The following is a 57,671-nucleotide window of genomic DNA, read 5'->3' on the forward strand; positions in this document are numbered from 1 at the left end:
CCGCCTACGTGAGCCAAGTGGCGAAAGTATGGCGTCAGGCCATCGATCGCTGCCAGAAAGATCCAGAAGGCTATAAAGCCGAGCAAAGCTGGATGGATAGCCTTGGCGCAATGGCCGAAGGAACTCAAACCACATTGGGTGCCTATCACCGGAAATGGCAGTAAGGAGCTGAAAGCATGAAATATTCTCTAGGAGCCGTGCTCTATTACTGGCCAAAAGCCGAAATTGAACGCTTTTACCAAGCCGCAACACAAAGCGAAGCCGATATTATCTACCTCGGTGAGACCGTGTGTTCGAAGCGTCGTGAAATGAAAGTGGCTGATTGGCTGGACGTTGCCAAACAGGTGGCACAGTCGGGAAAACAGGTTGTTATCTCTACGCTTGCGTTATTGCAGGCACCTTCGGAGCTTAATGAGCTGAAGCGCTATGTTGAAAACGGTGATTTCCTGATTGAAGCCAACGATCTGGGCACAGTAAACATGGCCGCCGAACGCAAATTACCGTTTGTGGCAGGACATGCGTTGAACTGCTATAACGCCGTCACACTGCGCTTATTACACAAACAGGGCATGATGCGTTGGTGTATGCCGGTTGAGCTTTCTCACGACTGGCTGAAAAACGTGATGGCACAGTGCGAAGATCTGGGCATCCGTAATAAGTTTGAAGTGGAAGTGCTGAGCTATGGCCATCTGCCTCTAGCCTATTCTGCACGCTGCTTTACCGCGCGTTCGGAAGATTTGCCCAAAGATCAGTGTGAAACTTGCTGTATCAAATACCCTCAAGGTCGCCGCGTGTTATCACAGGAAAATCAGCAGGTTTTCGTGCTTAACGGCATTCAGACCCAGAGCGGATATTGTTATAACCTCGGTAATAACCAGCTCGAAATGCAGGGGCTGGTAGACATCGTGCGTTTATCGCCAGAAAGTATGGATACGCTCAGCGTGCTGAGCCAGTTCCGTGCGAATGAACGAGGCACTCAACCATTAACGTTGGAAAATCGTGCCGACTGTAACGGCTATTGGCAGCGCGTTGCTGGGCTCGAACTCGTTCAGTAATCCTCTGTTTGTAAGTGAAAATGGGAGCCTAGGCTCCCATTTTTATACTGCTCATTATAACGCGTAACTTACGATGCTTTTTTAGCCATAATCTCAATAATCTGCGTATCCGTTTGCTGCATTGAGTGGCAGGCTAACGCACAAAGATTAGCAATCGAGCTGTCTACATCGTCGGTCACAATACCTTCGTTACCGGTTACACAGCTGTTGTCCAGCGCCATCAGCACGGCTTTATAAGCGGCAGACACGCTGGTTGATACTTTCATCGCACAGCTATTCGATGCGCCATCACAAATCATGCCGCTCACGTCACCAATCATGCTGCTAATTGCCATGGCTACCGTTTCATAGCGCCCTTCAATCAACCATGCGATCCCTGCAGCAGCCCCCATTGACGCAGTAGTTGCGGCACAAAGTGCTGAAAGCGTTGGCAACTGGCTATGGATATAGATTGCCGTGAGATGTGACAGCATTAACGCACGCGTTAGCTGCTCTTCGCTGGCACCGAGGTACTCAGCCACCACCACCACTGGCATAGTGGCCGCAATGCCCTGATTACCCGATCCTGAATTACTCATGGCCGGCATTACTGCGCCGCCCATGCGCGCATCAGAAGCCGAAGAAGTACGGATCATGATATCGGTGAGTAAATCACGCGCTAATAATCCGCGTTCACGCTGGCGCTGTAGCGTCGCGCCGATGTGCAAGCCATATTGGTTGCTAAGGCCTTCTAGCGACAGTGCCTTATTCAACGTGGCGGCTTCTAGAATAAAATGGATGCGTTCCAACGGCACGTTAACCGCAAAATCGAATACCTGTTTTAGCGACGCTTTTTTCAGGCAGTAGCCTTCTTGGCAAGGCTCTGCGCCGCCGTTCTCTGCGTTGAGGCAAGCATCAAACAGTACTTCACCGTTTTTGACGATCTTAATCACGTTAGTATGACCATCGGCAATCGTGACGCAGACTGACTCCGTAGGGCCAAACACCGTGACCTGAGAGAATAAAATGTGCTCGCACGGCTGTTGGATACCCACGGTGACGGCGCCGCTCGCCAGAAGCGACTTCCCTGCCGCTATCGACTCTGGCGTTGCATGTTTGAGCACTTCCAACCCTGCGTTGGCATCACCACCGATTGCCCCTACAGCCGCGGCAATCGGCAGCCCAACCATCCCCGTACCAGGCACGGTAACGCCCATACCATTTTTCATCAGGTTAGGCGAAACGCGTGCTTCGATACGTTCAACGGATTCAGGAAGATATGAAGCGGCAACGGCGGCAGCCAACGCCAAAGAGACTGGCTCTGTACAGCCTACCGCGGGCTTAACTTCTTGCTGTACCGCGCGAATAAACTCATTCCACAATTCATCGCGTGATTCGGTACACAACAGATTTTCGCTTTCATACTTGCTCATAATTCAGACCTTAATAACAAGACTACAAAAATATTCAGTTTTAATTTATTAGGAGAAGGCTAGGAATGGAGAAACACATAACAGCAGCCCGGTAATAATAATAATGGTTAGCGAAGTGCCTTTATATTTATGCAAAGCAGGCACTTTGTAGACTAAATAAGCAGGAATTAAGCAGCCCACCATCCCAAATATTGGGCTACAGATGGAGGTAAAACTTAATACTGGTGCGTTAAGAATGATGGCACTCCAAGCCAATAGAATGGCGAACAACATAATTCCATTCTGAACCCATTTTTCATTGATCTTTTCGGCAGGCATACGACGACGCAGAATATTCATCACGATACCCTGCGTTGCCTCACGGAAGCCTAAATAAACGCCAAAGAAAGCGGTCATTACGGCAAAGATATTCAGAATAACGCTGACTACCGTTGCCCAACTCCCAGGGAAGAATTGCGCAGCAATAGCGAGAGCAGATATGTTTTGCTCGTAGGCTTTAACCGCTTCGTCGTGGCCCATCGCCAAGGTGAAAGAAACCGCGTAGAAGAATACCGTGACGAATAGAACACCAAAGGCAATATTCATTGCTCGCAGCGCTTTATGGCGAGCAACCTCACGTGATTTTTCTTTAGAGCGATAAGAAATCACCATCGGGCTAAGAGTTTGAATAAACAGAATAGACGTTAGAGTAAACGGCAACGTGATGATGGCATTTTTGATCAGCAACCCCATCGGCGGTAACGCTCCTGCATTGTACAGATGCCACATACCCACCATCGAGACACCTAACGCGGCTACCACTAAAAGCTTTGTAAGAACCATAAAGCTGGAGAGCTTAAATAATAGCTTTTCACCACGAGATGAAATGGCAACCAAAATACAAATCAGCACCAGTCCATAAAATGGGTTCTCAGAAAGGAGCCCGTCCGTCACGCCAAAAGTATGTAGATAGGACGCACTATCATTAGTAATCGCCGTTGAATAAACGAACATCCAAATAACCAACATGACGAAATATAATGCGCCTAACAAAATACCCCAGTTTTTACCTAAGTATCCGCTGATTACACTCGGATAATCTTTGCACTCTGGTGATTCAGCCAATGTATTAATGAACAAACGCTGGAATAAATACATCGCAGGATAACCAATAATGGAAGAGAGTAAGAAAACCCATAATCCCATTAGCCCCACCTGAACCGGTAAAAAGACAATACCGGCGCCAATTGCCATACCAATACTCATAATGATCCAACCGGCGTCCGTGCTATCAAACTTGATGGCCTCACGCCATTCGCTTTCGGACATGCCTCCACGACTATTGGCAGAAAGATCGTTCACAACGACACTGCTATTCTCTGATGCTGTTTCCATAATAATTCTCGCTCGCCATATCCCGTCATACTTCAAACTGCATTAGTGCTAAATGCGATAGTTCACTACCGTCTCGACGCAGTTCTCAATATTTTGGGTATTTTTATGTGTAGGTTTTATTTTCTTTTTAATGTACAGACGTAATATGCAGGCTTTTTATTATGCAGAAATGATACGCCGGCCAAGGGAGAATATTTTTTCAACTACGTCCCCCATAATGGCAGTTCGTGAGAAAAATATTCTCCAAAAAGAGAATAAAACTAAAAATTTAACTCTAAAAATACGGTTTTATAAAAGCGCTGACCTGAATGCAAATATGAAAAATCCTAATTATATGAATAATAAAGAAATTTCATTTTATGCGTCATAACTAAAGATGTAACGCCTTAACGACATAGGAAATTTTTGTGATATACAGCAAGTTGGGGGAGTGGAAAAACAAAGAACAAAGCCCTACTAATATGATGGTTATCACACAATAAACGATAAGAACTCTCGCATCAGTCGTTTGCTCTGTAGTTTGTTGAATAAATGAAAACAGTTAGAATATTAAGCTAGATTTTCTGAATAAGTGGTTCAGGCTTCGATTATGACTCAAACTCACTCATTGAAATAGCACGCTAATCCACAACCAGCTATTGATTAATTATCACATATGATTAACATCAACCTAAAACCAGACCAATTGGTCTATTTATAGGAATAATGTTATGACTTCTCGTTCCGTACCCTTTTCAGTTCTCGACCTTTCCCCAATCCCTAAAGGGGCAACGGCTCGTGATGCATTTCATCGTTCGCTGAGTCTGGCTCAGCATGCTGAGAACTGGGGTTTTCATCGCTACTGGCTGGCTGAGCATCACAACATGACAGGCATCGCGAGCGCCGCTACATCGGTGCTGATTGGTTACATCGCTGGCGGAACCAAAACCATTCGCGTCGGTTCAGGTGGCGTGATGCTCCCCAACCATGCTCCACTGGTGATTGCCGAACAGTTCGGCACGCTCGAGTCTCTCTATCCGGGGCGTATTGATTTGGGATTAGGCCGTGCCCCTGGTTCCGATCAAAGAACCATGATGGCTCTACGTCGCAGCCTACACGGAGAAATTGATGATTTCCCTCAGGACGTGCTCGAACTACAGCGCTACTTTGATGAAGTGACCGAGGGTCAGCATGTACAAGCCGTTCCTGGGCAAGGTTTGCACATCCCTATCTGGCTGCTAGGCTCAAGCCTCTACAGCGCGCAGCTGGCCGCTAAGCTCGGATTACCTTTTGCCTTTGCCTCACACTTCGCCCCCGATATGCTGCATCAGGCATTAGCGCTTTACCGTAGCCAGTTCCAACCATCGGCGGCGTTGGCTAAGCCATACGCGATTGTCTGCATCAACGTGGTCGCCGCCGATAGCGAACGCGACGCACGCTTCCTGTTCACTTCAATGCAACAGCAGTTTATTAATCTTCGTCGTGGCAAACCGGGGCCTTTACCTGCTCCAGTACAAGATATCTCCGACTATTGGAGCGGCGGCGAGCAGTATGGCGTTGAACAGGCGCTTAGAATGTCTGTGGTGGGCGATCCCACTCAGGTGAAGAGCGGATTGGAAGCGTTACTACGAGAGACTCAGGCAGATGAAATTATGGTTAACGGGCAGATTTTTGACCATCAGGCGCGTCTGAGATCTTTTGAGATTGTTGCCGATATCAAACCCCATCTGAGCATTCCTGAACTGATTGGCTAAGGCACCTAATGCGCCTTAGCCAGCGCAGGTTTATCGCTGAATGAGATAGCGAATGGTTGGGCCATCTTGTTGGATGTCGAGCACGGTGTAGCCGTGATTCTTGGCATCCAGCGGGATGTTATTAATAGACTGAGGGCAATCGCTCACCACTTCTAAAATCTCACCCGGCTTAAGATTGGGCATCGCTTCTAATGTGGCGACCGCAGGGTACGGACAAGGCTCACCAACCATATCTAAACGATAGTCTGGAATAATCTCTGCGTGTTTCATGCGATCTCCTTAACGGCGTTGTTCACCTGAGTTTTAGTGCGAAAGAAACGTTTTTCCCATGCTACAACCAACAAAAATGCCGCCAGCAGCATAAGGTAAGTCACCAGCAATCCACCCAGCGGGCCAAAGGTTTGCAGCAGATTCACTTTGTCGTATGACGTGGCTAAAGATGGCGCCAAATCGTCCCAGTAATAAGCCAAAATAGTTGCGCCTAGAATGTTACCACAACCAACCCACCAGAAATGTACCTGCCCTTCAACAGCACGATACATCCAGCCAGTTTCACAGCCGCCAGCCAGTACAATACCGAAGCCAAACAGCAGACCACCCAGCACCGCATTTGGCCCTGCCCACATAATTTTTGGCGGTAGTCCCATTTGTACGTAGCTAAAAATACCGATAGCGCTCACCGCCATACCAATGATGATGGCCTTGGCCATATGAGTGCGGCCAGTGATCCATAAATCGCGGAATGCTGAGGTAAAGCAGATTTGAGCACGCTCGATCAGTAAGCCAAAGCCTACGCCAAATAGCATAGCTAACCCTAGCTTAGGCGCATTCATCGCGGTTAAACCGCCCCAAAGGATCACCGCCAAGAAAATGATCATGCCCAAACGAAAACGACGCTTAGCCTGAGCCGGTTTCTGTGTTAACGGAGACGCTGCGCTGACTTTCTGTAATTTAACCGGAATACGGAACATCGGTAGCAAAGTGAAACGAGCACCGAAATAGGAACCCACCGCCGTTGCTAATGCAAAGAACCATGCATGAAGAGAGAACTGAGGAATTCCGGTAAAGAACGCCGCAAGGTTACAGCCCATCGCTAAACGTGCGCCAAAACCAGCGATCATGCCACCTAATACAGCCTGAAAGATGCGGATGCGATGCTGTGGCATACGCAGTTTGACGTTATTAGCCCACAGCGCGGCTGCGAAACAGCCACCGAACATGCCGATAACCATCATGCCGTCAATGCGACCCAGCGGTGAGCCCTCAAGCCCAATGACCTTAAAATAGCCCCATTGCTCAGGATGAGCGCCGAATAACTGTAATACATGTCCGCCCCAGCGGGTAAATTCCCCTGTCACAGCCCAGAACGTGCCGGTGATGCCAAAGTAGTAAGTCGATAAAACACCCGCGGCAATAACCGCAGGGAGCGGTGCCCAGAATTTTATGAGGTATTGCTGTTTGAAGTTTAACCAAGACATGAAGTATCTCCTTGTTATTGCAGTCCCCGACCGGGGAACTGTCTTGAGGTTGTCACCCTCAATCGCCAAGCATGATACGCCGATAAAACGTATTTCAAAGGCAAGAAACAAACTTATGGAAATAACCACACAGAAAGCGGCCAGATAGAGAAAATCAGATAAGTAAAAAGCAAAAAAAAGCCAACCCGAAGGTTGGCTTAATATGTTCTAGTTTAGAACAGCGCGATTATGCGTCGTTGCTAGTCGGAGTACGACGACGTGGCGGCTGTGCTGCATCATCACGACGTGGGCCGCGTGGTGCTGCGCTACGATCGCTGTTACCACGACGGTCATCACGGCGAGGTGCGCCATCACGTCCACCGAAGTTACGACGCTCACCACCTTCACGACCACCACCGAAGTTGCGGCCACCGCGATCGCCAGCTGGGCGTTCACGACGTGGTTCGCGTGCCGGAGCATCACCCATCAGCTGCATGTTCAGCGGCTTGTTGAGGATACGGGTACGGGTGAAATGAGACAGCAGATCACCTGGCATACCTTTAGGCAGCTCGATAGTTGAGTGAGAAGCAAACAGCTTGATGTTACCGATGTAACGGCTGCTGATATCACCTTCGTTAGCGATAGCGCCAACGATATGACGAACTTCAACACCATCATCACGGCCAACTTCAATACGATACAGTTCCATATCACCGGCTTCACGACGTTCACGACGTGGAGCTGCGCCTTCGCGAGCTTCACGTGGCTCACGCTCGCCACGACGAGCGAAACGGTCACCGCCGCGTTCGTTACGATCGTCACGGTCACGGAATTCACGACGTGGACGACGTTCCATAACTGGATCTGGTGGCAGGATCAGAGGACGTTCGCCCTGTGCCATTTTCAGCAATGCTGCGGCCAGAGTTTCCATATCCAGCTCATCTTCCGGCTGCAGTTTAGTCAGCAGATCGCGGTATTTGTCCAGATCGCTGCTTTCCAGCTGCTGCTGAACTTTAGCGGCAAACTTAGCCAGACGACGTTGACCCAGCAATTCTGCATTCGGGATTTCAACTTCTGGAATAGTCAGCTTCATGATGCGTTCAATGTTGCGCAGCAGACGACGTTCGCGGTTCTCAACGAACAGCAATGCGCGACCAGCACGGCCAGCACGACCGGTACGGCCGATACGGTGAACGTAAGACTCTGAGTCCATCGGGATGTCATAGTTAACAACCAGACTGATACGGTCAACGTCCAGACCACGTGCAGCAACGTCAGTTGCAATCAGGATATCCAAACGACCGTCTTTCAGACGCTCCAGAGTCTGCTCACGCAGAGCCTGATTCATATCGCCGTTCAATGCAGCGCTGCTGTAACCGCTACGTTCCAACGCTTCTGCAACTTCCAGAGTGGCATTTTTGGTACGTACGAAGATGATTGCAGCATCAAAATCTTCAGCTTCAAGGAAGCGAACCAACGCTTCATTTTTACGCATACCGAACACAGTCCAGTAGCTCTGGCTGATGTCTGGACGTGTAGTGATGCTTGACTGAATGCGTACTTCCTGTGGCTCTTTCATGAAGCGACGGGTAATACGACGAATAGCTTCTGGCATAGTTGCAGAGAACAGCGCCGTCTGGTGCTGTGCTGGGATCTGCGCCATGATGGTTTCAACGTCTTCGATGAAGCCCATACGCAACATTTCATCCGCTTCGTCCAGAACCAAACCGCTCAGGTTAGACAGGTTCAGGGTGCCACGTTTCAGGTGGTCCAGCAGACGACCTGGAGTACCCACAACAATTTGTGGCCCCTGACGCAGAGCGCGCAGCTGTACGTCGTAGCGTTGGCCACCGTACAGAGCAACAACGTTTACGCCGTTCATGTGTTTAGCGAAGTCAGCCATCGCTTCAGAAACCTGAACTGCCAGCTCACGAGTCGGAGCCAGAACCAGCACCTGTGGTGCTTTCAGGCTTGGATCAATATTGTGCAGCAGCGGTAAAGAGAACGCAGCTGTTTTACCGGAACCGGTCTGAGCCATACCCAGAACGTCACGGCCATTTAAAAGGTGAGGAATACATTCCGCCTGGATAGGAGACGGTTTTTCGTAGCCCAGATCGGTCAGGGCTTGGATAATTGGTGCAGCTAACCCTAGGTCAGCAAAAGAAGTTTCGAACTCAGCCATGTACACGTGCCTCATTGATGGCGGCCAGTCTACATAACTCGTCTAGAAAATGGACAATGATTTTCATTGAAAAGTGTGAACCGGCTCAAATTAGATTAAATAACGAACAAAAAGCCCTCACCTCAAGGAGGTGATAAAGCAATTAAAAAAGTATAGGCGTAGTTGTTCGTCAGCTATTGCTGGTCCGATTCTGATAGGTCGTCTTGCTCTTGGCCCAAAAGCGCCAATTCCAACAGTGCATAGCGGTGCTCAACAAAGTTATGTACGTTGTTGGCAACCGTCAGTTTGAACAGCGCAGAGGCACTGCTCTTGTCCCCCAGACTCAGGTAATATTTACCTAAATAGAAGTCAGTTTCACTGAGATGCTCAGCGAGCGAAGTGTTATCCGTTGCATCTTCCTGTAAGCGTGTCATCAATGTTTTCTGATTGATGGTGCCCAGGTAGAATTCGACAATATTCCATCCCCATTGATTCCTGTTCGCCTTGTTATATCGCTGTTCCAGCGAGGCAGTGGCTTTCTTTGGATCGATTTCACGTTCCACAAGGTAAAGCCATAACGAACGGAATGGATCATTGGGATCGTCTTGATAAAACGCCTGCAGATCATCCTGCGCTAACGAGTATCGACCACCGTAATACAGTGCGATGCCTCGGTTTAAACGCGCGTAGTTGTAAGTTGGATCAAGCTCTAGTACAGAATCAAACGCTTCATAGGCGGCATCAAAATTGCCAGCCTGCGTTAAGTAAATCCCCAGATAGTTAAAAACTTCTGGCATATCAGGACGAATAGCCAGCGCTTGCGAAAAATCGTTACGCGCTAAAGCTCTCAGTCCTAGACTATCATACAGTACTCCGCGCTCATATAAAAGCTGTGCGCGTTCATCATCTGTCAATGCACGGCTGGCAAGGATTTGTTCCATGCGCGCCAGCATGACTTCCTGTTGCAGCGAAGGCTGTAACGGAATTGCTAGTACTTCGTCTTTACGCCAATCAAGGTTGCTGCATCCTGCCAGCAGAATTGCTGTCGCAACGTAACACCAGCGCAAGATAGGCTTCATTTCCCAACTCCCGAAGACCAACATCGGATTGATTTCCTATCATCCATATAAGCAAATACATCCTGTATTTGCGTAACAAACGGCTCCCCACTTATGCAGGAAGCCGTAATACTGAACGGTTTGTTATTCAGCAGCTGGAGCAGCGGCCTGTTCTGGCGCGCTTGCTTCTTTGATGCTCAGGCGGACGCGACCCTGACGGTCAACTTCCAGTACCTTAACAGGAACATCCTGGCCCATCTGCAGATAGTCGGTCACTTTCTCAACGCGCTTGTCAGCGATCTGAGAAATATGTACCAGACCTTCTTTACCGCCACCGATAGCAACGAATGCACCGAAATCAACGATACGGGTTACTTTACCCTGATAGATGCGGCCAACTTCGATTTCAGCAGTAATTTCTTCGATGCGACGAATAGCATGTTTTGCTTTTTCGTTGTCGGTTGCTGCAATTTTAATCGTGCCATCATCTTCGATTTCGATAGTCGTTCCAGTTTCGTCAGTCAGTGCACGAATAACAGAACCACCTTTACCGATGACATCTTTGATCTTCTCAGGATTGATCTTGATGGTATGGATACGTGGAGCGAATTCAGAGATATCGCCACGCGGCGCGTTAATCGCCTGTTCCATTACACCCAGAATGTGCAGACGTGCACCTTTAGCCTGATTCAGAGCCACCTGCATGATTTCGCGGGTGATGCCTTCGATTTTAATATCCATCTGCAGTGCAGTGATACCTTCGCGGCTACCTGCAACTTTGAAGTCCATGTCGCCCAGATGATCTTCGTCACCCAGAATATCAGACAGAACTACGAAGTTTTCATCTTCTTTAACCAGACCCATAGCGATACCAGCAACGGCAGCTTTGATCGGTACACCTGCGTCCATCAGTGCCAGTGAAGCACCACAAACAGAGGCCATAGAAGAAGAACCGTTAGATTCGGTGATTTCTGAAACCACACGAACGGTGTACGGGAATTCGTCTTGCTTAGGCATTACTGCCAGCACGCCGCGCTTCGCCAAACGACCGTGACCAATTTCACGACGCTTAGGTGAGCCCATCATGCCAGTTTCCCCTACGGAGTACGGAGGGAAGTTATAGTGTAGCAGGAAGCGGTCAGTCTGCTCGCCGGTCAGGCCATCGATGTTCTGAGCATCACGTTCTGTACCCAGAGTTGCGGTAACCAGAGCCTGAGTTTCACCACGAGTGAACAGTGCAGAACCATGGGTGCGAGGCAGTACGCCAGTGCGAACGTCCAGACCACGGATCATGTCTTTTTCACGGCCATCGATACGTGGCTCGCCACGCAGCACACGGCTACGTACGACATTTTTCTCCAGTGAACCCAGAACATCAGCGATTTCGCCAGCGCTCAGAGATTCGTCTTCAGCCTGCAGAGCAGCGATAACGTCAGCTTTGATTTGATCAACCTGAGCGTAACGAGCCTGTTTTTCAGTGATGTGGTATGCATCGCCGATACGGGTTTCAGCCAGAGCAGCAACGCGCGCGTGCAGCGCTTCGTTAACAGCTGGAGCAGCCCATTCCCAACGTGGTTTGCCAGCTTCAGCAACCAGCGCCTTGATGTTTTCAATAACAACCTGCTGCTGATCGTGACCGAATACAACGGCACCCAGCATCTGGTCTTCGCTCAGCAGTTGAGCTTCAGATTCAACCATCAGCACTGCGCCTTCGGTACCTGCAACAACCAGATCCAGCTTGCTTTCTTGCAGCTCATCTGTTGTTGGGTTCAGCACATACTGGTCGTTGATGTAACCAACGCGGGCTGCACCGATTGGGCCATTGAATGGAATACCAGACAGGCTCAGGGCAGCAGAAGCACCGATCATCGCAACGATGTCTGGGCTAACCTGCGGGTTTACAGAAACAACGGTAGCAACTACCTGAACTTCATTCAGGAAGCCTTCTGGGAACAGTGGGCGAACTGGGCGGTCAATCAGACGCGCAATCAGAGTTTCGCCTTCACCAGGACGGCCTTCACGGCGGAAGAAACCACCTGGGAAACGACCAGCAGCGTAGGTACGCTCCTGATAGTTAACGGTCAGAGGGAAGAAGCTCTGGCCTTCTTTAGCTTTTTTAGCGCCAACAACGGTAACGAATACCGCGGTGTCATCCATGGTAACCATTACAGCAGCAGTGGCTTGGCGAGCCATCATGCCAGTTTCCAGGGTTACGGTATTCTGACCGTATTGGAATTTGCGAACGATAGGATTCAGCAAAGTATTTTCCTTATCTTTATAAGTTTAATGGCGTCATCAAAACACCATCACGCTTTTGCCTTCGATCACTTCGTTGCATTCTCGCGACTAATGGAAATCACTGGTCATCCAGAGACTTGCATTAGCCGCGCGAACATCTGCAAAAAGGATCGTCACTCGGCATGCGTTATCAGCAACAGTCTAACCGACTCTAGTTTTAACGCTTACTTCTTTAACAACAACTATTTTAACAACCGAATTTGAGTTAACTACAATACATTAACCTGATTTGCGATTGCTTCCTAGAAGAAAGGGGCCAATCTAGGCCCCTTTACTTCTGAAAATCGTTTGGACTAGCGACGCAGACCCAGACGTTCAATCAGGCTGGTGTAGCGAGCTACATCTTTACGCTTCAGGTAATCCAGCAGCTTACGACGCTGAGAAACCATACGCAGCAGACCACGACGGCTGTGGTGATCTTTTTTGTGTTCAGCGAAGTGACCTTGCAGGTGGTTGATCTGTGCAGTTAACAGAGCAACCTGAACTTCGGTGGAACCGCTGTCGTTAGCGTCACGACCGAAGTCAGCAACGATTTGAGCTTTAGCTTCAACACTTAGAGACATTATAGAACTCCAAATTCATAAAACGATTAAAAAGGCGGGCGCCGATCTCTAATTCAGCTGCCCAATACATAAGCCGCGCTATTCTACTCTGAGCGCAATAAGATCGCAACAAAGCACCTTACGGGACTCAGAGCACCTTACTCTTCAGGAACGCGCTCTTCTACTACTAAGCGACGTGGCGCCAAGCGTCCTTGGTCATCCACTTCACCAACGCCGATAAATCGACGTTTCTCACCCACATTGATGCGCACCATACCTTCAGCAGGCAAACCTTGCACCTGCACCGGTTGTCCTTGAAGAACATAGGCGGCAACCACATCGGTTAGATTGATTTCCGGCAAATGAGATGCAGCAGTATCCATCGGCAACAGCAGAGGATCGAGAACCGTTCTAGGTTCAACGCCAGCCTCTTCGGCAGCGGCAACCATTTGCTGCAATTGCTCCAGAGAAACCATGCGCTCCGACGGATAATTAGAAACCTGCACGCGACGTAAATAGATAACGTGTGCACCACAGCCTAAAACCTCACCCAAATCATCAATGATGGTTCGGATGTAAGTACCTTTCGAGCAGTGGATTTCTAACTCTAACTCATCGCCTTCCCAGCGAATAAACTGCAGTTCATACACCGTAATGTCGCGAGCTTCACGTGGGACATCAATGCCCTGACGCGCATACTCATACAGCGGCTTACCTTGGTGTTTAAGCGCAGAATACATCGATGGAATTTGTTGGCTATCACCACGGAACTGCTCCAGCGCCGCATCCAGTTGTTCCTGAGTAAATTCCACAGGACGTTCCTGAACCACTTCGCCATCAGCATCCGAGGTATTCGTTCTTTGCCCTAAACGCGCAATCACGCGGTAGCGTTTATCGGCATCCAGCAAGAACTGAGAAAATTTGGTCGACTCGCCTAAGCAAATAGGCAACATACCGGTTGCTAAAGGATCTAGCGCACCGGTATGACCTGCTTTGTTGGCGTTATAGATGCGTTTTACTTTCTGCAAAACGTCATTTGAGGATAGACCTTGGTGTTTGTCTAATAACAGAACGCCGTTAATATCACGGCCGCGACGGCGAGGTCGTGACATTATTCCTCCTCAGAGTTACCTGAAGTATCACCTGACGCTGAGCGACGCTCTTCGTCATTTTTCACAACGCTGGTCACCAGGTTAGACATACGCATACCTTCAACCAAAGAGTTGTCGTATGCGAAAGTCAGTTCAGGTACAACACGCAAACGCATTGCTTTACCAATCAACATGCGGATAAAGCCAGAAGCTTCATGCAGCGCTTTAAGACCTACTCGAACCGCGTTTGGATCGCTATCATTCAAGAAAGTGACAAACACTTTGGCATAAGCCAGATCGCGGGATACTTCAACGCCAGATACCGTCACCATACCGATGCGTGGATCTTTAACTTCACGTTGCAAAATGATCGCAATCTCTTTCTGCATCTCTTGAGATACACGCTGAGTACGGCTGAATTCTTTTGCCATTATGGATTCCTCCCAGACGAATCGGGGGGCATTAAGCCCCCCAAAGATATTATAAGCTGAGCGCTTACCTAATTACTCAATGGTACGCTTAACTTCGATGATTTCGAATACTTCGATCATATCGCCAGTGCGAACGTCGTTGTAGTTCTTAACACCGATACCACATTCCATGCCGTTACGGACTTCGTTAACGTCATCTTTGAAGCGGCGCAGGGATTCCAGCTCGCCTTCATAGATAACCACGTTGTCACGCAGAACGCGGATTGGGTTGTGACGTTTAACGACACCTTCAGTAACCATACAGCCTGCGATAGCACCGAACTTAGGTGATTTGAACACGTCACGAACTTCGGCCAAGCCGATGATTTCTTGACGATATTCAGGCGCCAACATACCGCTCATCGCCTGCTTAACTTCGTCAATCAGGTTATAGATGACGGAGTAGTAACGCAGATCCAGGCTTTCAGTTTCAATCACGCGACGCGCAGAAGCATCGGCACGGACGTTGAAGCCAAGGATGATAGCGTTAGATGCAGCGGCCAGAGTCGCGTCAGTTTCAGTGATGCCGCCCACGCCGGAGCCAACAATTTTCACTTTCACTTCATCGGTAGACAGACCTAACAATGCATCGGAAATCGCTTCGCAAGAACCCTGTACGTCAGATTTCAGTACGATGTTCAGTTCAGAAACTTCACCTTCGCTCATGTTCGCAAACATGTTTTCCAGTTTAGATTTCTGCTGACGAGCCAGTTTAACTTCGCGGAATTTACCCTGACGATACAGAGCAACTTCACGGGCTTTTTTCTCGTCACGAACAACGGTCGCTTCGTCACCGGCAGCAGGAACGCTGGACAGACCCAGAATTTCTACAGGGATAGAAGGACCGGCTGAGGTCACTTCGCGGCCCATTTCGTCGCGCATCGCACGCACACGGCCATACTCGAAGCCACACAGAACGATATCGCCTTTATTCAGCGTACCTTCTTGAACCAGAACAGTTGCAACCGGACCGCGACCTTTATCCAGGAAGGATTCGATAACAACGCCGCTCGCCATACCGCTGCGAACTGCTTTCAATTCCAGAACTTCTGCCTGCAACAGGATAGCGTCTAGCAGATCATCAATACCGGTACCCGCTTTAGCAGATACAGGGATGAACTGAGACTCGCCGCCCCACTCTTCTGGCATTACGCCGTACTGGGACAGTTCGTTTTTAACGCGATCCATATCCGCTTCAGGCTTATCGATTTTGTTCACAGCAACAACAACCGGCACTTTTGCCGCTTTAGCATGCTGGATTGCTTCGATAGTCTGTGGCATTACGCCATCGTCGGCAGCAACAACCAGAACAACGATATCTGTAGCCTGAGCACCACGAGCACGCATAGAAGTAAATGCGGCGTGACCTGGGGTATCCAGGAAGGTGATCATACCGTTGTCGGTTTCTACGTGGTAAGCACCGATGTGCTGAGTAATACCACCTGCTTCGCCCGATGCCACTTTCGTGGAGCGGATGTAGTCCAGCAGGGAAGTTTTACCGTGGTCAACGTGGCCCATGATGGTTACAACTGGAGCACGAGGCTCTGCGGCTGCACCGGTATCACGGTCACTCATTACTGCTTCTTCCAGCTCGTTTTCACGACGCAGGATAACTTTATGGCCCATTTCTTCAGCAACCATCTGAGCAGTTTCCTGATCGATGACCTGATTGATGGTAGCCATAGCGCCCATCTTCATCATTGCTTTGATGACTTGGGAGCCTTTAACAGCCATTTTGTTAGCCAGTTCTGCAACGGTAATGGTTTCGCCAATGATGACGTCACGGTTTACCGCTTGAGCAGGCTTGTTGAAGCCTTGCTGCAGAGTGCTTGGTTTACGTTTGCCTTTACCACCACGAGTCTGAGCACGTGCTTCTTCACGATCGGCTTTAGATTCAGACAGTTTATTGCCTTTCTTCTGCTTAGTCGCTTTGGTTGCGGTACGTGCACGAGCGCGGCCAGCTTCAACCTGACGGTCGTTTTCATCTTCTGCTTCACGAGCATGATGAGAAGTGGTTACGTGGTAGTCAGAAGTATCCTCTGCGGTCTCTGCTTCTGGCGCTTTGCCTTCGTTAGCTTCAGCCATTTTGCGAGCTTCTTCAGAAACACGCTTAGCGTCTTCTTCAAGCTTACGCAGTGCTTCTTCTTCAGCTTTGCGTTTCAGTACAGCAGCTTCGGCTTCACGGCGCGCTTTCTCAGCATGCGCAGCTTTGGTTTTTTCGTCGGTATTTTGATTCGTCACTTTTTCACTTTCCGCTGCGCCACGCTTAGCTTTATCAGCGGCCTCACGTTTGGCTTGCTCTTCCAGGTTACGTTTCGCCTGATCTTCAGCAATACGCTTCGCTTTTTCTTCTGCTTCACGTTTTGCTTTCTCTTCAGTCTCACGACGAGCCTGCTCTTCCGCTTCACGCTGTGCCTGTGCTTCTGCTTCAGCCTGTTCAGCTGCCGCATCGCCTTTTACATAAGTGCGCTTTTTGCGGACCTCAATTTGCACGGCTTTGCTTTTTCCGCCGGTGCTTGGAACATTCAATGTGCTGCGTGTTTTACGCTGCAGCGTCAGTTTACCTGATGCGCTGCCATGCTCACGATTTAAATGAGCTAATAATGTTTCTCTTTCCTGTGGGCTCACAGAATCATTTTCTGACTTCTTAATCCCTGCATCAGCTAACTGCTGTACCAGGCGATCAACGGAAGTCTGTATCTCTGCTGCCAGTGATTTTACGGTTACTTCTGTCATGCTGTTCCTTCCCGCTACAGTTCATTATTCACTATCGCCAAACCAGCAAATATTGCGCGCAGCCATAATCAGCTCGCCGGCCTTCTCACTATTCAGGCCTTCAATATCTGCTAGATCGTCGATGCCCTGCTCGGCAAGATCTTCCAGCGTACAAACCCCACGAGCGGCCATTTTAAAGGCGATACCACGGTCTAAACCTTCCAGACCCAACAGGTCGTCGGCTGGCTTTTGGTCACCCAGGCTTTCTTCCTGAGCCAAAGCCAGAGTGGTTAACGCATTTTTTGCGCGCTCGCGCAAAGCGTCTACCGTATCTTCATCCAGACCGTCAACGGCCAGCAGTTCCTGTTCAGGAACGTAAGCCAGTTCTTCCAGAGTAGAGAAGCCTTCTTCAACCAATAGGGTTGCGAAGTCTTCATCAATATCGAGATATTTGGTGAATGTATCGATAGCTGCGTGAGCTTCGGCCTGATGTTTAGCCTGAAGATCATCAACGGTCATTACGTTCAGTTCCCAGCCGCTCAGTTGAGCTGCCAGACGAACGTTTTGGCCATTACGCCCAATTGCCTGAGCCAGATTGCTTGCTTCAACCGCGATGTCCATTGTGTGTTTATCTTCATCCACAACAATAGAAGCCACGTCGGCTGGCGCCATAGCATTGATAACGAACTGTGCTGGATTATCATCCCACAATACGATGTCGATACGTTCGCCACCCAGTTCGCTAGAAACGGCCTGAACACGCGCACCGCGCATACCCACACACGCCCCTACCGGGTCAATACGTTTATCGTTGGTTTTCACCGCGATTTTTGCACGGGAACCCGGATCGCGGGCTGCGGCTTTAATCTCGATGACTTCTTCGCCGATTTCCGGCACTTCAATGCGGAACAGCTCGATCAGCATTTCTGGACGTGAACGGCTCACAAACAGCTGAGCGCCACGCGCTTCTGGACGCACGTCATACAGCACACCGCGGATACGGTCGCCCGGACGGAAGTTTTCACGCGGAAGCATGTCTTCACGGCCAATAACGGCTTCGGCATTGCTGCCCAGATCTAATGAGATGTTGTCGCGATTTACTTTTTTAACCACGCCGGTGACGATCTCACCTTGGTGCTGACGGAATGCATCAACCACCATTGCGCGTTCAGCTTCACGTACTTTTTGTACGATAACCTGTTTTGCGGTTTGCGTCGTAATACGGTCGAAGGTTACAGATTCGATCTGGTCTTCGACATACTCACCCAACTGTAACGCTGGATCTTCAAACTGAGCCGCATCAAGAGTAATTTCGCGGGTTGGTTGAGTAACTTCATCAACGATAACCCAGCGACGGAAAGTATCGAAATCGCCAGTTTTGCGATCGATGCAAACACGAACGTCGATTTCTTGTTCGTATTTTTTCTTGGTGGCAGTCGCCAGTGCAGTTTCCAGTGCTTCAAAAATTTTTTCGCGAGGAAGCGATTTTTCGTTGGAAACTGCCTCAACAACAGCCAGAATTTCTTTGTTCATCCTAGTGGCCTCATCCAAACTTTAAAAGTGGGGTACCAGGTTCGCTTTCTGGATGTTGCTCAGCGCGAACACTTCGTCTTTTCCATCTACAGTAACCGTGATCATCTCGCCTTCGACAGCTTTAATAATACCCTGCCATTTGCGACGATTCTGCACCGCCATACGTAATACCAGTGAAACCTCTTCGCCCATAAAACGAACGTAGTGATCGGCGGTAAACATTGGACGATCAAGGCCAGGAGATGAAACTTCCAGGTTATATGCAACCGTAATTGGATCTTCGACGTCAAGAACGGCACTGACCTGGTGGCTGACATCAGCACAATCATCAACATTGATCCCTTCGTCACTATCAATATAGATGCGTAGCGTTGAATGGTGACTGCGGATGAACTCAATACCAACCAATTCGAAGCCTAATGCCTCAACCGGCGCCGAAATCATCTCTGTCAATTTTTGCTCTAATGTGGACAAGCCCACCCCCAAGACATAAAAAAAGGGCTAAATAGCCCAGTGATTCTGTTGTCAGATAACAAAAAACCCCGAAAAATCGGGGCTTTATGCAACTGGACCCTATATACTGCCGAACGAATTCAGTGCCGCTTTCTGACAATATTTTTTTCAAAACACCCGTTTGAGTCGTTGGCTGAACGTAAACAGTATATTTGAAAAAAGATACTTTAGGAAAGTGGTTGCGGGGGCCGGATTTGAACCGACGACCTTCGGGTTATGAGCCCGACGAGCTACCAGGCTGCTCCACCCCGCGTCCGAATCGTGGCGAATACTACTCTAATAACGTTGAAAAAACAAGTTATCTAGGATTGGTACCGAGGACGGGACTTGAACCCGTAAGCCCTATTGGGCACTACCACCTCAAGGTAGCGTGTCTACCAATTCCACCACCTCGGCATTACGAAAGTGATAAGCCGTATTCAAAACTTATCACCTTTTACTTCAGTCTCTAAAAGATAGCTTTTAAAAACTTTACTGCTAAATTCTGTACTTCTTGGTTACTGCTGGCTTCAAGCTAGTGCGATTAGTGAGGAATATCGCTACTTGGGGTTACCGGAGCTGCTGGTGCAGCAGGTTGCTCAGTTTTCACTGGCGCGCCCAGATTTTCCCACTCACTGCCTTTCTTGCCTTGCTGACCGCTCAGGTTACCCAAAACCAGACTCAGTACAAAGAACAGTGTCGCTAAGACAGCTGTCGTACGGGTCATGAAGTTACCCGAGCCATTGGAACCGAACAAAGTTGCAGATGCGCCAGCGCCGAATGAAGCGCCCATATCAGCACCTTTACCTTGCTGCAGCATAACCATGGCAACTAAGCCAATTGATACCAGCAGGAAAATTACTAAAAGAGCTTCATACATAGTCGTACCTGTTTCCTTGCGGGATTTCCGCAGCCAAAAGCTTCAACCATTAAAGCAGACAAAAATAAGTCTACTGAAGCGGGTGTGAATACTACCCAATGCCGCCAAGCCGTGCAAGAGCAATTTATGATGTGTAGCGCGATTGCAGAAAAAACCAGCAAAACATCAAGATTCACTGGTTTTTCATCACATAACTACACTGACAAACATGCTGACAAAATTGCTCGGCAGTTAGTTAACCTGCTGCTTTCACGGCGTCAGCGATGCGGTTAGCCATTTCTGTTACTTGCGCATCATCTTCGCCTTCCACCATCACACGAATCAATGGCTCGGTACCTGATTTACGTAACAGCACGCGGCCACGGCCATTAAGCTGTGCTTCAACTTCTGCTGTCACAGCTTTTACACTGTCCGTTTGCAGTGGATCGTGATTGCCCGCAAAGCGCACGTTGACCAGAACCTGTGGCAATAACTTCATGCCGCTGCACAGATCGTGCAAAGTCATATGGTTACGCACAATAGCAGCCAACACTTGCAGACCGGCCACAATACCGTCACCGGTAGTTGTTTTGTCGAGAATAATCACATGGCCTGAGTTTTCAGCGCCTAAACGCCAGCCTTTAGCGGCCATCATTTCCAGCACGTAACGGTCGCCGACTTTCGCGCGTGCAAATGGAATACCCAGCTGTTTCAGTGCCAGCTCTAAGCCCATATTGCTCATCAAGGTGCCTACCGCACCGCCACGCAGGTTACCCTGACGCAGGTTTTCACGGGCGGTAAGATAAAGGATCTGGTCACCGTCAACTTTATGGCCTAAATGGTCAACCATCATGACGCGGTCACCATCGCCATCAAAGGCCAAACCGACATCGGCTTTCTCGGCTAAAACACGCGCCTGCAGTTGGCGTACGTCAGTTGCGCCACACTCTTTGTTGATGTTCATGCCATCAGGATCACAACCGATCGCGATTACCGTTGCGCCGAGCTCACGCAGCACGCTAGGCGCGATGTGATAAGTCGCACCGTTGGCACAGTCGACAACAATTTTAAGCCCGCTCAGGCTTAATTCCGTTGGGAAAGTACTCTTACAAAATTCGATATAACGACCCGCGGCATCTACGATGCGGTTTGCTTTACCTAACTCAGCCGATTCCACGCAGGTCAGTGGTTTTTCCATTTCGGCTTCAATCGCTTCTTCGACTTCATCTGGCAACTTAGTACCGTCGATTGAGAAGAATTTGATCCCATTATCGTAATAAGGGTTATGCGACGCAGAGATAACGATACCGGCTTCAGCACGGAAAGTACGCGTGAGATAAGCGACAGCAGGCGTTGGCATTGGCCCGGTGAAGGACGCTGATAAGCCCGCCGCTGCCAGACCCGCTTCTAAAGCAGACTCCAGCATATAACCAGAAATACGGGTATCTTTACCGATGATAATTTTACGCGAACCGTGACGCGCCAAAACTTTACCCGCAGCCCAGCCGAGCTTTAACACAAAATCAGGAGTAATCGGGCAGTCACCCACTTTTCCGCGAATCCCGTCCGTACCAAAATATTTGCGCTCGCTCATAAATCTTTATCCCTTCGCTGAAAGTGTAGCTTCGACGACACGCATCGCCTCAACTGTCTCTTTAACATCATGAACCCGAATAATATGGGCTCCTTGCATTGCGGCAATCACTGCACATGCCACACTTCCCGTCACGCGTTGTGTCGGACCAACTTTTAGAAGCTGACCAATCATTGATTTACGAGACATACCAACAAGAAGTGGTAAGCCAAAATGATGGAAATGCGCTAGGTGAGCCAGAAGTTGGTAATTATGCTCCAGATTCTTGCCAAAACCAAAACCGGGATCAATCAATAAGTGGCTTTTATCAATGCCTGCCGCGGTGCATCGTTCGATTTGTGATGTGAGATAGCTATCGACCTCAGCAACCACATCGGTATAGACAGGTTTGTGCTGCATGGTTTTTGGATCGCCCTGCATATGCATCAAGCATACCGGCAAACCCGATTGTGCCGCCGCTTCTAACGCGCCGGGCTCACTCAGAGAGCGAATATCATTGATCAAAGTCGCACCGGCCTGTGCGCTGGCGGTAATCACTTCGGCTTTTGACGTATCTACCGAAATCCAAACGTCGAAATAGCGAGCAATCAGCTCAACGATGGGCACCACACGTTCAAGTTCTTCTTCGGTGCTCACTTCTGCGGCACCAGGGCGAGTCGATTCACCGCCAACATCAATGATGGTTGCGCCTGCGCTGATCATCGCTTCCGCATGGCGTAAAGCGGCATCCAATCCATTATGTTTACCACCGTCGGAAAATGAATCCGGCGTGACATTTAAAATCCCCATCACTTGAGGGTAAGTAAGGTCCAGAGTTAACCCTTGCGCTTTCAGCTGCATGCAGTCTCCATATTTCATTTTTATTTTTGAGGTGGGTATTTGAACGCAAAAAAAAACCCCGAGCAAGTCGGGGTTTGTCTGTCAGCACACCATATTGGCTACATCAGCCAGCGCGTTTACTTCTCGCCGGTGTTGCCAGTTGTGATGTTGTCATCAGAAGATGGCGTATTCAGCTGTTCTTCCGCAGGCTTGTTCACTGGAGCTTGGGGAGCGCCGCCGTTGTCTGAACGGTTATTTTGCTCTTCTTCCCAACCAGCAGGTGGACGAACTTCGCGGCGAGCCATCAAATCATCAACCTGTGGAGCATCGATGGTTTCATATTTCATCAATGCATCTTTCATTGCATGCATGATATCCATATTGTCTTCCAGCAACTGGCGCGTGCGCGCGTAGTTACGTTCAATCAATGCTTTCACTTCTTGGTCGATGATGCGTGCAGTTTCGTCAGACATGTGTTTTGTCTTAGAAACCGAACGACCCAAGAACACTTCACCTTCTTCTTCCGCATACAGCAATGGCCCCAGTTTTTCTGAGAAGCCCCATTGAGTCACCATGTTACGAGCGATTGTAGTCGCCTGTTTGATGTCCTGTGATGCGCCAGTAGAAACATTTTCAACGCCGTAAATCAGTTCTTCAGCCAAACGACCACCGTAGGCAACGGAAATCATACTTTCCAGCTTCTGACGGCTGTAGCTGATGGCGTCACCCTGTGGCAGGAAGAAGGTCACACCTAACGCACGACCGCGCGGAATAATAGTGACTTTGTGTACCGGGTCATGTTCAGGAACCAGACGACCGATGATCGCATGGCCTGCTTCATGATACGCGGTAGATTCTTTCTGCTCTTCGGTCATGACCATAGAACGACGCTCTGCGCCCATCATGATCTTATCTTTGGCTTTTTCAAACTCAACCATCGATACAACGCGTTTGTTAGTACGGGCAGCAAACAAGGCAGCTTCGTTGACTAAGTTAGCCAAATCAGCACCAGAGAAACCTGGCGTACCACGTGCAATAACGGATGCATCAATGTCTGTTGCCAATGGCACGCGACGCATATGAACTTTCAGGATCTGCTCACGACCACGTACGTCTGGCAAACCAACCACAACCTGACGGTCGAAACGGCCTGGACGCAGTAACGCAGGGTCCAATACGTCTGGGCGGTTAGTTGCGGCAATAACGATGATACCTTCGTTACCTTCGAAACCATCCATCTCAACCAGCATCTGGTTCAGGGTTTGTTCACGCTCATCGTGACCACCGCCTAAACCCGCACCACGTTGACGGCCTACGGCGTCAATTTCATCGATGAAGATGATACATGGAGCTGCTTTCTTCGCCTGTTCAAACATGTCACGGACACGGGATGCACCCACACCGACGAACATTTCAACAAAGTCAGAACCGGAAATAGTAAAGAATGGAACTTTAGCTTCACCCGCGATGGCTTTAGCCAGCAAAGTTTTACCAGTACCTGGAGGACCAACCATCAAGATACCTTTCGGGATCTTACCGCCCAGTTTCTGGAAACGGCTTGGGTCACGCAGGTATTCCACTAATTCGGCAACTTCTTCTTTTGCTTCGTCACAACCGGCGACGTCTGCAAAAGTGGTCTTGATCTGATCTTCGGTCAGCATGCGAGCCTTGCTCTTACCGAACGACATGGCACCTTTGCCACCGCCGCCCTGCATCTGACGCATAAAGAAGATCCAGACCCCAATCAGCAACAACATTGGGAACCAAGAGATAAAAATAGTCGCCAAGAAACTTGGTTCTTCTGGTGGTTCACCAACAACTTTCACATTCTTAGTTAACAAAGAATCCAGCAGTTTAGGATCGTTAACCGGAATATAGGTTGTGTATTTACCACTGTCTTTCTTGGTAACGTTAATTTCACGTCCATTGATACGGACCTCACGCACCTGATCCTGATTAACCTCAGTTAGGAACGTAGAGTAATCCACCCTACGGCTATTCGATTCGCTGGGCCCAAAGCTCTGGAACACGGACATCAGCACTACTGCGATGACCAGCCAGAGGATTAGGTTTTTCGCCATGTCACTCAAGGGATTAACCTCATATTACAACTGTGTTAACAATAAGCATCAGGGTACTATAGTTTCCGCCCTGTCGCTACGATGTATACTTCCCGCGAACGTGCTCGGGATGCATCAGGCTTACGAATCTTAACCTTCGTAAACAGGGAGCGGATCTGCGTAAGGTACTCGTCAAAGCCCTCTCCCTGGAACACTTTCACCAAAAAACTACCGCCAGGGGCTAAAACATCCTTGGCCATTTCCAGCGCTAATTCAACCAGATACATTGAGCGCGGAATATCTACCGACGGCGTACCACTCATGTTGGGAGCCATATCTGACATCACAACCTGTACTTTATCCTCGCCCACGCGTTCGGTCAGCGCTTTGAGAACTAATTCATCACGAAAATCGCCCTGAAGGAAATCGACACCAACGATAGGATCCATAGGCAGAATATCGCAAGCAATCACCCGCCCGCTGTTTCCGATTTGCGTGACCACATACTGTGACCACCCTCCTGGCGCAGCGCCGAGATCAACGACGGTCATTCCCGGTTTAAATAGCTTGTCAGTGCTTTGTATTTCATCAAGTTTAAACCAAGCACGAGAACGAAGTCCCTTTTTCTGTGCCTGAATTACATATTTGTCACTAAAGTGTTCGTGCATCCAGCGGTTTGAGCTGGCGGAACGTTTTTTACCCATCTGATATTAACTCTCTAAACAACAGTTTCATCCACTCAGTTGCTTCGGAGTGTCCATGACCATGTAAGACCGATTTGGTGATACACTGGAGATGGCGGTAGAATGTACCGTTTTCAATCCCAACCTAAGCAAAAAAGACGATGAATCTGAATAACAAGCAAAAACAGCACCTAAAAAGCTTGGCCCATCCGCTCAAACCTGTTGTGCAATTAGGCAACAATGGTTTGACTGAAGGTGTTCTCGCTGAAATTGAACAGGCGCTAACGCATCATGAACTCATCAAGGTGAAAATTGCCGCTGAAGAGCGCGATACCAAAACCTTGATTGCTGACGCCATCGTCCGAGAAACTGGTGCGTGTCAAGTGCAGCTGATCGGTAACGTATTAGTCATTTACCGCCCAAGCCAAGAACGCAAGATCAGTTTACCGCGTTAATACCTTTTCGTATAAAGAAAAGATATAGCACAAACTGAGATGCTTTCTCACCCTAATAGAAAGGCCGCATTGCGGCCTTTTTCTTATCTTTACAAAACTTATTGCCGATTGTACAAAGTCTCAGCAACATTCAGAAAGATCAGATGTATTCGACCTTCAGAACTTCGAATTCAACTTCACCGCCAGGGGTTTTGATCACCACAATATCCCCTTGCTCTTTACCGATAAGGCCACGTGCAATCGGTGAGTTCACCGAGATACGGTTGTGTTTAAAATCAGCCTCATCATCGCCAACAATCGAATAAGTTAGCTTATCTTCAGTATCGAGATTCTCAACGCTTACCGTACAACCAAAAATCACACGGCCAGTATTTGGGATTTTGGTAACATCAATCACGTTCGCGTTTGAAAGCTTCGCTTCGATTTCCTGAATACGACCTTCACAGAAACCTTGTTGCTCACGAGCTGCGTGGTATTCGGCGTTCTCTTTCAAGTCACCATGCTCGCGCGCATCGGCGATGTCGGCAATGATTTGCGGACGACGAGTACCTTTCAGATACTCTAACTCTTCACGCAGTTTTTCTGCGCCACGCAACGTCATAGGAATCTGGTTCATAATTTAGTCACCTTAAAATCTATTCTGCTTAAGTCGCCCTCATCCTGACGCCATCAATGGATGGCCGGAAGCGATCGGCTGAAGGTTCGAAAATGCGCCCTCAGACCTTGGCGTTGAATAAAAAAATATTAACTCGGGGTCAAAAAACCCAAGTTAAAATCGATTTTGCATTTTGACGGCTATTTTAACGTAGAGTTCAGCAAGTATCATCGTTTACTTTAACCCTAGATGCACCGTAGTATGACAGGCACGTTACTCTGTAGTTATCCCGGGATTATGCAATTTTCACGAATTATCAGTGGATTGGCTTGTGCCTTAGCTTTTAGTACTCAAGCTGCGCCCGTCCAAGATTACACCCAATATTTGCCAGATGGAGCTAACTTAGCCCTTTTGGTTCAAAAAATAGGCTCCCCGACCCCTGCCATTGATTTTCATGGGCAGCAAATGGCGCTGCCTGCTAGTACGCAAAAAGTGATCACTGCACTAGCGGCACTGCTTCAGCTCGGGCCTGACTATCGTTTTTCAACCACCATGGAAACCCGTGGCTCAATTAGCGACGGAAAACTGAAAGGCGACTTAATCGTTCGCTTTGGCGGTGACCCCACGCTGCGACGCCAGCATATTCGCAATATGGTCACGGCGCTGAAAAAACAGGGCATCAATGAAATTACGGGTGATATCTTGATCGATACTTCCGTATTTGCCAGCCATGACAAAGCGCCCGGATGGCCATGGAATGACATGACCCAGTGCTTTAGTGCACCGCCAGCGGCTGCTATTGTCGATCGCAACTGTTTCTCAATTTCGCTTTATAGTGCGCCGAAGGCGGGCGATACCGCGTTTATCCGCGTCGCGTCGTATTATCCCGTGCATATGTTTAGCGAAGTGCGAACCTTGGCCAAAGGCTCCCCTGACGCGCAATACTGCGAGCTGGACGTTGTACCGGGAGAGCTAAACCGCTTTACCGTTACGGGTTGCCTGACTCAGCGTTCTGAGCCTCTACCGCTGGCATTTGCGGTCCAAGATGGCGCAAGCTACGCCGGTGCTATTGTGAAAGATGAGCTACGTCAGTCTGAAATTCAAATTGATGGCAACCTGCGTCGCCAAACAACGCCTAACGCCGCAGCCACCATTTTGGCTCAGACCCAATCAGCCCCGCTGAGCAGCTTGCTGCATACGATGCTGAAAAAATCTGACAACATGATTGCCGATACCGTCTTCCGCACTATCGGTCATGAACGCTTAGGCGTTCCGGGCACATGGCGTGCGGGCGCCGACTCTGTTCGGCAGATCCTACGCCAAAAAGCGGGGATCAATTTGGGCAATACGATTTTGGTCGATGGCTCTGGTTTGTCTCGCCACAATCTGATTTCACCCGCGACCATGATGCAAGTTCTGCAATACATTGCGCAAAACGATCAGCAACTGAACATTATCTCAATGCTGCCTTTGGCAGGTCACGACGGAACCTTACAGTACCGCGGCGGTCTTCATGAGGCAGGGGTCGATGGGAAAGTCTCAGCAAAAACCGGCTCTCTGCAAGGGGTATATAATTTAGCTGGCTTTATTACGACGGCAAGCGGTCAGCGAATGGCATTCGTCCAATATCTTTCGGGTTATGCTGTTCCACCACAGGATCAAAAAATCCGCCGCGCACCGCTGGTTCGCTTTGAAAGTCGACTCTATCGGGATATATACCAAAACAATTAGTGATATCTAAATAACAGGCTATTTGAAGCTAAGTGCTATGAAAATACTGATTGTTGAAGATGACGAACTCATCCAGCAGGGGCTTGCAAAAGCCCTCGCTAACGAAAGTTACGCCTGTGATTGTGCCGCTACGGCGGCGCAAGCTAAAAGTTTGGTGCAAGTTGGACAATATAGCTTAATCATTCTTGATCTTGGATTGCCCGATCAAGATGGTGCGTCACTGCTCCGCCAATGGCGACGCAGCGGCGTAGACGTACCGGTTCTCATACTCACCGCGCGCGATGCTATTGAAGATCGCGTTGGTGGTTTAGACGCCGGTGCTGATGATTATTTGGTAAAACCTTTCGCTCTGGTTGAGCTTCAGGCCCGCGTTCGCGCATTAATCCGCCGTTTTCAGGGTCATAGCGATAATCTGTTGCAGGTTGAGAACATTATTCTCAACCTTTCAACACAGCAGGTGACTTTCGAAGGTCAACAAATTGAGCTCACACCTAAAGAGTTTGCTCTATTATCTCGCCTCATGATGCGCGCTGGCCAAACGGTCAATCGCGAGATCTTACAGCAGGATCTTTATTCTTGGCAGGATGACCTAAGTTCTAACACGCTAGAAGTCCATATCCACAATCTTCGCCGCAAACTGGGTAAAGAACGGATTAAAACGGTTCGCAGTGTAGGCTATCGGTTGGAAAGCCAATTATGATCAGCATGCGGCGCAGTCTATTAATCATGCTGGCGCTGATTTTGCTGGTCACTCAACTCGCAAGCGCACTTTGGCTTTGGCATGAAAGCCGCGAGCAAATCGGTTTTCTGGTCAATGAAACACTAAGTGCCAAAGCACGTGACTCACATGTGGAAAAAGAGATCCGTGAGGCAATTGCTTCGCTGCTGGTTCCCTCGCTGGTCATGATGTCTTTCACGTTAATTCTATCTGCTATTGCCATCAGTTGGATAATTCGCCCCCTTAATAAGCTGCAACAGAGACTCGACAAACGCTCAGCAGACAATCTCACGCCGATTATTATTGATAGTAATATGCAAGAGATTGCCGCAGTTACCGGAACGTTGAATCAGCTATTTGCCCGCCTTAGCCACACCATTCAGCAAGAGCGCTTATTTACCGCTGACGCGGCACATGAGTTACGTACACCGTTAGCCGGTATTCGTTTGCATCTAGAATTGCTAGAGCAAGGCGGTGTGCCTGAAGCTCGTGCTTTAGTGACTCGAATCGACCAGCTCATGCACACCGTTGAGCAGTTACTGATGCTTTCACGCGCGGGGCAAAATTTTGCCAGCGGTCATTATCAAACCATCGATCTGGCGCAAGATGTCATTCCACCGCTCAAGAGCGAACTCACCGAAATGTTGGCATTAAGGCATCAAACCTTAGAGATCGACACGCCAGAGCCTGCACAGGTTCTTGGTGACGCAGTGCTGATACGCTTGATGCTACGTAATCTCGTTGAGAACGCTCATCGTTACAGCCCTGAACATTCGACCATTCGAATCAAAACGGCCAGCAATGAAAAAGGCGTTGAACTCAAAGTTATCGATCAGGGATGTGGAATTGATGAATCTAAGGCTGGCGAGCTAACACAGGCGTTTCGTCGTATGGATCAGCGCTACGGCGGCAGTGGGTTAGGTTTAAATATTGTGATTAGAATCGTTCAGCTGCATCAAGGAAAACTGACGCTCAAAAACGTTGAAACCGGCACAGGGCTCATCGCCAACTGCTGGCTACCTCATGACATTCTTGCCCGCTAGTATTTAGTTTTAATACATGAAAAAGGCTGCCATTGGCAGCCTTTTGCTTAACAAGCAGACGAAGCAGGATTACTTCTGATAAATGATTTCGACGCCTTCGTCGTCATCTTCATCCCAATCATCATCCCAGTCTTCATCGGCCTCGGCTTCAGCCTGTTCCAACTGTTCGCGATGATAGTCATCCCACATGAACTCTGCTTTCTTGGCTTTTTCTTTCTCTTCTTCCACTTCAGCGTCGCGTGGCTGTGTGTCGAGGAAGTGCATAACGTCCCAGCACAGCGCGTTAACGCCTTCGCGGTTAGCCGCAGAAATCAGATAGTGCTTGTCTTCCCAGCCCAGAGCGTCTGCAATCGCCTGTGCGCGTTGTTTAGCTTCTTCAGGATCAAGGATGTCGATCTTGTTGAAAACTAACCAGCGTGGCTTCTGAGAGAGTTTTTCGCTGTATTGGCCCAGCTCGTTGATGATCACTTTCGCGTTCTCGATAGGATCGCTTTCATCGATAGGTGCTAAGTCAATCAGGTGCAACAACACGCGGCAACGTTCCAAATGCTTGAGGAATCGAATCCCCAAACCAGCGCCTTCAGAAGCCCCTTCAATCAGACCTGGGATATCCGCAACCACAAAGCTTTTTTCGTGGTCCATGCGCACAACGCCAAGGCTTGGAACCAGCGTTGTAAATGGATAGTCAGCGACCTTCGGTTTTGCAGCAGAAACAGCGCGAATGAACGTGGATTTACCTGCATTCGGCAGACCCAGCATGCCCACATCGGCCAGCAGCAGCAGTTCTAATTTCAGATCGCGCTTGTCGCCTTTGGTCCCCATCGTCTTTTGACGCGGAGCACGGTTTACGGATGATTTGAAACGGGTGTTACCCAATCCATGCCAGCCGCCTTTACCGACCATCAACTTCTGGCCGTGACGAGTCATATCGCCCAGAACCTCGCCGGTATCTAAATCGACAACGCGCGTTCCGACTGGAACTTTAACGGTAATATCATTACCGCGCTTACCGGTACAGTCACGGCTTTGGCCGTTCTGACCGCGTTCTGCACGGAAAGACTTCTCAAAACGATAGTCAATCAGGGTATTCAGGTTTTCATCGGCCAGCAGATAAACATCGCCGCCGTCACCGCCATCGCCGCCGTCTGGGCCGCCACGCGGAATATATTTTTCACGACGGAAGCTGACGCAGCCATTGCCGCCATCACCGGCTTCGATGTGAATCGCTGCTTCATCTACAAATTTCATTTACTGTCTCCGTAAATCATTTACCGGGCTGCTTAAGCTGAGCAACCTAGCTGTGTAAGCTGTTAGCTAGTTTTGTTCGGCCCGACGCGGCCACCAACGGTGACCCACCGCGGAAAACATCGCTCCGGCTACCACCACAAATGCTCCAATATAGCCCACCGTATTAAGCGATGGGGAAAGGAACAGATCTGGCCATACCAAAGCTAACAAGTCAGAGAACATCAGGGTAAACAGCGGGGTTAACGTCACCACCGCACTGACCTGAGCTGCCTGCCAGCGCGCCATAGCTTCTGCTAGCGCGCCATAACCAATCAACGTGTTGGCACCACAAAATATGAGGCAGGCTAACTGCCAGCCATCCAGCTGAAAAATAACCGCCGGCTTCGCCAACGGAAATAAACATATCGCACATAAAGTGTACAACAGCCAAAGGATCTGTTGTGAAGCTAATCGCCGTAACAGCACTTTCTGAGCGACACCATAGCTTACCCAAACGGTCGCAGCACCAACGCCGAGAATAACGCCCAGCGTATAAGCCGTAAGTTGGGTAAATATTTCTTTCAGACTGACGTTAAAAAACAACAGCAGCCCGCTAATCAACATACATGCGCCAATCACCTGAGTGATACGCATCTTCTCTTTCAAAATCAGCACACTGGCAAACATCATCCCAACGGGAGATAGCTGGCCTATGACCTGTGATGCCGTAGGACTTAAATACTGCAACGAACTGCTGAACAGAACGAAGTTACCCAGTAAGCCGCAGGTCGCAATAATGAGCAGAACCAGCCAGCGTCGATGCTTAAAAACACGCATCGGCGGCAGTTGCTTACGTGAGTAAAGAATGAAAAACAATCCAACTGAAGCGATCAAGAAGCGATACCAGACAATGGTGTAAGGTTCCATTACCTGTAAAACCTGCTTCATTGCGATTGGCAACGCGCCCCAGAAAACCGCCGTAGTGAGAGCAAGACATATACCCACTTTGACGTTCTGATTGCTTTCCATACTCAGCATCCTTGGCCTGATTTGGCCCTAAACGTAAAAAAGCCCCGCAAGATTATTGCGGGGCCTTACATCTATTTAGACGCGAAAAACTTATTCAGCAACGATGCTGATGAACTTACGGTTTTTCGGGCCTTTAACTTCGAACTTGACTTTACCGTCAGCCAAAGCAAACAGAGTGTGGTCACGGCCGCAACCTACGTTGTTGCCAGCGTGGAATTTAGTACCACGTTGACGAACGATGATGCTACCTGCCAATACTGCTTCGCCGCCAAAGCGTTTTACGCCCAGACGTTTAGCTTCTGAATCGCGACCGTTACGAGTCGAGCCGCCAGCCTTTTTATGTGCCATTTAATCTGCTCCTCTTAACTTAAGCGCTGATGCCAGTGATTTTCACATCAGTGAACCACTGACGATGGCCCTGCTGCTTACGGTAGTGTTTACGACGACGAAACTTAACAATTTTAACTTTCTCGCCACGACCGTGAGCAACAACTTCAGCTTTGATAACGCCGCCATCAACGAAAGGAACGCCGATTTTGACTTCTTCACCGTTTGCGATCATCAGAACTTCAGCGAATTCAACAGATTCGCCAGTTGCGATGTCCAGCTTTTCCAGGCGAACGGTCTGACCTTCGCTTACTCGGTGTTGTTTACCACCACTTTGGAAAACCGCGTACATATAAACTCCGCATTTCCGCACGCATGGTTCGTTGCCCAATACGCGCTATAAATATTCACAATAGGGCGCGAATTCTACGCAAAAATCATTCAGAAGACAAGGGTAGAATCAGGAGAAAAGAAGAAAAAAAACACAGTTCTCTTCGCGCCGTTTATCTAATACGTTTTTCAAGTACAATCATACTATAGTTGGTGGCTTGTGACAGCCTGCATGCGGGCTTTCGCCTGGCGGAAAATGGAAACACAGTTGAATTAATACAATGAACCTAGAACAAATTACTGAGTTAACCGCGCAGGACATGGCGGATGTAAACGCAACAATTCTTCAGCAACTAAACTCTGAAGTTAGTCTAATCAACCAGTTAGGCTACTACATTATCAGCGGTGGAGGTAAACGGATTCGCCCGATGATCGCAGTATTGTCGGCTAGAGCATTAAATTACGAAGGGGATAAACACATCACCGTCGCGGCGTTAATTGAATTTATTCATACCGCAACGCTGCTGCACGACGATGTGGTCGATGAATCCGATATGCGACGTGGCAAAGCTACGGCAAATGCGGCTTTCGGCAATGCTGCCAGCGTTTTAGTTGGTGATTTTATCTATACCCGTTCGTTCCAGATGATGACAAGCCTACAGTCTTTGCGCGTTTTGGAGCTGATGTCCGAAGCAACTAACGTTATTGCTGAAGGTGAAGTTTTACAGTTGATGAACGTTAACGATCCGAACATCACTGAAGAAAACTACATGCGCGTTATCTACAGCAAAACGGCTCGTTTATTTGAGGCAGCAGCGCAATCTTCGGCGATCCTTGCTGGAGCCACGCACGCACAGGAAATCGCCTTGCAAGACTATGGGCGCTATCTTGGCACCGCATTCCAATTGATCGACGATCTCTTGGATTACGATGCAGACGGGAAAACACTGGGTAAAAATACCGGTGATGACCTGAATGAAGGAAAGCCGACATTGCCTCTGCTACATGCGATGAAGCATGGCTCACCTGAGCGTTCTGCGATGATCCGCAAAGCCATCGAAGAAGGCAATGGACGCCATTTGCTTGAACCTGTGCTGGAAACAATGCACGAAGTGGGTTCACTCACGTATACCCGCCAACGTGCAGAAGAAGAAGCCGATAAAGCGATTTTAGCGCTACAAGCATTGCCAGAATCAAGCTACAAAGAGGCACTGATTGGGCTCGCTAATATGGCGGTAGATAGAAAATTCTAATTTTCTTTTTTTAGAAACAAAAGGAAGAGCCGAAAGGCTCTTTTTTTTATGTAAAATCTTTATTAAACATAACAATAGAATAAATATAATGAGTTTCTTATTATTGAAATAATTGGAAATTAATTGAAATTTATAGAGTGTTTTTAGATAGTAGCAATACACGCAAACCTTATTTCTCTCCCCCTGTTTATGCGTCATTGCAAAGGAATGAATTATGGCAGAGAGTCAATGCCTAGAAGATTGGCATCATGCAGATATTATTGCTGCATTACATAAAAGAAATATTACGCTCAGTGGGTTATCAAGAGCCTCAGGGCTCTCAAGTACCACGCTATCGAATGCCTTGACTCGCCCTTGGCCAAAAGGTGAGTTAATTATTGCTCACGCCTTAGGGATACACCCTTCTGAAATATGGCCAAGTCGCTATTTTGATATCAGAACGCATCAGCTGATTGATAGACAACGACTCATGCGTCAACGCAAGCCCAATAAAATAAAACCGCCAGCAATAAAGGCCGGCGGTTTTATTCAGATTGAACAGGTAAACGGGTGTGTTGACCACCCGTATTTCATCAACAATTATTTGTTAACGAAGGTTTCGCCCAGTTCGATATCTTTATGCAGAACATCTAACATACCTTCCAGCGCTTTTTGTTCAAAGGCGCTTAAAGTACCAATAGATTTACGTTCAACAATCCCTTCTTTACCCAGCAACAATGGCTGTGCGAAGAAGCGAGCATATTTGCCATCACCTTCAACGTAGGCACATTCCACAACGTTGCTTTCGCCCTGCATAGCGCGAACCAGAGACAAGCCGAAACGTGCCGCAGCTTGGCCCATAGACAGCGTTGCTGACCCGCCACCGGCTTTAGCTTCAACAACCTCGGTACCCGCGTTTTGAATACGTTTGGTCAGATCGGCAACTTCCTGCTCAGTGAAGCTCACACCAGGGATCTGAGACAGCAGTGGCAAAATAGTCACGCCAGAGTGGCCGCCAATAACAGGCACTTCAACTTCTGCCGGATTTTTGCCTTTCAGTTCACCAACAAAAGTATTTGAACGGATAACGTCCAGAGTAGAAATACCGAACAGTTTATCTTTGTTATAAACGCCGGCTTTCTTCAGCACTTCTGCTGCGATAGCTACCGTGGTGTTCACTGGGTTAGTGATGATGCCTACACAAGCTTTAGGACACGTGCTAGCAACCTGCTCAATCAGATTACGTACGATACCGGCGTTCACATTAAACAGGTCGGAGCGATCCATACCCGGTTTACGAGCAACACCCGCAGAAATCAATACGATATCCGCGCCTTCCAAAGCAGGGCGCGCATCTTCACCGCTGAAGCCTTTGATTTTAACGGCTGTTGGGATGTGGCTGAGATCGACGGCGACACCTGGGGTGACTGGCGCAATGTCATAAAGGGAGAGTTCTGAACCTGAAGGAAGCTGAGTTTTGAGAAGAAGGGCTAAAGCCTGACCAATACCGCCGGCTGCGCCGAGAACTGCAACTTTCATTCTATACTCCTTGATTTATCTTTAATTTAAGAGTGCCGTGAATGCATTACCGCGCACCTTAGTCCATCATGTCTTAAAAAACAATCTGTTAACACAAAGATTGGGATATGACGCACTAATTCCATGTCCTACTGCAAGGTTTATAATAAAAAATAGCTTATGCATGAAAGATATAGGGCCACAGAGTAGGAATTCGTTGCGCACTTATCACAGCTCATTACCCGGCCATTACATTACACCCTTCTTTTACATCACAACAACATCATTTTAATAACAATCCATTTACGAATGCCGATGGCATAACCAAAGTTCCCGCTAACATATTCATTTTATGGGCAAGGTGGTAAAATCATCCCCTTGCCGGTTTGAACTCTATAGTGACCGACTTAACGTTTTCCGCACTTAAATTGCATAAAAATTCATTATTACGCATAATAATGTTCTCTATTTCTATTCCTACGGTGAAGAATGCGAACTCCAACAAAACAAGAAGACTTGATCAAGGCATTCAAGGCGCTACTCAAGGAAGAGAAATTTAGCTCTCAGGGTGAGATCGTGCAGGCACTGCAAGATGAAGGCTTTGAGAATATCAACCAATCCAAAGTATCTCGTATGCTGACCAAATTTGGTGCCGTCCGTACACGAAATGCCAAAATGGAGATGGTGTACTGCCTGCCAGCAGAGCTTGGCGTTCCTACTACGAGCAGCCCGTTGAAGAATCTGGTTCTCGACGTGGATTACAACGAATCCGTTGTCGTTATCCATACCAGCCCAGGCGCAGCGCAATTAATTGCACGCCTATTGGATTCATTAGGCAAATCAGAAGGGATTCTGGGAACTATCGCAGGTGACGACACAATTTTCACCACGCCTGCAAAAGGTTTCTCCGTTGAGCAGCTGCACGACGCTATTTTGTCGCTATTTGATCAAGAGCTGTAATCCTGTTCTCAGGCCTGATATCTGTCAGGCCTATGATTGCCCCCATCCGCTCTCCTTAAACTTGCCGTACTCTTTTCCGCTTAATTACACAACTCACACAGCATGATTCGCTACTTCAAATAGCATTAATGGTCAATCAGTCCTATATCTATATTCCTGCCGGTCACAAACGCTACAGACCGCACATTTTGCAACATGATGTTACTTTATTGATTTAATTAGACTTTAGTCTTAAAAGTGTGTTTTTTGCGCTGTTTTTATTCCATTTCGATCTATTCATCAAAACAATACCAAACAAATAAACCTAACAAACCATTAGCTCGCTATTAATTTTTCGAGTTACTAGGTGTACACTTGTTTTCGTGATTTGAATCACAGTTCAAAACTAAATAAAACAATATCTGAGGGATACATCATGAAAATTAAAACTACTATTGCAACTCTGGCCGTTCTTTCTTCTCTTTCTTTCGGCGCATTCGCTGCTCAGTTGGTTGATAACGCACAGGCATCAAAAATGCAGCCTGTTGGCACCATCAGCGTAAGCGGCGTAAGCGCAGCTCCTTCTGATATCAGAGCGGCTTTGTCTGCTAAAGCCGATGCACAAGGCGCAACAGCGTACCGCGTAGTTGAAGCCCGTAACGAAGGCTCATTCCACGCAACTGCTGAAATCTACAAATAAAATACGGATTCACCTGCTCAACGGGGCACACACTCCGTGAATGAATCGCTAAAGTTAAACCGCAGTGACCAAAAGAATATCGTCATTGAATCTAAGATCGAAGTACTGCGGCAGAATGAAAAATAGGAAAATAATCATGAAAATCAAAACTACCGTTGCTGCTTTAAGTCTTCTCTCTATGGTTTCTTTTGGTGCTTTTGCTGCACAGTCCATCAGCGCACAGCAGGCTTCCTCTATGCAATCTATCGGCACCATAACCATCAGTGGTATCGATGGTTCGCCTTCAGATATCAAAGCACAGCTGTCCGATAAAGCTGATGCCAAAGGCGCTACCGCATTCCATATCGTTGAAGCTCATTTGGATGGCAACTACCACGCCACCGCTGAGATTTACCGTTAATTATTAAGATGTTTCATCATAAGGCTGGCGCTTCCTGTGTCTAACCCGATTCAGCCAGCTAACACTCTCGTCTAACCCGACGAACCCCATTGCCTCCGCTTGCGGAGGCTTTTTTTTATCAAATATCAGGCACAAAAAAGCCGTGGACTAAGCCACGGCTGATTCATTAGCGCGGCAACTTACTGTTGCTCAGCAATCTCTTGCTTGTGCTCAAGTGCTTTCAACAATTTGCTATGGATCCCTTCAAAGCCACCGTTGCTCATCACCAAAATATAATCGCCAGACTGCGCTGTTTTAGCGATCATATCTACCAGAACATCAACGTCGGCGCTCCAGTGAGCCGGCTGAACACAGGCCTCTGCAACTTCAGTGACCAGCCACGGAATGTGATGTGGCTGGAATAAGAAAACTTCATCTGCTCGGCCAAGCGCAGGAGCCAAATCATTCTTAGATACGCCCATTTTCATAGTATTCGAGCGCGGCTCAAGCACGGCAAGAATGCGTGCGGTTCCACCGACTTTACTGCGTAAAGCCGCAAGCGTTGCCAAAATAGCCGTAGGATGGTGTGCAAAATCATCGTAAACCTTCACGCCAAAGGCTTCGCCACGAAGCTCTAAACGACGACGGGCATTGATAAAGCTTCCCAAGGCACGGCAAGCATCGGCAGGCAACACGCCAACATGACGGGCAGCGGCAATCGCCATCAAGCCGTTATGCATATTGTGCTCACCCACTAAGCCCCAGTTAACCTCTCCCACGACTTCACCATCCAGCAAAACTTCGTAATGGCTAGCATCTGGATTGAGTTTACGCGCGTTCCACGTTCCCTCTTCACCACTAAGCTCTTGCTCACTCCAGCAACCCATCCCCATAACCTGTTTCAGATTGGCATCGTTGCCCGGCAAAATAATACGGCCTTTGCCCGGCACCAAACGAACTAGATGATGGAACTGTTTCTGGATTGCTTTTAGATCGTCGAAAATATCCGCATGATCAAACTCAAGATTATTGAGGATCAACGTACGCGGGCAGTAGTGCACGAACTTGGATCGTTTATCAAAGAAGGCACAATCGTACTCATCGGCTTCGATCACAAAGAATGGGCTGTTACCCATACGGGCGGAAACGTCAAAGTTTCCAGGAACGCCACCAATCACAAAGCCCGGCTCATAGCCGCACTCTTCCAAGATCCAAGTGACCATCCCTGCCGTTGTGGTTTTGCCATGGGTACCTGCAACCGCAATCACCCAACGATGGCGCAGAACTTCATCATGCAGCCACTGTGGACCAGAAACGTATGGGATCCCCTGCTCCAGAATAACTTCCACACAAGGGTTGCCACGCGTCATTGCGTTGCCAATGATCACCAAATCAGGTGCAGGATCTAAATGGGAAGGATCATAACCTTCCATCAATGTGATCCCTTCTTTTTCAAGCAGCGTGCTCATCGGCGGATAAACATTGGCATCAGAACCCGTCACTTCATGTCCTAACGTCCGAGCCAGCAAAGCAAGGCCGCCCATAAATGTGCCGCAGATTCCAAGAATATGAATGCGCATATCGTTTCCAGTTGATTACATCGAGTCAGTTCACATTCTAACGCTGTGAACGGCTTAGGCGAAATGGAATTACCTAGGAATCACTTTATACATTGGCTAGAATAGCTGCGAAAACGTTGGCGGTTTGTAAATAAATCGCTACTCCTTCGCAGAATCAGGGAATGTGTCATGAAAACTTTAGGCGAGTTTATCGTCGAAAAGCAGCAAGATTTTCCACACGCTACTGGCGAACTAACCGCTCTCCTCTCCGCAATTAAACTGGGTGCCAAAATTATCCACCGCGATATCAACAAAGCGGGCTTGGTGGATATTCTCGGTGCAAGTGGTGCGGAAAACGTGCAGGGTGAGGTTCAGATGAAACTGGATCTCTATGCCAATGAAAAACTCAAAGCCGCCTTAAAAGCGCGTGGAGAGGTGGCGGGTATCGCATCGGAAGAAGAAGACGATATTGTTATCTTTGAGGGCGACCGCGCCAACAACGGTAAATATGTCGTTTTAATGGATCCGTTAGACGGTTCTTCCAACATCGACGTTAACGTGTCGGTCGGTACGATTTTCTCTATCTATCGCCGCATCACGCCAATTGGGCAGCCGGTTACCGAAGAAGATTTCCTGCAGCCGGGAAATTGTCAGGTTGCCGCTGGTTATGTGGTTTATGGCTCTTCAACGATGCTGGTATACACCACCGGCAACGGGGTTCACGCCTTTACCTATGACCCATCGCTGGGCGTATTCTGCCTGTCACATGAACGCGTGCGTTTCCCTGAAAAAGGCAATATGTACTCCATCAACGAAGGGAACTACATCAAATTCCCTCTCGGCGTGAAGAAATACATTAAGTATTGCCAAGAGCAAGACGAAGCGACTCATCGCCCTTATACCTCACGCTATATTGGTTCTTTGGTTGCCGATTTCCATCGCAACCTGCTCAAAGGCGGTATTTACATCTACCCAAGCACCGCAAGCCATCCTTCTGGCAAGCTGCGTTTGCTGTATGAATGCAACCCTATGGCATTCTTAGCAGAACAAGCGGGCGGTAAAGCGACCGACGGTTTCCGTCGTATTCTGGATATCGCACCGGAAAAACTGCATCAGCGTGCACCGTTCTTCGTCGGTACCAGTTCTATGGTAGAAGACGCTGAACGCTTCATGAGCGATTTCCCAGACGCATAATCCTGCCTACCGATACATTTCAAACGCAAGGCCACGCGCCGAACGCTTGAAAGATGTCGGGTAGACTGTTCATTTGTGGAGTGACCGCTATAATAGCCGTCACTCCATTTCTGGTTTGATTAAAGGAAACCGACATGAGCTTGATTAACGTCCCTGCTGGCAAAGACATGCCAGAAGATATCTACGTAGTTATCGAAATCCCAGCTAACGCTGATCCAATTAAATATGAAGTAGACAAAGAAACAGGCTGCCTGTTCGTAGACCGTTTCATGTCTACCGCTATGTTCTACCCATGCAACTACGGCTACATCAACCACACTCTGTCTCTAGACGGTGATCCGGTTGACGTTCTGGTCCCAACTCCGTACCCACTGCAGCCAGGTTCAGTCATTCGTTGCCGCCCAGTTGGCGTGCTGAAAATGACTGACGAAGCCGGTGAAGATGCGAAACTGGTTGCTGTTCCACACAGCAAAATGACTAAAGAATACGATCACATCAAAGATGTGAACGATCTGCCTGAACTGCTGCGTGCCCAAATCTCCCACTTCTTTGAACACTACAAAGATCTGGAAAAAGGCAAGTGGGTTAAAGTTGAAGGTTGGGACAACGCTGAAGCGGCTAAAGCTGAAATCGTTGCCTCTTTCGAGCGCGCTAAAAACAAATAATTGTTTTCACGTGCACGAAAAAAAACACCGCCATTGGCGGTGTTTTTTTATGTTTTACTGTCAGACAAGCAGCGTGTTATTCGCTACATTCCTGATCGCGCTTCAACCAGTCGCCGCATTTGATACGTGGCAAACTGTCTACCGAGTACAGATAGATATATATCCACGCACTGCCAAATGGCGTTTGAATCAGCTCTCTACGATAATCCTTGCTGTTGCTTTTCAGCTCATCCAGCTCGGCTAAAATGGAAGAGTTAATGCGATAGACTTCGCAAAACACCTTTCCATCGCCCGGAACTACCGCCGGAAAATGGCCGAGATCGTACATCTCATACCCTTCGAGCTCACATTCACCCAGCAACATGGCGTTAGTCATCCAATGACTATTGCCCTGCTTACGACGTAGACTTCCATATACAATAATTCGCATCACTCAAACTCAAACTGATAGAGCAAATCGAGTGCCTGATCGAGTCCAGACACCGCTTCCAGATATAATTTTGGCATTAGACGATAGCGTAACGTTAGCGTCGCCAACGAATCAAATATCCCAACACCATATTTTACCTGTAATCCTGGTAGTACATAACCACTCACAACAACCTGTGAGCTGTCTCCAACGCCCTGAGCGTCCAGAGATAAATTACTCACGCCAAAGGTTTCGCCGATTTTACCCACCAGCTTACCACTTTGCGCCACACCCATGCCGATCAGCATTGATGTCATGGCATTACTGTCCGTTCCCGAACTTTCTAATCCTTGCCCACGCAGCAAATAAGACAGCGCCATCTGCTGTGACATGGCAGGATCTGAGAATACTTCTAGTTTCGGCTGATCAGCAAGTCCTGTTACACGTACCCCTGCAGTTACGTCATCTTCCGTGGCGTCAGGATTACGAATTGCCTCGATATTCAGCAATGGCTGCTCTGGTGGCCCAGAGAAGATCAGTTCACCTTTGCGGATCAACAAATCTTGCCCATACGCGGCAAAACGACCTTCAGGAATATTCACCTGACCATTCAGGCCCAGACCATGTTCGTCTTGAACCATCTTCAGATCGCCCTGCAATTTCGCTTTCAGACCGAAAGCATCCAAACGAACATTAGGGCCAATATGAATATTCAAATTGCTGTTAATCGGAATCGACGCCGATGGTGGCGTTATCGGCTGGCGCTGGTTGTTCAGCATTACCTCATCCGACGATACCGACACCGCGCTTTCTGGCAGCTCTTGTACCGTAATTCGCGCCCAAGGAATACCCACCGAGCCGTTTAAAGCAAACATCTTCGGCGTCGCTTCAAACACAATATCCGGTGACACATCCAAACGCACCATCGGCGGAACAGTTACGCGAACGCGATCTCCTTTCACTGCAATCTGCGCACGCCATGCATCAATCACACGCCAATCCGCATTACCCGTCAGATTAAGTTGCCCACGCGAGGTTTTGATCACCCCTTGCAGCGCCGAACTCATCCCCGCAAAGTTAACCGCCAGATTGCCTTCCGTGATATCAAACGGCATAAACTGCCCATCGATATCGACTTTATCCAGCGCCATACGTCCGAAAATCTGCGGCTGCTGGGCGTTACCACCTAAGCGTAAAGCGGCGTTCAGCATCCCTTGCGCTTTTTCTCCAGACATCAGCGCAGGGTTCAACATCGCCAGCGAGATGCTTTTGATATTCACGTTACCCGACAGATTTCTGCGTCCTTGAGGATCGGCAATCTGAACGTTTCCCTCGAGCTGACCATTACCCGCAATTTTTATCAGCCAATCCAGCTGAGCACGACCGTGATTAAGCGCTGCGTTCAGGTTCAGCGTGTCAAAAGCAATAGGCAGTTGGTTCCCTTGAACGGCCTGTTGCACCTTAACCCCTTTACCAATAAGCGAAACTTTCGCCTCTGGCAACGCCTGACCTTCCTTCCAGCTTACGTCCGCGCGCCCGGTGAATACCCCATTCAATGCGGTATCTGGCCCTAAGAACGGTTTAATCATGGCTAAATCGAAACGGTTTAATACCACGCTAGCATTACCGCTCGCACCTGCTTCAATCGTTTTAGGAACACAAACCTCAGCGTTCGGGTTTAACCAGCAATGCGGGCCAACGCTGATTTTTTGCTGCTGGTTAAGATAATCGAGCGCAATTGGTCGGGTTAAGCGCCATTCGCCAACCGGAGTATCAAAGCGCGTATCGTTTAAGGTTCCCTGCCAACGCTCAGTAGTGCGATCAAAACTGCCCTTCAGCGCCAACTGACCAGAAAGCGGAGCGCCATTGATTTTCAGCTGCAGCTGGTGTTGTTTCTCACTGCCTTTAGCATCTAGCGTTAACAGGCTTATCAGGAAATCATCCTGTTTCAGTTGCTCAACGCGCGCATTCAGATTGCCTTCAATCTGCTCGCCAGAACGAATATCGCCGTCCAGCTTCACTCGATTGATGGTTAACGTCTGCCACTGCAAACCAGACGCCGTGAGATCGGCCAATACCTGCGGCGCCTTAAGATCGCCACGCAGTTTCAACGTGCCTTTCGCCGTACCCGCTAACCCCGGCAAATTGCCATCAAGGCGAGGCGCATCAATAACGGCATCCAGCGCCCACTTATCAGACAGCTCGCCGGTGATATCAATTTTGTTGCGGCCTAGGCCAATGTGCATCTGTGGAATTTTCCACTGACCAGCCTGATTTCCGGTCAGATTTCCACGAACATCGACCTGATTTTGCTTCACGTTACCATCAAGCTGAAGCACCGGAACGCGTAGCTGCCAATTTCCACCGTATAAACTGCCCTGCGTCTCAATATTGCCGTTCAGTTTAGCCGGCCATTCAGGCCACTGTTTCGCCGTATTGATACCATCAAGCGTGAGCTTACTCTTCCAGCTAATCGCTTTGCTCCAGTCTACTAAGGCTGAAAGATCGGTATTCCCCTGCAAAGCAGCGACACGCAGACGAGTTAAATTAAATTGCTGATCCGTCCCTTTACCATCAAGGGTAATTTTAGCCGCCGGAATTTCATTACCGCTAACATCGGTTCGCAATGACAGCGCGTAAGCTTTACCGCTGCCGTTTAAGCGCAGACGAATATTTTTAGCCTGATACTCAGGTGTCCCCGCTAAAGGCCACTGTACGCCAGGGCTTTCCAGCGTCACCGCCAACGGTAAGCCCGCCGTGGCTAACTGCGTTTCTGCCGCTAACGTGGCTTTTAACGGACCAGATAAATTAGCATCCAGCGTTAATACATCACGCAGATCGCCTTTGATACCCAGCTTGAGTTTTTCGCCTTTAACCGGATCGACGTTCAAATCTGCGTTTAGACGGAAATCCATCGGCCACCGATCACTCAACGTCGCCTGACCATGCATGGATACGTTACCCTGCGGCGAACGAACCTCCAGCGTATGCAAACGCAGCGCGCTATCTTTAGTCACCGCCCTCACCAGCAACGAATTCACCACGATATCGCTATCGCCGGTGATACGTAATTGCTCACCAGAAATCCGCTTAACGGTCAGATCCAACGGCAAACGCAGTTCTGGCAAATCAGGCAGCAATGGTTTAGCAAACAGCTCTGCCAACACTTCGCCTAATGGCTTCTCAATCGCTGTTTTTTCCGCCTCAGACTGTGCATCTTTCTGAGCTTTGGCCTTTGCCTGCTCAGGCTTGGCAACCTGCTTCACCACATGCTCCGCGGCATCGGAAGCGGCCTGCTTGGCGCTGTCGGCGGCGGCATCCATGGCCGCCTGAGTCACTGGCTTATCTTTAACAGCCACCGCAACTACCTGATCTTGAACCGGCGTTGCAGGCGTTTTCGGCAATGCCACCAACAGAGACTTAATGTTGGTTGGCAACAACGTTAAACCGCGATCTCGCCATTCAGCGCCGGTGCGAAATTCTTCCAAAGAAATAGCGGTGTCATCGACCGTGACGTGAACGTTATTGATACGCAGCAAACGGATGGCCACGGGATAAGGCGCTTTCAGTTCGGTCAACGGTTCACTGGTGGTTTCTGGTGCAGGCTCAGAAGGCGCCAACTCTTGCGTGTTAATCGCAACGTCAATCTGATTGGCCGTTAGGGCATTTAGGCACAGCTCGCTTCTTTTCAAGCAGCCGATATCAACCGCCAGATGAAACTCACCGGCTTTTACTTTCACGCCGGGCATTTGGTAGGAAACGCCGGTTAACGTTAGATTACGCCACCCGCCGGTGACGCCCGCGATATCAAGCCCAGGCACCCAACGCGCCGCGCTGTTGATAACAAAATGAAGCCCCGGCGTACTGATCACGGTGCCAATCAGGCCAACCACCAGCAATACGAGCACCAGCAAAAAGATCAGGCTGAATTTGATTACACGTCTCATAGTTCAGGCCCCAATCCGATGTAAAACTGCAAATCATGGTTATCTTTATCACCAACCGGTACCGCAAAATCGAGCTTGATTGGCCCAACCGGTGATTCCCAGCGCACGCCAACACCGGCGCCGGTATAAAAATTACTGCGTTTGATATCGTTCACCGCTTCACCAGAGTCAACAAAGGTGGCACCCCACCACTTTCCAGTGACGTTATATTGATATTCCAATGAACCCGTAGCGAGTTTGGAAGCACCGGTTAACTTGCCTGAGCTATCTTCCGGTGAAATAGATTTGTATTTATATCCGCGAATACTGCGGTCACCACCGGCGAAGAAACGCAGGTTTGGCGGCACTTTTTCGAAGTTATTGGTTTCAATCCATCCCACGTTACCGCGAACCACAAAGCGGTGTTTTTCGGCTAACGTCCGGATCCACACTTGCTGAGCCTGCACAACGGCGAAGTCAACATCAGAGCCCCAGGTGGTATCGGATACATCAAATGAATAACGCTGGCTGTCGCCCCATACCGGCATGAGCCCGCCGCGAGAGCGGGTGCGGTTCAGCATAATCCCCGGATACAACAGCATGGTGTCGTTCGACACTTCGCCCTGCGTAAAGTGGTTAAGACTCCAACGCAGGTTAACTGAACGCTGCCAGCCACTCGACAGATCCCAATATCTCGCCACGTTCAGCGTGGTGGTATCTTCTTCGGTATCATTGAGATCGGTACGCTTGAAACCGCCCTGCAATAGGTAATATTGCTCAATCGGGTTCTTTAGCAGAGGAATTTTATAGCTGAAATCTGCGGTTTGTTCTGGTGCCGAAAGGTTGAGCGAGGTTTCGAAACTATGCCCATACGAGTTAACCCAAGGACGCTTCCACGTAGCCTGCACGCGCGGCCCCACGTCGGTGGCATAGCCGCCGCCGAGCTCAACGGTATTACGCACTTTAGGAGAAACGACGGCGTCTAACGGCAGCTCTTTATCGGCGGTTGCCTGTTTAAAATCAGGCGATACCACCACCGAGTTGAACCAGTTAGTGGCTGACAAACGGCGGCTGAATTCAGCCAACTGCTCAGAGGTGTAATATTCCCCCTGTTTGAAAGGCACCAAGTGCTGCAAATACTCTTCTCGGATCTGCGAACCTTCAAACGTCACGTCGCCAAAGCGATAGCGTTTGCCGCTATCGAAATCGATATCCCAAAATGCTTTGCGCTCATCCTCGATAACGCCAAGCTGATGCACCGGCATCGTGGCGTCGAAGTAGCCTCTACGCACCGCAATAGAGGTCAGGGAATTCTTGAAACTATCGTACGTACCGTGATTAAGCACGGTGCCAATTTTAGGCTCACCGGTTTTCAGCAGATCTTTATAAGCAGAGTCGTCTTTAGCCTGCCCTAAAATTTTCACGTCCACGCCAGCAATCAGCACGGGTTCACCGGCCTTCACTTTCGCAATCAGCAAAGGTCTCTCAGGCGGTTTCTTATCCTGATAATCAAATTCGATGGTTGGCTGATAATAGCCGAGCGCTTTCAGCCCCCGTCGAATGGATTCATCAACTCGGGCGCGAAAACGGCCATCATTGCTGACTTCATCATTTTCGATGGTGGAAAGACTGGCTCGTACGTTCTGTTCGAGCGACCCGCTTAAACCTTCAACTTTTAAGCGAACTTGCGCTGCATTGGCCAATGGGGATGCCAAAAAGAGGCATATAAAGCCAAAGAGACGAAATCGTGGCACGCGAACTCCTGAAGTTTACCCTACCTGTAAAACATTCCGTCTGTCAGGGGGAACTGCTATCCGACGGAATTCAAAAATGTGCATGAGCACCAGTTTGCAATGCCATTAGTAACATGGTTGCAATAATTAGGCATATTGTGCGCAAAGTAAGTATGAGATACAACTAATGACCGAATTGATCTAAATAAAGTAATCACTAAAGTTATGTATATAGTAGCTAAGTGATACATAAATCTAAGACAGGAGCCTCCTGTGGCTAACGCAAATCATAATATTCAACCACTTACGGCAGAGCACGCTCTTCCTGGCCGCAATACCCCTATGCCGATCGCTAAAACACATGCGGTGAACGGAAATTCTATGACCGAGGTTCCTGAAGGAATGGAAACCGCCATTTTCGCTATGGGGTGCTTCTGGGGCGTAGAACGTCTGTTCTGGCAACAGCCGGGAATTTACAGTACGGCGGCAGGATATAGCGGCGGGTTCACCCCCAATCCAACCTACCGCGAAGTGTGTTCTGGCCAAACCGGGCACGCGGAAGCCGTGCGCATCGTGTTTGATCCAAAAATTATCAGCTACGCAAAATTACTTGAGCTGTTTTGGGAAAACCACGATCCCGCACAGGGCGATCGTCAGGGAAATGACATTGGCAGCCAATACCGTTCTGCTATCTATGTGCTTACGCCACAGCAGCAGGCTGAAGCACTGACTAGCGAAGCTCGCTTTCAGAAAGCGATGAAGGAAGCCAACGACTCACGCGAAATCACGACCGAAATTAACGCGGCCAAACCGTTCTACTATGCAGAAGATGAGCACCAACAATATCTGTATAAAAATCCGCATGGCTACTGTGGTCTGGGTGGCATTGGGGTATGTCTGCCGCCACAGCTTTAATATTGTCGAGAGCCCGCTTCACGATTAAAATTGGCTAATAGCAATGGCTTATGAAGAAGTGAGCACCTTTTAATCTCTAGCTGGTTTCTCATGGCTGCTGCTATACTAGACGCGGGTCACAGAAATGTGGCCTCGTTAATAGTAGTTAGTACGCGGCATAGTGCGCAAAAACTAGCCGTTTTTTTGTTAAACTCCCATTAATCACTGCCCTTCACTATTCCCCGGAGCACTCCGGTCGAAGCGGATAAATTATGTTAAACAGTATTTTACTGATCCTGATATTGATCGCGATAAGCGCCTTTTTTTCCATCTCGGAAATTTCACTGGCCGCCTCTCGCAAAATGAAATTGAAAACAATGGCTGATGAAGGCGATATCAACGCTTCTCGTGTCATTGCGCTCCAAGAACAGCCCGGCTACTTCTTTACCGTGGTACAAATTGGGCTAAATGCCGTCGCTATCCTCGGTGGTATCGTCGGTGACGCCGCATTTTCTCCAACCTTCCGGATTCTGTTTGACCGCTTTATGGCACCAGAAATCTCTGAGCAGGTCAGCTTTATTTGCTCATTCGTGTTGGTTACCAGCTGCTTTATTTTGTTTGCCGACCTCACACCGAAACGCATCGGTATGATCGCCCCTGAAACGGTCGCCGTTCGGATCGTCAACCCGATGCGCTTCTGCCTGTTGGTATTCAGACCTTTGGTATGGTTCTTTAATGGCCTTGCCAACATGATCTTCCGCTTATTTAAGCTGCCAATGGTACGTAAAGACGATATTACTTCTGATGATATCTACGCCGTCGTTGAAGCCGGTGCACTCGCTGGCGTACTGCGTAAGCAAGAGCACGAGATCATCGAGAACGTATTTGAGTTGGAATCTCGCACGGTTCCTTCTTCTATGACGCCGCGTGAAAGCATCATCTACTTCGATTTGAGCGAAAGCGAAGAAAGCATCAAAGAAAAAGTCTCTACTCATCCGCACTCGAAGTTTTTAGTTTGTGATGGGGCAATCGATCACGTGGTGGGCTACGTTGACTCCAAAGATTTGCTGAACCGAGTATTGGGCAATCAAAGCCTCGTGCTCAGCAGCGGCGTGCAAATTCGCAACGTGTTAATCATTCCCGACACGCTGACGTTGTCTGAAGGGTTAGAGAGTTTTAAAACCGCTGGTGAAGACTTCGCTATTATTCTGAACGAATATGCGTTGGTGGTAGGTATCATCACGCTTAACGATGTAATGACCACGCTGATGGGCGATCTGGTTGGTCAAGGCCAAGAAGAACAGATCATTGCTCGCGATGAAAACTCGTGGCTGGTTGAAGGCGTTACGCCAATTGATGATGTGATGCGCGTGCTAGATATTGAAGAGTTTCCGCAGAACAGCAACTATGAAACCATCGGCGGCTTCATGATGTATATGCTGCGTAAAATTCCAAAACGCACCGACTACGTCAAATACGCGGGTTATAAGTTTGAAGTTGTTGATATCGACAGCTACAAAATCGATCAGCTGCTAGTGACTCGCTTGGCCGAGCGCCCAGCGCCGATCATTCCCGATGCGGCTGGTGATTTAGAAAAAGCGAAAGAAGCCAATACCTAAGCTCAGCGCTTCAAACTGCATGATAGAAACACAAACGGCCCGCAAGGGCCGTTATCATTTTCCTACTTTCTAGCCTATCTGCTCTAGCCTATTCGCTCTAGCTTAGTAGCAACACAGCAGGGAGCTCTTCCCAATCTGCCTATGCCATTTCAGCCTGCAGTCGTGTGACTTGACGATTAATCTCAGACATGGCGCTGAGGTGGCGTTTGTCTCGCACTTTCGGAGGAAGAACCTTCCCCATGTCGAACTCGAAAGCGCCGACATCCTTGATATATAACCGTCCACGAAACAGGGTTTTTACATACTTGGCGACAAGAAGCGGATTGTAGCGTTGGAAGATTTTCATTGTTGTGTTTACCTCCCGGTAATGACATGCGGCAGGGTATAAAAATTCACTCAGCCAAAACGGCTGCACTCACCCTATCCGCGTAATGGACTATAAATATAGACCCTATTCACAACTTTGGGTTCCCATTAAGCGCTATTTTTCACTATATTTACCTCAGCTGACAGAATGGTATGCAAAAAGTCATACCCAACATGAAATAATCGCGCAAAAAATGGGGTTTTAGCCTTACAGAATAAAACTTTCGATCACACTTCAAAACAGGACAGACCTCCGATCACAATCTATGCTTTTGACACGATCGTTCTGACTGTTTATTTAGGGAGCCTGCATGAAACTACAAAAACACTACCTACTTCCGTTGCTGCTGCTATCGATGTCAGTTTCGGCACATAATTTTCAGCAAGACCAGCGCGTCGCGCCCGTGGGTATCAGCGACCGTGGAGAGCTGAACTATCAGAATAATGAGTTTAGCTACAAAAACTGGAACAGTGCCCAGTTGGGTGGAAAAGTACGAGTCATTCAGCATATCGCTGGGCGTACTTCTGCCAAAGACATGAACGATCCATTAATTGAAGCCATCAAGAAAGCCGGTTTACCGCACGACAAATATCAAACTACCACCATCGTGAATACTGATGACGCGATTATTGGTACAGGGCCATTCGTTCGCAGCAGTATTGAAAGCAGCAAGAAGGAGTTTCCGTGGTCGCAATTTATCGTTGACGATAAAGGTGCTGCGAAAAAAGCATGGGACTTACAGCCAAAAGGATCGGCGATTGTCGTTCTGGATAAACAAGGCAACGTAAAATTTGCGAAAGATGGCGCGCTGACGCCACAGGAAGTACAGCAGGTTATGGGCCTGCTGCATCAGCTGTTAGGTTCTTAAAAGCCTAAAAGAGAGAAACACGGAACCCCGGATTCAGGAAAGACTCTGCCGGGGTATAATCCAGCGTTTTCCCCTGCCAATCGTGGATCTGCGCACCCGCGGCAAGCGCAACCGCATGCCCCGCCGCCGTATCCCAAACGTTAGTTGGCCCGAAGCGTGGGTAAAGTTGAGCTTTCCCTTCTGCCACTAAACAGAATTTCAGCGAAGAACCTACGGCAACAGTTTGATGCTCACCCAACTGAGCCAAATAATCTCTCAACTCGTCATCGGCATGGGAACGGCTTACAACTACCAGCGGTGGATTAGCATTGCTGACGTGGATTTGCTCGCGCACGCCATGCTCTTCTTTCCAAGCTTTACCGCGCTCCGCACAATACAAAGCATCGTTAACCGGCGCATAAACCACGCCCATCACAGGGACGCCGTTTTCGATCAGGGCGATATTGACCGTGAACTCACCGTTACGGCTAATAAACTCCTTGGTGCCATCTAACGGATCCACCAGCCAATAGCGTTGCCAATGTTGGCGGATCGCCCACGATGGCGGATCTTCTTCAGACAACAAAGGGATCTCAGGCGTCAGTTTCGCCAAGCCATCGCGGATCACGAGATGCGCCGCCAGATCTGCTGCGGTGACCGGCGAGTCGTCAGATTTATGCTCTACGTTAAGAGGTTTATCGTCTTGATAGACGACCATTATTGCCTCTCCGGCTTCACGCGCCAGTCGGGAAATTTGTTCTAACATACCTACCTCTTTAAACAATGATGTCGTTTAGAAGACTAGTTTTTTTTGTGTTGAATAGCCATCTTTTGGTGGCTATACGAATAAGGTTCTATTCAACAATTATTTATGTGATCGCAGAGTAAGGTTTCGACCGCCTTACTCTTTATGTAATCGCGGAGTAAAGTTTCGACCGCCTTTCAGCAACGGTATTCACATACAAACTAAGTGAAGGCGTCCGAGTCGGGTGCGCCAGCGCGCGCACCCAACACCCGCGCGCCTTTATCCGAGACGCCATCTCCGCTACGGTTTGGTATCGCCCATCCCGGGCGCCCCAAACTCCGCCGGTACATCCCTGTACCGCCGGCTCTCCCAACCAAGACCTAAACAATTAAAAGTAAAATAGAGAAATAAAATAAAAAGATAAGAAGACAAAAATGTCTTTTGCCTTTTGTCTTTTTTATGTTGAAAGAATGCATTTTAGAGCCGCCAGCAGGGATGCTGGTGGCAGGTTGAGGGCGTACAGGATGTACGCTCCGAGACCGGTCGGGCAAACGGCTCGGTAAAAAGCGCGAGAGTCGAGAGGTTGCGCGCTGGCAACCTCTCGTCGGACGCCTACGCCAGCAGTTTCATGGAAACGCAGATGCTCTCGGGCGGACGAAATCTTTCACCGTTCTAACATAAAATATTCTAGCCGTAAGGCAGCGTTTGAGCCTCCACACTCGGACGCCTACGCCAGCAGTTTCATAGAAACGCAGATGCTCACGGGCGGACGAAACCCTTCACCGGGCGAACATGAAGGATCGCAAATACTCGGTGACGGTTGAACCACCACTCCCCCATCTGTGAACTCCCCCACGGACACCCTCCCCTGTATCTGGCAGAGTTCACACTTCTGGAAATACCTTCATCGTAGTTACACGTTTAATTGCGATGCTTGTCATAAATACACTCATGGAGATCACCATGTCCGCTCGCCCCCTTTCTTACTCTCTGTTGGCCCTGCTTATTGCCAGTTCTGCGCAGGCTGCGACCGTGGATTTACGCATACTCGAAACCAGCGACCTGCACAGCAATATGATGGATTTCGACTATTACAAAGATAAGCCCACTGAAAAGTTTGGCCTAGTGCGTACCGCAAGCCTCATCAACGATGCTCGCCATGAAGCCACCAACAGCGTTTTAGTCGATAACGGCGATCTCATCCAAGGCAGCCCATTGGGCGATTACATGGCAGCCAAGGGATTGAAAGACGGCGAAATACATCCCGTTTATAAAGCGATGAACACGCTGGATTACACGGTAGGCAACATCGGTAACCATGAGTTTAACTATGGATTGGATTATCTGAAGAAAGCGCAGGCTGGCGCGAAATTTCCCTACATCAATGCCAACGTGGTCGATGCCAAAACCGGTGAACCGATTTGGAAGCCGTACCTGATCGCCGAAAAGCAGGTCAAAGACCGCGATGGAAAAATGCATACGCTGCGCATCGGTTACATTGGCTTTGTTCCACCACAAATCATGACGTGGGATAAGTCCAATCTGGCAGGCAAAGTGAAGGTAAATGACATCACTGAAACGGCCCGTCGATATGTACCGCAGATGAAAAAAGAAGGCGCCGATCTGATTGTCGCTATCCCACACTCTGGCCTATCCAGCCTTCCTTATCAGGTGATGGCTGAAAACTCGGTTTACTATCTGAGCCAAGTGCCCGATATCAACGCCATTATGTTCGGTCATTCACACGCGGTTTTCCCGAGCAAAGATTTTGCCGATATCAAAGGTGTAAATATTGATAAAGGCACGTTGAACGGTATCCCTGCCGTGATGCCTGGACAATGGGGAGATCATTTAGGTCTGGTCGATCTGGTAATTAACAACGATCAAGGCAGTTGGAAGGTCGAAGAAGCTACCGCACAGGCGCGTCCTATTTACGATCTTACCAATAAAAAATCATTGGCGGCAGAAGACGAAACTTTAGTTAAGGTGCTGAAAGACGATCATAAAGGCACCCGCGATTTCGTCAGCCAGCCTATCGGCAAATCCAACGGTAACATGTACAGCTATCTGGCGCTGATCCAAGACGATCCAACGGTACAGATCGTGAATAACGCCCAGCGCGCCTACGTTGAACACTATATTCAAGGCGATCCGGATCTGGCCGATATTCCCGTGCTGTCTGCCGCAGCACCGTTTAAGGTTGGCGGGCGTAAAAACGATCCGGCCAGCTATGTAGAAGTCGAAAAAGGCCAGCTCACCTTCCGCAACGCCGCCGATCTTTACCTGTATCCAAATACGTTGGTGGTCGTCAAAGTCAGCGGAGCCGATGTGAAAGAGTGGCTCGAATGCTCTGTTGGGCAGTACAACCAAATTGATGTAAACAGCAGCAAGCCTCAGGAATTGATTAACTGGGATGGATTCCGTACCTACAATTTCGACATCATTGACGGCGTCAATTATCAGGTTGATGTTAGCCAGCCTGCGCGCTATGACGGCGAATGTGTGCTGATAAATCCTAAATCCGAACGTATTAAGGGACTCACATTCAACGGCAAACCGATTGATCCTAAGGCCCAATTCCTCATCGCGACCAACAACTACCGCGCCTACGGCGGCAAGTTTGCAGGAACCGGCGATAAGTATATTGCGTTTGCTTCACCTGATGAAAACCGTGCCGTACTTGCCGACTATATTCGCACCGAGACCAAAAAACATGGTGCAGTCACTCCACAGGTCGATAACAACTGGCGACTTGCGCCGATTCACAGCAAAACCCCGCTGGATATTCGCTTTGAAACTTCACCGAGTGAAAAAGCGAGCAAATTCATTTCTGAACATGCTCAGTATCCGCTTATCAGCAAAGGCCAAGATAATCTAGGTTTTGCGCTGTATCAGATTGATCTACAAAAGTAATACTAATCCCCCGCTGATTCACAGTGGGGGATTCTCGGTATAGACCGGTCAGATCCCCAATTCATCAGCAGCAAATCTCGCGATGCTCATTCGGCTAGCAACATAATCCAACTCATTATCTTCTAGAAACCAAGCCGCCGATAACCCCGCATAGGCCATAATCCACATCAGCAATCTTTGCCTATCTAAGTTTGCTGCCTGCGTAACCACGGCGAGTTGGCGCAAAAAACGCTCGCGCTGTGTACATGTTGAAAGCTCAGGATTACAAAATAAGTTGGCATAATCATAACCACGCTCACCGAATAAGCCTTTGGGGTCAATTGCCAACCATCCACGCTCACCAAAATCTAAAATATTTCCATGGTGTATATCGCCGTGCAATACCACTTCGTCTTGTGGGCTAGACAACAACGTTTCGGCAACCGAACAACACAATGACATTAGTGGATCATGAGACAACAATGCAGCCTGCCGTAATGCGTTAAAACGCTGATGCAGTGTCTCCAGCGGGGGTGTCGTTTCTTCACGGTGAATATGCAACTGAGTGACGACACGGCAAATAACCTGGCTCGCTTCATCGTCTTGGCTATGTTTAGCCATATGCAGCAGATTTTTGCCTCCGCACGCACGCTCCATCAGCAAGGCTTCGTTATGATGAGCAACAACTTTCGCAGCACCATTGCCATTCCACCATTGCATTAAATCGGCACCGCGGCGCTCCTCTTCAACCAGAGCAAGCTTCAGCATTAATGACCTGCCATCGCACAATACTGGCAGTAGCTGACTGCTATGAGTCTGTATTGGCGCACCATCAGCCTGTAAATTCCACCGAATTAACCAATGGGAAAACATCGCCTTTCCTCACTTTTTATTTCTTTGATTATCGCAAATGAATAAACAACCCCCAAAGAGTTATGGCTTAAATTATAAATTGCATTTAAAATGCACCTTATAAAATATAGGCATCCTGAGGAACATAACTATGGCATTACGCGATCTATCATTAGGTGAGCTGGCAATCACTATCCCACGTGCAACGCGTCTTTTCCGTCAGCATGATATGGACTTCTGCTGTGGGGGCAAACAAACTTTATTGCGCGTAGCCACCAAAAAAAATCTGAATGTTGATGAGCTAGAAGCGCAATTAGAAGCCCTTAAAAGCGAGCCGAACAGTGCCACCGCACACGACTGGCGTACAACGCCGCTGGCTGAGATCACGCCGTTTATTGTCAAACGCTATCACGATCGTCATCGTGAACAACTGCCTGAGCTGATCCTCATGGCGGAAAAAGTAGAACGCGTACATGCCGACAAACCAACCTGCCCAAAAGGTTTGGGTAAACAGCTGAACTTAATCTATCAAGACCTCAGCCAGCACATGATGAAAGAAGAACGTATTCTCTTCCCGCTGATTGAACAAGGGATGGGCGCACAGGCTGGCGGTCCGATTTCAGTAATGGAGAGCGAACATGACGACGCCGGTGAACAGCTTCAAGTCATCAAGTTCTTGACCAACAATGTCGTTCCACCTGAAGGTGCCTGTAATACTTGGCAAGCTTTGTATGCTGGGATCAACGAATTCATCAATGACTTGATGGAGCACATCAGTTTAGAAAATAACTTACTCTTCCCACGTGCGCTGCGCGGCGAATAAGAAACCTACTGCTCTAGAACGTAAAAAAGCCGGCATACGCCGGCTTTCGCATTGATTAGCGTGAACGCTAACCTGAATTACAGGATTTCTAGCAGTTCAACGTCAAAGACCAATGCGCTGTACGGAGGGATAGAAGCACCCGCACCACGTTCGCCATAAGCTAAGTTATGAGGAATATACAGCTGCCATTTTGAACCGACTGGCATCATGGTCAATGCTTCGATCCAACCAGGGATCACGCCATTCACTGGGAATTCAGCTGGCTGGCCACGTTCAACGGAGCTATCAAATACGGTGCCATCAACCAGACGACCGGTATAGTGGACACGAACCTGATCCTGACGAGCTGGAATAGTCCCTTCACCTTTTTCCAGCACTTTGAACTGCAGGCCAGATTCAGTTACGGTAACATCATCATTCTTAGCGTTTTCTTCCAAGAATTTCTGACCCGCTTCAGCCAAGCCTTTTTGCTGTTCGCGACGCACGGCATCTGCACGTTCGTGGATTTCACGCAGCGCACGATGAACGGCTTCTACAGGAACCGCCGGAGCATTCCCTTCCATCGCGTCGCGCAGGCCTGCCAACAGCGCTTCAGGCTGTAAACCTTCCAGACCAGACTCATTCAGCTGCTGGCCAACTTGCAGACCAATACCATAACTTGCTTGCGCTTCTATACTGTCAAAAGAAGGGGTCGACATGGTGTTTCCTTTAATCTTTAAAATGTAGAAGACGAAGCATAGCAGTGCAGGAGCCTAGGGTAAAATCTTGCGTCCAGAAGGATGACTTTTATCTAGGAAAAAGAAACAATAACACTTCATTTACTTGGTAAGATAAAGACAGGTTATTGCTCCTAGGTGATAGATACCATTTTTCAGAGTATTAACCTGTCATCTAGCGTCGATTTTCTCTACGCTTACGACTAAGGCACCATCAAGAGAGGTCATCATGGGCAGAATCACGCCCAGGAGAAGAAGCAGGCGGGTATATCAGCCCGTTTTGCGTACATGGCTCAACCTACGTCAGCGGATCTCACCGGAACCGCAGGATCAGGAAACGGAGCATCCTATGTCTGCTAGTACGTCTGCCAAGCTGCTGGATAAGCTGAAAGTGGTTAAACAGCACCTGTACAATGTGTGGCATATGCCCGATCGTTTCGATTGGATGGAGCCGCTACCTGCTTTCCACCGCCGCTGGGTGATTGTCGCCACAGTGGTACTTTTGCTGTCTCTCCTCTGGCCTTACTCTGATCCACAAGATGCTCGCTATTCTCCTGAACAACCGCAGGAAAACGAAGCACCTTTGCAGGCTGGGATGCAAAACAACGATGCCCCACCGCCGCCGCGCGTAGCACCGACGAATCAAACCGCCGCAAATGGCTGGCAGGAATACCATATTCAAGCGGGTCAAACCCTAGCGCAGTTATTTCGCGATAACCAACTGGATGTGAACGATGTCTTTGCCATGGCGCAGGTTGAGGGTAACGATAAACCCCTCAGTAACCTGAAAGCTGGGCAAGA

At 48.8% G+C, this 57,671-nt stretch carries 52 protein-coding genes, 2 tRNA genes and 1 pseudogene (2 of these 55 only partly in view); 20 read left to right on the forward strand and 35 right to left on the reverse strand.

The window, feature by feature from the left end; all coding sequences use genetic code 11:
- Positions 1-164, forward strand: the 3' end of a protein-coding gene (gene ubiU, locus RSC70_RS11230) for a ubiquinone anaerobic biosynthesis protein UbiU (protein WP_040046288.1). Its footprint begins 832 nt before the window's first position; only the last 164 of its 996 coding nucleotides appear in the window; the start codon falls outside the window, past its left edge; the stop codon is at positions 162-164.
- A gap of 12 nt (positions 165-176) precedes the next feature.
- Positions 177-1,055: a U32 family peptidase gene (locus RSC70_RS11235; protein WP_025798879.1), complete on the forward strand. Its 879-nt coding sequence runs from the start codon at positions 177-179 to the stop codon at positions 1,053-1,055.
- Positions 1,056-1,123: 68 nt separating this feature from the next.
- Here the strand turns inward: RSC70_RS11235 and RSC70_RS11240 are convergent, their stop codons facing one another.
- A complete protein-coding gene (locus tag RSC70_RS11240; RefSeq protein WP_181875430.1) occupies positions 1,124-2,440 on the reverse strand; it encodes an L-cysteine desulfidase family protein in 1,317 nt (438 codons plus the stop codon).
- A 75-nt stretch (positions 2,441-2,515) separates the two neighbouring features.
- The gene (locus RSC70_RS11245; protein WP_025798875.1) at positions 2,516-3,841 is read right to left on the reverse strand and encodes an amino acid permease; all 1,326 of its coding nucleotides are present in this window, start codon (positions 3,839-3,841) and stop codon (positions 2,516-2,518) included.
- 710 nt (positions 3,842-4,551) lie between these two features.
- Between RSC70_RS11245 and RSC70_RS11250 the strand changes: the two genes are divergently transcribed.
- Positions 4,552-5,574, forward strand: a complete 1,023-nt coding sequence (locus RSC70_RS11250) for a luciferase-like monooxygenase (RefSeq protein ID WP_332542459.1) — start codon at positions 4,552-4,554, stop codon at positions 5,572-5,574.
- A 30-nt stretch (positions 5,575-5,604) separates the two neighbouring features.
- Here the strand turns inward: RSC70_RS11250 and yedF are convergent, their stop codons facing one another.
- The 19 genes from yedF to rlmE all read right to left on the reverse strand — a co-directional run bounded on the left by yedF (position 5,605) and on the right by rlmE (position 25,427).
- Entirely contained in the window at positions 5,605-5,844 is a 240-nt protein-coding gene (gene yedF, locus RSC70_RS11255; RefSeq protein ID WP_025798870.1) for a sulfurtransferase-like selenium metabolism protein YedF, read from the reverse strand.
- Positions 5,841-7,052, reverse strand: coding sequence for a selenium metabolism membrane protein YedE/FdhT (yedE, locus tag RSC70_RS11260; protein ID WP_332542460.1), 1,212 nt, complete (start codon positions 7,050-7,052; stop codon positions 5,841-5,843). The genes yedF and yedE overlap by 4 nt, the downstream gene beginning before the upstream one ends.
- 226 nt (positions 7,053-7,278) lie before the next feature.
- On the reverse strand, positions 7,279-9,213 hold the full coding sequence (locus tag RSC70_RS11265) for a DEAD/DEAH family ATP-dependent RNA helicase (protein ID WP_040046292.1): 1,935 nt from the start codon (positions 9,211-9,213) through the stop codon (positions 7,279-7,281).
- Positions 9,206-9,280: a protein YrbN gene (gene yrbN, locus RSC70_RS21050; RefSeq protein ID WP_102961607.1), complete on the reverse strand. Its 75-nt coding sequence runs from the start codon at positions 9,278-9,280 to the stop codon at positions 9,206-9,208. Before yrbN ends, RSC70_RS11265 begins: the two co-directional genes overlap by 8 nt.
- A gap of 106 nt (positions 9,281-9,386) precedes the next feature.
- Positions 9,387-10,271: a lipoprotein NlpI gene (nlpI, locus tag RSC70_RS11270; RefSeq protein ID WP_332542461.1), complete on the reverse strand. Its 885-nt coding sequence runs from the start codon at positions 10,269-10,271 to the stop codon at positions 9,387-9,389.
- 123 nt (positions 10,272-10,394) lie between these two features.
- Positions 10,395-12,509: a polyribonucleotide nucleotidyltransferase gene (gene pnp / locus RSC70_RS11275; RefSeq protein ID WP_040046293.1), complete on the reverse strand. Its 2,115-nt coding sequence runs from the start codon at positions 12,507-12,509 to the stop codon at positions 10,395-10,397.
- A gap of 332 nt (positions 12,510-12,841) precedes the next feature.
- Positions 12,842-13,111 (reverse strand): 30S ribosomal protein S15, encoded by a 270-nt coding sequence (rpsO, locus tag RSC70_RS11280; RefSeq protein WP_004093717.1) that lies wholly within the window; start codon positions 13,109-13,111, stop codon positions 12,842-12,844.
- A gap of 137 nt (positions 13,112-13,248) precedes the next feature.
- Entirely contained in the window at positions 13,249-14,202 is a 954-nt protein-coding gene (gene truB / locus RSC70_RS11285) for a tRNA pseudouridine(55) synthase TruB (protein WP_043490727.1), read from the reverse strand.
- The gene (gene rbfA, locus RSC70_RS11290; RefSeq protein WP_025798857.1) at positions 14,202-14,612 is read right to left on the reverse strand and encodes a 30S ribosome-binding factor RbfA; all 411 of its coding nucleotides are present in this window, start codon (positions 14,610-14,612) and stop codon (positions 14,202-14,204) included. The genes truB and rbfA overlap by 1 nt, the downstream gene beginning before the upstream one ends.
- Positions 14,613-14,684: 72 nt before the next feature.
- Positions 14,685-17,387 carry a translation initiation factor IF-2 gene (infB, locus tag RSC70_RS11295; RefSeq protein WP_040046295.1) on the reverse strand — a complete coding sequence of 901 codons (2,703 nt, stop codon included), beginning with the start codon at positions 17,385-17,387 and terminating at the stop codon, positions 14,685-14,687.
- Between the two features lie 24 nt (positions 17,388-17,411).
- On the reverse strand, positions 17,412-18,899 hold the full coding sequence (gene nusA / locus RSC70_RS11300; RefSeq protein ID WP_040046296.1) for a transcription termination factor NusA: 1,488 nt from the start codon (positions 18,897-18,899) through the stop codon (positions 17,412-17,414).
- Positions 18,900-18,920: 21 nt separating this feature from the next.
- Positions 18,921-19,373 carry a ribosome maturation factor RimP gene (gene rimP / locus RSC70_RS11305; RefSeq protein ID WP_071603080.1) on the reverse strand — a complete coding sequence of 151 codons (453 nt, stop codon included), beginning with the start codon at positions 19,371-19,373 and terminating at the stop codon, positions 18,921-18,923.
- A gap of 215 nt (positions 19,374-19,588) precedes the next feature.
- Positions 19,589-19,665, reverse strand: a tRNA-Met gene (locus RSC70_RS11310).
- Positions 19,666-19,721: 56 nt separating this feature from the next.
- A tRNA-Leu gene (locus RSC70_RS11315) sits at positions 19,722-19,808 on the reverse strand.
- Positions 19,809-19,935: 127 nt separating this feature from the next.
- Complete coding sequence (gene secG / locus RSC70_RS11320) at positions 19,936-20,271, reverse strand: preprotein translocase subunit SecG (RefSeq protein ID WP_025798849.1); 336 nt, start codon at positions 20,269-20,271, stop codon at positions 19,936-19,938.
- 235 nt (positions 20,272-20,506) lie between these two features.
- A complete protein-coding gene (glmM, locus tag RSC70_RS11325) occupies positions 20,507-21,844 on the reverse strand; it encodes a phosphoglucosamine mutase (RefSeq protein ID WP_040046297.1) in 1,338 nt (445 codons plus the stop codon).
- Positions 21,845-21,850: 6 nt separating this feature from the next.
- Positions 21,851-22,684, reverse strand: coding sequence for a dihydropteroate synthase (gene folP / locus RSC70_RS11330; RefSeq protein ID WP_332542463.1), 834 nt, complete (start codon positions 22,682-22,684; stop codon positions 21,851-21,853).
- A gap of 116 nt (positions 22,685-22,800) precedes the next feature.
- On the reverse strand, positions 22,801-24,744 hold the full coding sequence (gene ftsH / locus RSC70_RS11335) for an ATP-dependent zinc metalloprotease FtsH (RefSeq protein WP_332542464.1): 1,944 nt from the start codon (positions 24,742-24,744) through the stop codon (positions 22,801-22,803).
- Between the two features lie 56 nt (positions 24,745-24,800).
- Positions 24,801-25,427 (reverse strand): 23S rRNA (uridine(2552)-2'-O)-methyltransferase RlmE, encoded by a 627-nt coding sequence (rlmE, locus tag RSC70_RS11340; protein ID WP_025798842.1) that lies wholly within the window; start codon positions 25,425-25,427, stop codon positions 24,801-24,803.
- A gap of 140 nt (positions 25,428-25,567) precedes the next feature.
- Between rlmE and yhbY the strand changes: the two genes are divergently transcribed.
- Positions 25,568-25,861, forward strand: coding sequence for a ribosome assembly RNA-binding protein YhbY (yhbY, locus tag RSC70_RS11345; protein WP_040046298.1), 294 nt, complete (start codon positions 25,568-25,570; stop codon positions 25,859-25,861).
- A gap of 139 nt (positions 25,862-26,000) precedes the next feature.
- On the opposite strand, the gene greA is transcribed toward yhbY, so the two are convergent.
- Complete coding sequence (greA, locus tag RSC70_RS11350) at positions 26,001-26,477, reverse strand: transcription elongation factor GreA (RefSeq protein WP_040046299.1); 477 nt, start codon at positions 26,475-26,477, stop codon at positions 26,001-26,003.
- A 276-nt stretch (positions 26,478-26,753) separates the two neighbouring features.
- Here greA and dacB point away from each other — a divergent pair, with 276 nt between their 5' ends.
- Genes dacB through pmrB form a run of 3 tightly spaced genes read left to right on the forward strand, consistent with a single transcriptional unit; the run spans position 26,754 to position 29,948 of the window.
- The gene (gene dacB / locus RSC70_RS11355) at positions 26,754-28,187 is read left to right on the forward strand and encodes a serine-type D-Ala-D-Ala carboxypeptidase (RefSeq protein WP_025798836.1); all 1,434 of its coding nucleotides are present in this window, start codon (positions 26,754-26,756) and stop codon (positions 28,185-28,187) included.
- A 37-nt stretch (positions 28,188-28,224) separates the two neighbouring features.
- Entirely contained in the window at positions 28,225-28,887 is a 663-nt protein-coding gene (gene pmrA, locus RSC70_RS11360) for a two-component system response regulator PmrA (RefSeq protein ID WP_025798835.1), read from the forward strand.
- Positions 28,884-29,948 carry a two-component system sensor histidine kinase PmrB gene (pmrB, locus tag RSC70_RS11365; RefSeq protein ID WP_332542466.1) on the forward strand — a complete coding sequence of 355 codons (1,065 nt, stop codon included), beginning with the start codon at positions 28,884-28,886 and terminating at the stop codon, positions 29,946-29,948. Before pmrA ends, pmrB begins: the two co-directional genes overlap by 4 nt.
- A 69-nt stretch (positions 29,949-30,017) precedes the next feature.
- On the opposite strand, the gene cgtA is transcribed toward pmrB, so the two are convergent.
- The 4 genes from cgtA to rplU all read right to left on the reverse strand — a co-directional run bounded on the left by cgtA (position 30,018) and on the right by rplU (position 32,883).
- Entirely contained in the window at positions 30,018-31,196 is a 1,179-nt protein-coding gene (gene cgtA / locus RSC70_RS11370; protein ID WP_025798833.1) for an Obg family GTPase CgtA, read from the reverse strand.
- Between the two features lie 66 nt (positions 31,197-31,262).
- Positions 31,263-32,204: a DMT family transporter gene (locus RSC70_RS11375; protein ID WP_332542467.1), complete on the reverse strand. Its 942-nt coding sequence runs from the start codon at positions 32,202-32,204 to the stop codon at positions 31,263-31,265.
- A gap of 90 nt (positions 32,205-32,294) precedes the next feature.
- On the reverse strand, positions 32,295-32,552 hold the full coding sequence (gene rpmA / locus RSC70_RS11380) for a 50S ribosomal protein L27 (protein ID WP_004093693.1): 258 nt from the start codon (positions 32,550-32,552) through the stop codon (positions 32,295-32,297).
- A 19-nt stretch (positions 32,553-32,571) separates the two neighbouring features.
- Positions 32,572-32,883: a 50S ribosomal protein L21 gene (gene rplU / locus RSC70_RS11385; protein WP_003025032.1), complete on the reverse strand. Its 312-nt coding sequence runs from the start codon at positions 32,881-32,883 to the stop codon at positions 32,572-32,574.
- Between the two features lie 259 nt (positions 32,884-33,142).
- Between rplU and ispB the strand changes: the two genes are divergently transcribed.
- Together ispB and RSC70_RS11395 are read left to right on the forward strand one after the other, a co-directional pair.
- A complete protein-coding gene (ispB, locus tag RSC70_RS11390; protein ID WP_025798829.1) occupies positions 33,143-34,114 on the forward strand; it encodes an octaprenyl diphosphate synthase in 972 nt (323 codons plus the stop codon).
- A 214-nt stretch (positions 34,115-34,328) separates the two neighbouring features.
- Positions 34,329-34,589: pseudogene (locus RSC70_RS11395) on the forward strand (helix-turn-helix domain-containing protein); the annotation flags it as partial.
- A gap of 104 nt (positions 34,590-34,693) precedes the next feature.
- On the opposite strand, the gene mdh reads toward RSC70_RS11395, so the two are convergent.
- Positions 34,694-35,632, reverse strand: coding sequence for a malate dehydrogenase (gene mdh / locus RSC70_RS11400; protein ID WP_025798823.1), 939 nt, complete (start codon positions 35,630-35,632; stop codon positions 34,694-34,696).
- Between the two features lie 468 nt (positions 35,633-36,100).
- On the opposite strand from mdh, the gene argR reads away from it, so the two are divergent.
- From argR to yhcN (RSC70_RS11415), 3 genes are all read left to right on the forward strand, one after another.
- Complete coding sequence (gene argR / locus RSC70_RS11405) at positions 36,101-36,571, forward strand: transcriptional regulator ArgR (protein ID WP_004093684.1); 471 nt, start codon at positions 36,101-36,103, stop codon at positions 36,569-36,571.
- A gap of 415 nt (positions 36,572-36,986) precedes the next feature.
- Positions 36,987-37,250, forward strand: a complete 264-nt coding sequence (yhcN, locus tag RSC70_RS11410) for a peroxide/acid stress response protein YhcN (RefSeq protein ID WP_025798820.1) — start codon at positions 36,987-36,989, stop codon at positions 37,248-37,250.
- Positions 37,251-37,386: 136 nt separating this feature from the next.
- Complete coding sequence (gene yhcN, locus RSC70_RS11415; RefSeq protein WP_025798818.1) at positions 37,387-37,650, forward strand: peroxide/acid stress response protein YhcN; 264 nt, start codon at positions 37,387-37,389, stop codon at positions 37,648-37,650.
- A gap of 179 nt (positions 37,651-37,829) precedes the next feature.
- On the opposite strand, the gene mpl is transcribed toward yhcN (RSC70_RS11415), so the two are convergent.
- Entirely contained in the window at positions 37,830-39,209 is a 1,380-nt protein-coding gene (gene mpl / locus RSC70_RS11420; RefSeq protein ID WP_282807416.1) for a UDP-N-acetylmuramate:L-alanyl-gamma-D-glutamyl-meso-diaminopimelate ligase, read from the reverse strand.
- 168 nt (positions 39,210-39,377) lie between these two features.
- On the opposite strand from mpl, the gene fbp reads away from it, so the two are divergent.
- Positions 39,378-40,382, forward strand: a complete 1,005-nt coding sequence (gene fbp, locus RSC70_RS11425; RefSeq protein WP_025798814.1) for a class 1 fructose-bisphosphatase — start codon at positions 39,378-39,380, stop codon at positions 40,380-40,382.
- 134 nt (positions 40,383-40,516) lie between these two features.
- Complete coding sequence (gene ppa / locus RSC70_RS11430) at positions 40,517-41,047, forward strand: inorganic diphosphatase (RefSeq protein ID WP_063585913.1); 531 nt, start codon at positions 40,517-40,519, stop codon at positions 41,045-41,047.
- A gap of 76 nt (positions 41,048-41,123) precedes the next feature.
- Here ppa and RSC70_RS11435 read toward each other — a convergent pair whose 3' ends face one another.
- Genes RSC70_RS11435 through tamA form a run of 3 tightly spaced genes read right to left on the reverse strand, consistent with a single transcriptional unit; the run spans position 41,124 to position 47,136 of the window.
- Positions 41,124-41,477: a gamma-glutamylcyclotransferase family protein gene (locus RSC70_RS11435; protein WP_040046303.1), complete on the reverse strand. Its 354-nt coding sequence runs from the start codon at positions 41,475-41,477 to the stop codon at positions 41,124-41,126.
- Positions 41,477-45,403, reverse strand: a complete 3,927-nt coding sequence (gene tamB / locus RSC70_RS11440) for an autotransporter assembly complex protein TamB (RefSeq protein WP_332542469.1) — start codon at positions 45,401-45,403, stop codon at positions 41,477-41,479. The genes RSC70_RS11435 and tamB overlap by 1 nt, the downstream gene beginning before the upstream one ends.
- A complete protein-coding gene (gene tamA, locus RSC70_RS11445) occupies positions 45,400-47,136 on the reverse strand; it encodes an autotransporter assembly complex protein TamA (protein WP_025798806.1) in 1,737 nt (578 codons plus the stop codon). The genes tamB and tamA overlap by 4 nt, the downstream gene beginning before the upstream one ends.
- 273 nt (positions 47,137-47,409) lie before the next feature.
- On the opposite strand from tamA, the gene msrA reads away from it, so the two are divergent.
- A complete protein-coding gene (gene msrA, locus RSC70_RS11450; RefSeq protein WP_038502637.1) occupies positions 47,410-48,030 on the forward strand; it encodes a peptide-methionine (S)-S-oxide reductase MsrA in 621 nt (206 codons plus the stop codon).
- A gap of 251 nt (positions 48,031-48,281) precedes the next feature.
- On the forward strand, positions 48,282-49,628 hold the full coding sequence (locus RSC70_RS11455) for a hemolysin family protein (protein WP_040046305.1): 1,347 nt from the start codon (positions 48,282-48,284) through the stop codon (positions 49,626-49,628).
- A 139-nt stretch (positions 49,629-49,767) separates the two neighbouring features.
- Here the strand turns inward: RSC70_RS11455 and RSC70_RS11460 are convergent, their stop codons facing one another.
- Complete coding sequence (locus RSC70_RS11460; RefSeq protein ID WP_004093669.1) at positions 49,768-49,974, reverse strand: DUF1107 domain-containing protein; 207 nt, start codon at positions 49,972-49,974, stop codon at positions 49,768-49,770.
- A 331-nt stretch (positions 49,975-50,305) separates the two neighbouring features.
- On the opposite strand from RSC70_RS11460, the gene RSC70_RS11465 reads away from it, so the two are divergent.
- Positions 50,306-50,863, forward strand: a complete 558-nt coding sequence (locus RSC70_RS11465; protein WP_130985468.1) for a YtfJ family protein — start codon at positions 50,306-50,308, stop codon at positions 50,861-50,863.
- Between the two features lie 4 nt (positions 50,864-50,867).
- Here RSC70_RS11465 and cysQ read toward each other — a convergent pair whose 3' ends face one another.
- On the reverse strand, positions 50,868-51,608 hold the full coding sequence (cysQ, locus tag RSC70_RS11470) for a 3'(2'),5'-bisphosphate nucleotidase CysQ (RefSeq protein WP_282807414.1): 741 nt from the start codon (positions 51,606-51,608) through the stop codon (positions 50,868-50,870).
- 942 nt (positions 51,609-52,550) lie between these two features.
- Between cysQ and RSC70_RS11475 the strand changes: the two genes are divergently transcribed.
- The gene (locus tag RSC70_RS11475) at positions 52,551-54,500 is read left to right on the forward strand and encodes a bifunctional 2',3'-cyclic-nucleotide 2'-phosphodiesterase/3'-nucleotidase (protein WP_332542470.1); all 1,950 of its coding nucleotides are present in this window, start codon (positions 52,551-52,553) and stop codon (positions 54,498-54,500) included.
- Between the two features lie 48 nt (positions 54,501-54,548).
- Here RSC70_RS11475 and RSC70_RS11480 read toward each other — a convergent pair whose 3' ends face one another.
- Complete coding sequence (locus tag RSC70_RS11480; protein WP_332542471.1) at positions 54,549-55,352, reverse strand: aminoglycoside phosphotransferase family protein; 804 nt, start codon at positions 55,350-55,352, stop codon at positions 54,549-54,551.
- Positions 55,353-55,482: 130 nt separating this feature from the next.
- Here RSC70_RS11480 and ytfE point away from each other — a divergent pair, with 130 nt between their 5' ends.
- Positions 55,483-56,154, forward strand: coding sequence for an iron-sulfur cluster repair protein YtfE (gene ytfE, locus RSC70_RS11485; RefSeq protein WP_332542472.1), 672 nt, complete (start codon positions 55,483-55,485; stop codon positions 56,152-56,154).
- A gap of 77 nt (positions 56,155-56,231) precedes the next feature.
- Here the strand turns inward: ytfE and RSC70_RS11490 are convergent, their stop codons facing one another.
- Positions 56,232-56,852: a peptidylprolyl isomerase gene (locus RSC70_RS11490; RefSeq protein ID WP_025798793.1), complete on the reverse strand. Its 621-nt coding sequence runs from the start codon at positions 56,850-56,852 to the stop codon at positions 56,232-56,234.
- A gap of 247 nt (positions 56,853-57,099) precedes the next feature.
- On the opposite strand from RSC70_RS11490, the gene RSC70_RS11495 reads away from it, so the two are divergent.
- Positions 57,100-57,671, forward strand: the 5' portion of a protein-coding gene (locus RSC70_RS11495) for an OapA family protein (RefSeq protein ID WP_040046311.1). The gene runs 118 nt beyond the window's last position; 572 of the gene's 690 nt are visible here — the first part of the coding sequence; the start codon lies at positions 57,100-57,102; its stop codon lies off the right edge, out of view.

Origin of the sequence: Hafnia sp. (genome assembly GCF_036648275.1) — a bacterium.
In the GTDB taxonomy this organism is placed as follows: Bacteria; Pseudomonadota; Gammaproteobacteria; order Enterobacterales; family Enterobacteriaceae; genus Hafnia; species Hafnia alvei.

Bases quoted from the DNA above. Each gene is read 5' to 3' on its own strand.
- RSC70_RS11235 (WP_025798879.1), top strand. From the start codon at position 177: ATGAAATATTCTCTAGGAGCCGTGCTCTATTACTGGCCAAAAGCCGAA.
- RSC70_RS11245 (WP_025798875.1), bottom strand. From the start codon at position 3,841: ATGGAAACAGCATCAGAGAATAGCAGTGTCGTTGTGAACGATCTTTCT.
- RSC70_RS11250 (WP_332542459.1), top strand. From the start codon at position 4,552: ATGACTTCTCGTTCCGTACCCTTTTCAGTTCTCGACCTTTCCCCAATC.
- yedF (WP_025798870.1), bottom strand. From the start codon at position 5,844: ATGAAACACGCAGAGATTATTCCAGACTATCGTTTAGATATGGTTGGT.
- yedE (WP_332542460.1), bottom strand. From the start codon at position 7,052: ATGTCTTGGTTAAACTTCAAACAGCAATACCTCATAAAATTCTGGGCA.
- RSC70_RS11265 (WP_040046292.1), bottom strand. From the start codon at position 9,213: ATGGCTGAGTTCGAAACTTCTTTTGCTGACCTAGGGTTAGCTGCACCA.
- nlpI (WP_332542461.1), bottom strand. From the start codon at position 10,271: ATGAAGCCTATCTTGCGCTGGTGTTACGTTGCGACAGCAATTCTGCTG.
- rpsO (WP_004093717.1), bottom strand. From the start codon at position 13,111: ATGTCTCTAAGTGTTGAAGCTAAAGCTCAAATCGTTGCTGACTTCGGT.
- truB (WP_043490727.1), bottom strand. From the start codon at position 14,202: ATGTCACGACCTCGCCGTCGCGGCCGTGATATTAACGGCGTTCTGTTA.
- rbfA (WP_025798857.1), bottom strand. From the start codon at position 14,612: ATGGCAAAAGAATTCAGCCGTACTCAGCGTGTATCTCAAGAGATGCAG.
- infB (WP_040046295.1), bottom strand. From the start codon at position 17,387: ATGACAGAAGTAACCGTAAAATCACTGGCAGCAGAGATACAGACTTCC.
- nusA (WP_040046296.1), bottom strand. From the start codon at position 18,899: ATGAACAAAGAAATTCTGGCTGTTGTTGAGGCAGTTTCCAACGAAAAA.
- secG (WP_025798849.1), bottom strand. From the start codon at position 20,271: ATGTATGAAGCTCTTTTAGTAATTTTCCTGCTGGTATCAATTGGCTTA.
- glmM (WP_040046297.1), bottom strand. From the start codon at position 21,844: ATGAGCGAGCGCAAATATTTTGGTACGGACGGGATTCGCGGAAAAGTG.
- folP (WP_332542463.1), bottom strand. From the start codon at position 22,684: ATGCAGCTGAAAGCGCAAGGGTTAACTCTGGACCTTACTTACCCTCAA.
- ftsH (WP_332542464.1), bottom strand. From the start codon at position 24,744: ATGGCGAAAAACCTAATCCTCTGGCTGGTCATCGCAGTAGTGCTGATG.
- rlmE (WP_025798842.1), bottom strand. From the start codon at position 25,427: ATGGGTAAAAAACGTTCCGCCAGCTCAAACCGCTGGATGCACGAACAC.
- yhbY (WP_040046298.1), top strand. From the start codon at position 25,568: ATGAATCTGAATAACAAGCAAAAACAGCACCTAAAAAGCTTGGCCCAT.
- greA (WP_040046299.1), bottom strand. From the start codon at position 26,477: ATGAACCAGATTCCTATGACGTTGCGTGGCGCAGAAAAACTGCGTGAA.
- dacB (WP_025798836.1), top strand. From the start codon at position 26,754: ATGCAATTTTCACGAATTATCAGTGGATTGGCTTGTGCCTTAGCTTTT.
- pmrA (WP_025798835.1), top strand. From the start codon at position 28,225: ATGAAAATACTGATTGTTGAAGATGACGAACTCATCCAGCAGGGGCTT.
- pmrB (WP_332542466.1), top strand. From the start codon at position 28,884: ATGATCAGCATGCGGCGCAGTCTATTAATCATGCTGGCGCTGATTTTG.
- cgtA (WP_025798833.1), bottom strand. From the start codon at position 31,196: ATGAAATTTGTAGATGAAGCAGCGATTCACATCGAAGCCGGTGATGGC.
- RSC70_RS11375 (WP_332542467.1), bottom strand. From the start codon at position 32,204: ATGGAAAGCAATCAGAACGTCAAAGTGGGTATATGTCTTGCTCTCACT.
- rpmA (WP_004093693.1), bottom strand. From the start codon at position 32,552: ATGGCACATAAAAAGGCTGGCGGCTCGACTCGTAACGGTCGCGATTCA.
- rplU (WP_003025032.1), bottom strand. From the start codon at position 32,883: ATGTACGCGGTTTTCCAAAGTGGTGGTAAACAACACCGAGTAAGCGAA.
- ispB (WP_025798829.1), top strand. From the start codon at position 33,143: ATGAACCTAGAACAAATTACTGAGTTAACCGCGCAGGACATGGCGGAT.
- mdh (WP_025798823.1), bottom strand. From the start codon at position 35,632: ATGAAAGTTGCAGTTCTCGGCGCAGCCGGCGGTATTGGTCAGGCTTTA.
- argR (WP_004093684.1), top strand. From the start codon at position 36,101: ATGCGAACTCCAACAAAACAAGAAGACTTGATCAAGGCATTCAAGGCG.
- yhcN (WP_025798820.1), top strand. From the start codon at position 36,987: ATGAAAATTAAAACTACTATTGCAACTCTGGCCGTTCTTTCTTCTCTT.
- yhcN (WP_025798818.1), top strand. From the start codon at position 37,387: ATGAAAATCAAAACTACCGTTGCTGCTTTAAGTCTTCTCTCTATGGTT.
- mpl (WP_282807416.1), bottom strand. From the start codon at position 39,209: ATGCGCATTCATATTCTTGGAATCTGCGGCACATTTATGGGCGGCCTT.
- fbp (WP_025798814.1), top strand. From the start codon at position 39,378: ATGAAAACTTTAGGCGAGTTTATCGTCGAAAAGCAGCAAGATTTTCCA.
- ppa (WP_063585913.1), top strand. From the start codon at position 40,517: ATGAGCTTGATTAACGTCCCTGCTGGCAAAGACATGCCAGAAGATATC.
- RSC70_RS11435 (WP_040046303.1), bottom strand. From the start codon at position 41,477: ATGCGAATTATTGTATATGGAAGTCTACGTCGTAAGCAGGGCAATAGT.
- tamB (WP_332542469.1), bottom strand. From the start codon at position 45,403: ATGAGACGTGTAATCAAATTCAGCCTGATCTTTTTGCTGGTGCTCGTA.
- RSC70_RS11455 (WP_040046305.1), top strand. From the start codon at position 48,282: ATGTTAAACAGTATTTTACTGATCCTGATATTGATCGCGATAAGCGCC.
- RSC70_RS11460 (WP_004093669.1), bottom strand. From the start codon at position 49,974: ATGAAAATCTTCCAACGCTACAATCCGCTTCTTGTCGCCAAGTATGTA.
- RSC70_RS11465 (WP_130985468.1), top strand. From the start codon at position 50,306: ATGAAACTACAAAAACACTACCTACTTCCGTTGCTGCTGCTATCGATG.
- cysQ (WP_282807414.1), bottom strand. From the start codon at position 51,608: ATGTTAGAACAAATTTCCCGACTGGCGCGTGAAGCCGGAGAGGCAATA.
- RSC70_RS11475 (WP_332542470.1), top strand. From the start codon at position 52,551: ATGTCCGCTCGCCCCCTTTCTTACTCTCTGTTGGCCCTGCTTATTGCC.
- RSC70_RS11480 (WP_332542471.1), bottom strand. From the start codon at position 55,352: ATGTTTTCCCATTGGTTAATTCGGTGGAATTTACAGGCTGATGGTGCG.
- ytfE (WP_332542472.1), top strand. From the start codon at position 55,483: ATGGCATTACGCGATCTATCATTAGGTGAGCTGGCAATCACTATCCCA.
- RSC70_RS11490 (WP_025798793.1), bottom strand. From the start codon at position 56,852: ATGTCGACCCCTTCTTTTGACAGTATAGAAGCGCAAGCAAGTTATGGT.